Source organism: Agreia sp. Leaf210, assembly GCF_001421485.1.
GTDB lineage: Bacteria > Actinomycetota > Actinomycetes > Actinomycetales > Microbacteriaceae > Agreia.
This window is the reverse complement of sequence record NZ_LMKK01000003.1, coordinates 113,560-169,195: the sequence shown is the minus strand read 5'-3', so window position 1 is coordinate 169,195 and position 55,636 is coordinate 113,560. Positions and strand designations below refer to the sequence as shown.

Genomic DNA, 55,636 nt, shown 5'->3' with positions numbered 1-55,636 from the left:
CTGGTGCTCCGGGACTCCATGCCCGCCTTCACTCGGCTCGCGCAAGGCAACGTCACCGACGACTCCGCCGAGGAGACAGCCCTCGGTTTCCGCGACATTCTGCTCTCGAGCGTGCTCGTCTTCTTCGCGTTGTATTCGGCGATGGATCTCATGCGCCAAGACCTCCTGCAGTACGCAGGTCTCGCCATCGAGTCCGACAACTTCTTCACCTACGCCGACTCCGGCACGACCGTGCTGGCCGTCACCGCCACTCCTGGGTCGGTCGCGGTGGCCATCATCGCCTTCGTCGGTCGCTTCGCCCTCAAACGCCTGCGATCACGGTTGCCGGCGTGGACCTCGATCATCACGGTCTACCTCGAAGCGGTGTGGGTGTTCATCGCGGTCAACGTGTTGTCGAGTCTCTTCAGCGTCGTACCCGACTGGATCGACAGCCGCCAGTTCATCCGGTCTCTCGACGACCTGCGTCAGACACTCGTCGAGAATTCTCTGACTCTGAGGCTCGCGTGGGATGGCGCATCCTGGGTCTGGAACTCGAGCAGTGAGATCGTCTTTCTCGCCCTGGCCTGGCTTCTCGTCGCCGGCGTCGTCTATGTGCGTTCGCTGACGACCTCGCGGCTCGAGTTGCGCCGGCGCGACCGCCCCCGAGGACCGCTCCTCGGGGCCACCCTGAACTCCGCCCCAGTCGGCCTGGCTCGCCGTGCGCGACCCTTGTTCGACGACGCCATCGAGATAGCGAAGCCCCTGCTTCTGAGCGCCAGGGTGATTCTGAGAGGCGGCATCGTCTTTCTGGCCGTCTACGTCTTCGCCTACGCCCTCTGGGTGAGCATCGGCGACTGGGTGCTCGCGGGAATCTACGCGGCGATCGGCCCACATCCCTACGCGTGGTGGATGGCGACCGATCAGCCGATCGGCTTCTTCATCGATCTCCTCGTCGAGCCCGTGCGCATCAGCCTGCTCGCGGTCGCGTTCGACTTCTGCCTGAGGTCGTCTCGCCGCGCCGCCGATGTGGCGCTCGACGACATGTCTTCCGACGTCGATGCGCTCGAGACCTCCGACGGCGAGAGTTCCAGCTCGAGGTAGTTCGGTGACAGTCCGGGCTTCTCGATCTGCACCCACGAACCCGTCTTCGCGGCGCCGCCCGGAAGAGTAGCGGCGACGATGAGCCTGTAGGGCGCGCCCTCAGAGTCGGCGCACGTCGTCTGCGCATCGCCGGTCGAGGGGAACTTGCGGGGCAGGTCGACGTTGGCGTTCCAGGTGCGTCTCTCCGGATGCTCCGGGCTCGTCGCCGAGATGGTGAGATTGCACGAGTCGACGGGTCCGTCGCCCGGCGTGACCTCGAGAATCGCCACGATCAGATCCAGATCGGGCTCGAGTTCGAGCTCGTCGCCACCCTCTGTTCCGCCGCGCACGAGCACCGTGTCGTCGACCCTGAACTCGACGCCGCCGTAGACGACGCTGTCACCGCCGGCCACCTCGATCGGGCGGGAATAGAGGTCGTTCTGGTAGTCGAACCACTCGCTCGACGTGGTGAGGATCAGTGTTCCCGGCAGCAGCACGGCGAGGGCCAGCACCGGCCAACGATTTCGTCTCCACCACGCCGGCTCGGATGCCTGGGCCGGCTCGCCGGGCTGCTCCGCGCTCACAGGACCCTCTCTTGGGGCCGCGACACCGCGACGTCTGCTTCGACGGGAAGCGACGTCAGATCGACCTGCGTGACGAGGCGGGAGTCGAGAACCGCTTGAAACGATGCATTGATGCCGATCTCGGCCCTGGCAGCCTCTGGTGATCTCAGTGCCTCGTCGGAGACTTCGAACAGAATGACCCCGGCCGAGGCGATGCCGGGTCTGACGCTGCCGTCGTCGAGCGTCACCAGAGGCAGACGTTCGGTCGCGTAGTAGGTCGTGTCGCCGATCGTGAGGGTCGGTCGGTACAGCGACGAGGGTTCGAACCTGGCCGCGATATCTGCGTCGACCACGACCCAGGTTCCCGTCGTCTCGCCTGTCCACTCACTGTCGGCGGCCGTGGCGTCGATCGACGATGCCAGGCGCACGGCGGTCACCGACCCCGTGAGCGTGCGGCCGGTCAGGACATCGCCGATGTCGCCGCGCACGTTGAAAGGCGCATTGATGTCGTCGCCGTGCGGCGTGATCCCGTAGACCACTACCGTGGCCGTCAGCGCGACGACGACCGTCAGCGCCGACACCGCGCCACGTCGGGTCACTCGCACGCGGGCCGTCATCGGGCGTCGTCCTTCGCGAAGTCGAAGCCTCGGTCGCCCACGACGAGGGAGACGTCAGCCGTGACGACGGGGTTGTCCCACGTGTCGTCGAAGAGGAACCCTTTTCGGAAGGTCTTGTCGAGCACGTGCACGGTGATCGTCGATCCGGCTCGTTCGTCGGTGGCGGGGATCTGCCACAGCAGAACGACCTCTTGCGAGACCCCGGGCTGCAGCATGGCATTGCTCGAAGACTCGCCGATACGGATGACCTCATCGGCTTGCGGGTCGCCGTTGGAACCCGTGAGACCGTCGACCAGGACGTTGTCCTTCGACTTGTCCATCGGCGTCGTCGACACGTTGGTGATCAGCGCTCGTACCGCGAGGAACCGATTGCCCTCGTCGGGCTCGAAGTACGGATCGAACCCATCGGCGAGAAACGCGTCCGTGATCGTCACATCGAGCTGCTTGCCCTCGATGACCTCGCCGCTCGCCGCCTGCGCAACCGGCGGCTTCGCCACCGTGTTCAACCCTCCGAATCCAGCGACCGTTCCGAGCACGACGACGATCGCCGAGACGACGTAGAGAGCGGGAGAGGCGCGCTCGACCAGCGAGACCAGACGCGACGTCGAACGGTCACGGACGGCTGGCATGCGTCTAACTTACTCGGCACCCGAATCGATGGCTCAGAATAGATGCATGGCCGACGCACAGAAGACAGACAACTCCGACGCTCCGACGCAAGCCGAAGCGTCGAACAGAAGCACCACCCCGGGCTCGACGACGTTCCGCGATTTCATCGCCAGCGGGTGGGCGGATCGAACCGACATCGTCCCGCCGGCCCGGCCCGAGGCATCCTTCGCCGCGGCGCGCCGCGACGCAATCTCGGCTCTGCACCCCGACGAGACCCTGGTCATTCCCGCCGGTGATCGCAAGCAGCGCTCCAACGACACCGACTATCCCTTCCGCGCCCACTCCGCGTTCTCGTGGCTCACGGGCTGGGGCTCCGACAGCGAGCCCGGAGCCGTGCTGGTGCTCGCCCCGCGGGCCGGCGGTGGACACGACGCGACGCTCTACTTCCGTGAGCGGGCGGGGCGCGACTCCGACGAGTTCTACGCGAACTCGGAGATCGGCGAGTTCTGGATCGGTGCCCGACCGTCACTCGCCCAGGTCGCCGGCGACCTGGGGATCGCCACCCGCGGCATCGCCGACTTCGATGCCGTTCGACAGGCGGCGGATGCGTCGACCCGGATCGTACGCGAGGCGGCCGGCGATCTGCTGACGGGCTCAGACGACGAGCTCGACGCTGCCTTCGCCCGCGATCTCTCCGAGCTACGCCTCGTGAAGGACTCCTTCGAGATCGAACAGATGCGATTGGCCGTGGCCGCCACCGCGCGCGGCTTCGACGACGTGATTCGTGACCTGCCGAAGATCTCTGCGCACCAGCGCGGCGAACGCCTGGTCGAGGGCGTCTTCAACACACGCGCCCGGGTCGACGGCAATGCGGTCGGTTATGACACCATCGCCGCGTCCGGACCCCACGCGTGCATCCTGCACTGGACCACCAATGACGGGCCCGTCGTGCCTGGCGATCTGATGCTGCTCGATGCGGGGGTCGAGGTCGACACTCTCTACACCGCCGACATCACGCGCACCCTACCGATCTCCGGCACCTTCTCCCCCGTGCAGAGAGACATCTACGAAGCCGTGCGCGAGGCGGCCGATGCGGCCTTCGCCATCGTGCGTCCTGGCATCCGGTTCCGCGAGATCCACGCCACCGCGATGGCCGTGATCGCTCGGCGTACCGCGGAGTGGGGTCTGCTGCCCGTCTCGGCCGACGAGGCTCTCGAGGCCGACAACCAGCAGCACCGCCGGTACATGGTGCACGGCACGAGCCATCACCTCGGCATCGACGTGCACGACTGCGCCCAGGCACGGCGGGAGATGTACATCGACGGCATCGTGGAGGAAGGAATGGTCTTCACGATCGAGCCGGGGCTCTACTTCCAGCCGGATGACCTGACGGTTCCCGAGTCGTTCCGGGGTATCGGCGTCCGCATCGAGGACGACATCCTCGTCACGGCCGACGGCGCAGAGAACCTCTCTGCCGACATCCCGCGTACGGCAGACGACGTCGAGGCCTGGATCGCTCGCCTGAGCTAGTTTCGAGCGAGGGCGCTCGTCGATCAGGCGGCGGGCGCCTCGAGCACGTTCTTCGCCTTGTTGGCCACATCCGGGCTGACGAGGAGGGAGTAGCTCGTGGCGATCACCTGCATGGTCGAGGTGAAGTCCCGTCGTCTCCGTGAGATCGAGTAGGTGACGATGCGGAAGATCATTCCGAAGCCCGCGCCGATGAGGCTGGCCGCGGCGATGAACGGGAGCGATGTCGCCGTCGGCGACAGGATCACGAGGAAGAAGCCGAAGAACAGGCCGAGCCACAGTCCGCTCAGGGCCCCGGAGACAGCAGCCCTGGCGTAGCTCTGCTTGCCCAGCACGCGCTCGACCGTCTTGAGGTCGCTACCCACGATAGAGACCTCGGCAACCGGAAAATCGGCGTGCGCGAGCCGGTCGACCGCGCTCTGCGCCTCGACGTACGACTCGTAGGTCGCAACGACCTCACCCCTGGGCATCGTCGCGGAATTGCTGGGCGTACGGCCGCCGAATGGCATCTGGTTACTCACAGGACCATCCTCCCATGACCCTCATGTGGAAGGTCTAAGTTAGACGTGTGAGTGCCACCAGAGTCTTCGTCGCCCGTCTGGCCGGGTGTACCGTCTTCGACCCCGCCGGCGATCGACTCGGCAAGGTCCGCGACGTGCTCGTGGTGTACCGCAGAACCGAGTCGCCGCGGGTCGTCGGACTGATCGTGGAGATTCCGGGCAAACGCCGCGTCTTCCTGTCGATCGGGCGTGTGACCTCGATCGGCAGCGGTCAGATCATCACGACCGGCCTCATCAACGTGCGCCGCTTCGCGCAGCGCGGCGGCGAGGTGCGCGTGATCGCCGAGATGCTCGGCCGCAAGTTCGACTTCAACGACGGCAGCGGCGAGGCCACGGTCGAAGATGTCGCGATCGAAGAGGTCGGCCCCGGCGAATGGCAGGTCGCTCAGCTCTTCGTGCGCCGGCCGAAGGCGGGCGGTTCACCGTTCGCCAAGGGAGCGACCTCGTTCGTGCTCTGGCGGGAGGTCGTCGAGCAGACCAAGGGCGGCGAGGCCCAATCCGCGGAGCAGCTCATCGCGACGTACTCCGATCTCAAGCCCGCCGACCTCGCGTCGACGCTCATGGATCTTCCTCAGGCGCGCATGCTCGAGGTGGCCGAAGAACTGCCGGATGCCCGCCTCGCCGACGTTCTCGAAGAGATGCCCGAGAGCGAACAGGTCGAGATCCTCGGACAGCTCGGCGACGACCGCGCCGCAGACGTGCTCGATCAGATGCAGCCGGACGATGCGGCCGACCTGATCGCGCAGCTGTCCGGTGAACGCGGCGAGGCTCTGCTGAGCCTGATGCAGCCCGAGGAAGCCGACGACGTGCGCATGCTGCTGTCGTACGAACCCGACACGGCAGGTGGTCTCATGACCACGGAGCCGATCATCGTGTCTGCCGATGCGACGGTCGCCGAGGGCCTCGCACTCATCCGACGTCAGGAGATGGCCCCCGCGCTGGGCGCCGCGATCTGCGTCACCCTGCCCCCGTACGAGCCGCCTACGGGACGGTTTCTCGGCATGGTGCACTTCCAGCGCATGCTCCGCTATCCCCCGCACGAGCGCCTCGGCACACTGCTCGACTCGAGCCTCGACCCGGTCACGGCCGATACGTCCGCGGCCGAGGTATCCCGCATCCTCGCGAGCTACAACCTCGTGTCCGTTCCGGTCGTCGACGACAACCACCGACTCGTCGGGGTGGTGACCATTGACGATGTCCTCGACTATCTACTGCCCGATGACTGGCGAAGTCACGACGGCGACGACGAGAAACGCACCCCGACGCGTTTCCCCGAACGAACAGTCCCCGTTCCCACGAAGAGACCAGTACGCATAGGCGCACGAAGGAGGGCCGGCAATGGCACGCAATAACCGCTCAGACGTTCGCCTCGACGCGCCCAAGGGCCTCCGCAGCAATGTCATACCCCGGCGCAACCGGCAGAGCCGCGACAGATTCGGCCGAGGAACAGAGGCCATCGCCCGCGGCATGGGAACGCCCTGGTTCCTCGTCATCCTCACGGTGTTCGTGGTGGCATGGATGTTCTACAACACCACGGCGCCCGAGGGCCTGCGGTTCGACGACGCGGCGATAGGATTCACGGCGCTCACGCTCATCCTGTCGCTGCAGGCCTCGTACGCCGCGCCTCTGATCCTGCTGGCGCAGAACCGACAGGACGACCGCGACCGGGTGCAGATCGAGCAGGACAGGCAGCGTGCCGAGCGCAATCTGGCCGATACCGAATACCTGGCCCGCGAGGTCGTCGCCCTCAGACTCGCCATGAAAGACCTGGCCAGCAAGGACTTCATCCGCACGGAGTTGCGTGCGTTCCTCGACGAACTCGATCGCGACGCCGAGCCGGATGCCGAGGGTCGCCGTGCAGCCGGATCACCGAGTGTCTGAGGCGCCCGACGCACAGCTCGGTGAGGCCGTCCGGCAAGCTTTGGCGCGCGTCATCGACCCGGAGATCCGCAAGCCGATCACCGACCTCGATATGGTCGGCGGCGTCGACGTCGACGAGGCGGGTCGCGCGTCCGTCGATCTCAAGCTCACCATCGTCGGATGCCCGGCAGCAGACACCATCGAACGAGACGTTCGGGCGGCGGCGTCCTCCGTTCCGGGCGTGACGACGGTCGACGTCGACGTCTCCATCATGAGTTCCGACGAGCGCAGAGCGCTCGTCGACAAACTCCGAGGCTCGGGAGCCCATCGTTCGGTGCAGTTCGGACCCGAATCGCTGACCCGCGTCTACGCGGTCACCAGCGGCAAGGGCGGGGTGGGCAAATCGACCCTGACGGCGAATCTCGCCGTGGCCCTCGCCGCCCGCGGGCTGCGGGTCGGCATCGTCGACGCCGACGTCTACGGGTTCTCCATACCCGCGATCCTCGGTCTCGTCGACGATGACGGGCTCGCGGTGAAGCCGACCCGCGTCGGCGACATGATCCTGCCCCCGGTGGGTCGAGACGTGAAGGTCATCTCGATCGGCATGTTCATCGACTCGGCGCCCGGATCGGGCTCGTCCGGCGGCGCGGTGGCGTGGCGCGGCCCGATGCTGCACCGCACGATTCAGCAGTTCCTCACGGATGTTTTCTTCGGCGACCTCGATGTACTCCTTCTCGACCTTCCGCCCGGAACGGGCGACATCGCCATCTCGATAGGGCAGCTGCTCCCGAACGCCGAGGTCATCGTCGTGACGACTCCTCAGCCCGCGGCGGCCGATGTCGCCGAGCGCAGTGGCATCGTCGCGCGACAGACCGGTCAGCGCATCTTCGGAGTCATCGAGAACATGGGTCCACTCACTCAGCCTGACGGCTCGATTCTCGACCTGTTCGGATCGGGTGGTGGCGAGGAGGTCGCCAGACGGCTGTCGGCGGGACAGGACGATCCTGTTCCCTTGCTCGCATCGGTTCCCCTGAGCCTTCGGCTGCGCCAGGGAGGCGACACGGGTGATCCCCTGGTGCTTGCAGACCCCTCTGATCCGGCAAGCGTCGCGATCCTCTCCGTCGCAGACCGGATCGCGACCCGGGGACGTCAGCTGGCCGGTCGCCGGCTCGGCGTCTCCCCTCGCTGAGCCGACTCATCCTCCCCAGAGTCCGCACGCCGAGGCCCATCCACAGCATCGACCCTCGTGGGGAAGAAACAGCCTTTCGGGGTCGGTCGGTGCGTCTAGCCTGCCCGCATGATCGACGACGCGTATCCGGTTCCCTTCGCCATCGAGAGGCGCACCGCGCCGCACGCTGTCGTGCTCACCAACCGCAGCTCCGAACGCCTGACCGCTTTGTCGTTCAGCCTGCTCGGAACCGGTGCCCTGCGCACGAGCGCTCCGCTGATTCTCGACCCCGGCCGCCAGGTCAGGCTCGTGGTGACCGGCGAGGAGCTGCCTCGTCGGGGCATCGTCGTCGTGCGCTGGTTCCGGCCAGACGGCACCGAGTATCTCTGGCGCATCACCTTCTGACGAGACGATGGAACGCGGACGCTCCCGGAGAGGGCTGCGTCTTCGTCCTAGAGAACGACGATCGCGGGAAGCCAGCCGAGCACGAGATCCGCCACGACCGGGATGACGACGACGAGCAACGCGGTGACCGCGACGCAACCCACCAGCACAAGGCCGGCGAGTGTCCACGGCGACGACGTCCAGTCAGCAGAGACGGAGTCGTCGGTGACCACGAAACCGTCCGGTCCAGAGAAGAGGGAGGTGACCGAGTCTGTCTCGTCGACGTCGCTTGTCATGCCCTCAATCTACCGCCCTCGGCCGCAGAATCAGGTCGACTCCGAGTCGAACGGCGTGGCCGTGCCCTCCGACGACTGCGACGCCACACCGTCTTTCTGCCGAGACAGGTACGCGGGTTCGGGCCTCGATACGGGCTTGATGACCGGAGCTGCTGCGGCGGGAGCGTCCTCGAGCAACGCCTCGCGGATGATGCGGCGCGGATCGTACTGGCGCGGATCGAGCTTCTTCCAGTCGACGTCGTCGAACTCCGGGCCCATCTCCTCTTTCATGCGCACCTTGGCGCCGTTGGCGTAGTCGCGCAGAGTCCTGACGAGGCGGCCGAGCTTCGCCGCGTAACTCGGAAGCTTGTCCGGACCGAGCAGGAAGACCGCTATGACTCCGACGAGCAGTAGCTTCTCGAACGACAACCCGTTGAACACCCTCACAGACTACCTCCGCCGCGTGGCTCGCGTCTGACAGGGTGCCCAGTACCTATGCTTGCCTTCGGGAGAGTGACGTGTCAGGTAAAGAAATGAATTGGAAGTACTCCGAGGACATCGTCCTGGAGCCGGCCGGGCTTGCGCAGGCTCGCGCGCACTCGCTCGAACTCGGCATCGATCCGGTGTCGCCCGCAATCGGCGCGCAACTCGGTGTTCTCGCCGCGGCATCCGGTGCTCAGGCGATCATCGAGGTCGGCACGGGTGCCGGCGTGTCGGGTCTATGGATGCTGCGGGGTGCGCCCCACGCGTCGATCACGTCGATCGACACCGAGGTCGAGTACCAGCAGGCCGCCCGCGCCGCATTCCTGGCAGACGGCATCCCGGCCAATCGCTTCCGGCTCATCGCCGGGCGCGCGGTCGACGTCCTGCCGCGGATGAATGAGAACTCCTACGATCTCGTGCTGATCGACGCCGACACCGACAATGTGATCGAATACGTCGAACACGGTCTCCGACTCGTGCGCAAGGGAGGAACGGTCGCCGTTCCCCACGCTCTCTGGCGCGACCGCGTGGCTGACCCCGCGCAGCGCGACGACACCTCGACGGATTTCCGCACCCTCATCACCGAGCTCTCGAAGTCGAGCGCGGTGCTGGTGGCCCTCTCCCCCGCGGGCGACGGACTTCTGCAGATAACAAAAGTCGGCGACTGATCGTCGGGGAGAATGGGTGTGAACCCGTTCTCCCGTCGGATCAGCCGCCGAGCTTCGCTGTGTGGTGCGTTTCTGGAACGCAGCCAGATCAGGCGGGGGTCACTACCCCCGCGAGAGCATCGTGCAACTCTTTCGCCTCGGCATCGTTCACCGAAACCACGAGGCGACCGCCTCCTTCGAGTGGCACTCGCACGATAATGAGGCGTCCTTCTTTGACAGCCTCCATTGGTCCGTCTCCGGTCCTGGGCTTCATGGCGGCCATGCGGCTCCCTTTCGTCGTGAACTTCTATTATCCGCTATTTCGCGGCGGTTCCACCGCCGCCCCTCTGGACGCGAGGTCTACGGCGGGGTCCAGTCCGCACCGTCGACGCCCCAGCACAGCAGCAGCCAGCCTGTCTGCGCGGCCACGAAGACGACGATCATCGAGACCCGGTAGATCGGCGACTTGGGCTGAGCCACCGCACCGAGCAACGGAAACATGGGCATAAGCAGCCGGAAAGTGCTGGACTGCGGAAAGAAGACGGCGAGGAGATACAGACCGTAGCTCAGGACCCAGAGCCTCAGATCGGCCCCGAGCCGACGGACCGGGCGAAGAAACAGACTGAGGCCGAAGGCGACGATCAGCAGCACGACCACCGCTCCCCCCGTCGGGAAGCCGGACTGCGAGTTCAGCCACCAGTTGGCCCCCTGGAACCACGGCGCGAACGGCACGAGGTGCTGGTAGCCGATGTAGGCCGACCGCCAGGCCAGCTCGGTGTCGGTGTAGGCCGTGAGGTCGCCCGTGACCACGCCCGCGATCGCCGGCCAGAGGAGCCCCATGGCGGCGCTGAAGACAGCGATCACGCTCACCAGGATCCGTTCCGGCCACGGGAACGGGTCGGCGCGCCGCGTGACGAGGCGCACGATCACGTGGAGCCCGAGGAAGAGAGCGAAGGCCAGCCCCGATGGACGCGTGAGCGCCATGACGGCGATCAGGGGTATCAGCCACCCGTACCGCCGCTGCACGACGAGATAGAGGCCGACGACGAGCAGGAAGGTGTAGAGCGATTCCGCATACGACAGCTGGAAGAGCGCGGAGACCGGCGCCACACAGAACAGCACCACCGAGAACATGGCCGTCTGCGAGTCTCCCAGCACCCGCAGCATCAGCTTGTAGAACACGAGCGCCGCCCCGAGCCCGGCCACCACCGACACGGCCACCGACACGACAGGCCACGAGAGCGTGGTGACGATCATGAGCCCTCTGACCAGGAACGGGTACACAGGCATGAACGCCCACGCATTCTCACCGATGTGCCCGTCGACGGTGATCGGCAGCTGTTCCGGATACCCCGTCATCGCCACGATGAAATACCAGTGGCCGTCCCAGATGGTGGCGAAATCGACGTACGACGGATGCGCGCCCGTCCACGGGTTGGCTCCCTGCCCGGCGGCTATGGCCAGGATGATGACCGTGCTGACCACTCGAGCCGCCACATAGATGAGTGCGACTCGCGCCCACCAGGGAAGGACCCGGTACCGGATGAGCGCAGCGCGCCTGCGCGTGATCATTCGCCCGTGACGGCTGTTCCGTTCAGCCACCGTCGCAGGCCGTCTTCGCAGGCAGTGATCTGGCTGAGGAGCACCCGCTCGTCGTCGGCATGGGCCTTCAACGGATCCCCCGGCCCGTAGTTCACGGCGGGAACGCCGAGCGCCGAGAAGCGCGCGACGTCGGTCCATCCGTACTTGGGCAGCGGAACCCCGCCCACGGCGTCGATGAACTGTCGTGCCACGGGAGCGTCTAGACCGGGCCGAGCCCCCTCGGCCACATCGACGATCGTCACGTCGAAGCCGTCGAACAGCTCGCGAATGTGGGCCTCGGCCTCCGCACCGGAGCGAGACGGCGCGAATCTGTAGTTGACCTCCACCGCGGCCGCATCCGGAATCACGTTGCCGGCCACGCCGCCGCTGACGCCGACGGCGTTCAGACCCTCGCGGAACACGAGCCCCTCGACCTCGACCTGGCGGGGCTCATACGACGCCAATGTCGCCAGGACGGGCGCCAAGGAGTGGATGGCGTTGTCGCCGACCCAGCTGCGCGCGGAATGGGCGCGCAGTCCGTGCGTTCGTAACTGTGCCCGCAGCGTTCCGTTGCAGCCGCCCTCGATCAGTGAATTGGTCGGTTCACCGAGAATGGCGAAGTCGCCTGCGAACAGCTCAGGAGAGTTTCTCGCCAGTCGTCCGAGGCCGTTCAGCTCGCTCGACACCTCTTCGTTGTCGTACCACATCCACGTGATGTCGACGGAGGGATCGGTCAGCTCGGCCGCGAGCTTGAGCTGCACCGCCACTCCGCCCTTCATGTCGACGGTTCCTCGCCCCCACAGGTACTCGCCGGGAGCACCGTACGTCGAGCCCTCCGGCAGGGTCTCGTAGCGGGTCGGCAGGTTGTCATTGATGGGCACCGTGTCGATGTGTCCGGCGATCACGACGCGCGAGGCGCGCCCCAGGTCGGTTCTCGCGACGACGGTGTCTCCGTCTCGATGCAGCTCGAGGTGGCTGAACTCACCGAGGCTCGCGACGATCGCGTCGGCGATGGATGTCTCGCCGCCCGACACCGACGGCATGTCGCACAGCTGCTTCGTCAGGGCGATCGACGTGGCGCCGAGATCGAGGGGCGACGTCAGGGCGGTGGCAGAATCCGTCATGCCGCCAAGCCTAGATGCCGACGTCGCACACAGCTGGCGACGACGACGGACTCGGTAGGCTCAGTGCATGAGTTCTGAGACATTTGCCAGCCCCGCGACGCCCGAATTCGCCTGGGCGACCGGTCTTGCCACGGTGTCGGGCGGCGGAGTCGTTCTCGACACCTGGTACCCGAGCCCCGCACTCGGACGAGTACCCGAAGGCAGAGACCCGCACCTCGCGGACGCGTCGCTCGACGCCCACGCCCAGCCGGATGCCCGGCGCAACGTCACGGTCGAGGTCGTCACCACCGAGATCGATCTGCGCGAGCCCCCGGCCTCGACCCCGGATGCCTACCTGCGGCTCCACCTCCTGTCGCACCTTCTCGTGCGCCCCAACACCATCAACCTCGACGGCATCTTCGGGCATCTCCCGATCGTGGTGTGGACGAATGCCGGCCCCGTGCATCCAGACGACTTCACCCGTCTCCGCCCATCGCTTCAGCGGCACGGTATCGCGAGCACCGGCATCGACAAGTTCCCCCGCCTGCTCGACTACGTCAGCCCGGTCGGGGTGCGCATCGCCGACGCCTCGCGCGTGCGCCTCGGCGCCCACCTCGCCCCGGGCACCACAGTCATGCACGAGGGCTTCGTGAACTTCAATGCGGGCACGATCGGCACCTCCATGGTCGAGGGCCGGATCTCGCAGGGCGTCGTGGTCGGCGACGGTTCCGACATCGGCGGCGGCGCATCGATCATGGGCACCCTGTCCGGAGGAGGAACCCAGCGGGTCTCCATCGGTGCTCGTGCCCTACTCGGCGCCAACTCCGGAATCGGCATCTCCATCGGCGACGACTCGGTCGTCGAAGCGGGTCTCTACGTGACCGCCGGCACCAAGGTGGTCATCGTCGACTCGGCCTCCACTGCGGATGGCGTGCGACGCACCGCGAAGGCCGTCGAACTCTCCGGGATTCCGAACCTGCTGTTCCGTCGCAACTCGCTCACCGGCGCCGTCGAGGTGCTGCCCCGCACGGGCACCGGCATCGAACTCAACGCCATGCTGCACGCCTGAGCCGACTCGCTCTCCCCGCCGACTCCCGATCAAAGGACACTTTCATGACCCCCTCCGACAGCACACCCATCACCACCGAACAACTCGCGCGCTACTTCGATCACACGCTGCTGAAGCCGGAGGCCACGGCCGCCGACGTCGCGACCCTCATCACGGAGGCCGACGATCTGTGGGCGTATTCCGTCTGCGTCTCTCCGTCGATGCTGCCCCTGGAACTGCCGCAGGGCTCGTCGCTCAAGATCGCCGTCGTCTGCGGCTTCCCCTCCGGCAAGCACCACTCCTCGATCAAGGCCGCCGAGGCCGCTCTCTCGGTAGAGCAGGGCGCCGACGAGGTCGACATGGTGATCGACATCGGTGCGGCCAAGGCCGGTGCATTCGACCGCGTCGAGGCCGACATCGCCGCCGTCCGCGCCGTGATCCCGGCCCCCCGCATCCTGAAGGTGATCATCGAGTCGGCGGCGCTGACCGACGATGAGATCGTGTCCGCCTGCCTCGCAGCGCAGAACGCGGGCGCGGACTTCGTGAAGACCTCCACGGGCTTCCACCCGAGCGGCGGTGCCACCGTGCACGCCGTGCGGCTCATGGCCGAGACCGTCGGCGCACGTCTGGGCGTCAAGGCATCCGGCGGCATCCGCAGCTACGACGACGCCGTTGCCATGATCGAGGCCGGCGCAACCCGTCTGGGCGTCTCGAGCTCGCGTCAGGTACTCTCCGGCGCACCCGCGACCGGAGACGGCGGCTACTAGAGCCGCCGTCCGCGCAGTCGGCCGGTCCTAGCGGCCCGAAGGCAGGTCGCGGGCCGCGTGGCCTAAGTACAGCTGCTGAGGGCGGCCGATCTTCGTCTGCGGATCGGTCGTCATCTCGCGCCAGTGGGCGATCCACCCCGGCAGTCGACCGATGGCGAAGAGCACTGTGAACATGCGGGTGGGGAAGCCCATCGCCTTGTAGATGACGCCCGTGTAGAAGTCGACGTTGGGGTACAGGCGACGCTCCTTGAAGTAATCATCTGCGAGTGCGATCTGCTCCAGTTCCTTGGCGATCTCGAGCAGGTCGTCGTGAACTCCGAGCGCCTCGAGCACCTCGTCGGCGCTCTCTTTCACGAGCTTGGCGCGTGGGTCGTAGTTCTTGTAGACGCGGTGGCCGAAGCCCATGAGCTTCACGCCGGCCTCTTTGTTCTTGACGCGCTCCACGTACTTCGCGACACCCTCCCCCGATGCCTGGATGTCACCCAGCATGCTCAGGACGGCCTCGTTGGCGCCGCCGTGCAGCGGACCGAAGAGGGCGTTGATGCCGGCCGAGATCGACGCGAACATGTTGGCCTGGGTCGAACCGACCAGGCGCACGGTCGACGTCGACGCGTTCTGCTCGTGATCGGCGTGGAGGATGAGCAGCCGCTCGAGCGCGCTCGACACGACGGGGTTCACCTCGTAGGGCTCGGCCATGGTGCCGAAGTTGAGGCGCAAGAAGTTGTCGACGAAGCTCAGCGTGTTGTCGGGATAGAGGAACGCCTGACCGACGCTCTTCTTGTGCGCGTACGCAGCCATGACCGGCATCTTCGCGAGAAGTCTCAGCGTCGAGATCTCGACGTGCTCGGGGTTGGTGGGATCGAGCGAGTCCTGGTAGTACGTCGACAGGGCGGACACGCCGCTCGAGAGTACCGACATGGGGTGAGCCTGGTGCGGCAGCCCGTCGAAGAAGCGCTTGAGATCCTCGTGCAGCAGCGTATGCCGACGGATGCGTCGATCGAAGTCTTCGAGTTCGCTCTCGGTGGGAATCTCGCCGTAGATCAGAAGCCATGAGACCTCGAGGAAGCTGAGCCCCTTCGCCACCTGCTCGATCGGGTATCCGCGATAGCGCAGAATGCCCTGGTCTCCATCGATGTACGTGATGTTCGACTTGGTGGCGGCCGTATTGACGAACCCGTAGTCGAGGGTCGTCATTCCGGTCTGCTTGGTAAAGGTCGACAGGTCGATGGACGATGCCCCGTCGACGCTCTCGAGGATGGGGAACTCGGCGGTGCCTCCCGGGTACGAGAGTGTCGCCTTTCCCGGTTCTACTGCTTCGGGTTCTGATGCTGATGTGTGCTGCCCGACGTCGGTCACGGCGCCTCCTGACGAGTGTTCCTGCCTGATGGTAAGTGGCGGGACGCTAGACGCAGGATGTGTGACCCCGGACCGCGTTGACCCTCCTACAGCCTAGGGCGAAATGAGGGCAACCATGACATCCGCCCGCAACCGACGGGTCTTATTGGAGGGTGCCGACAACGCGAGACGTCAGGAAAGACGCGTGACGGCGGCCGCGATCCGTTCATCTGTAGCGGTGAGTGAGACCCTGACGTGCTGAGGGTAGTGATCGCCGTAGAAGGGGCCGGGACCGGCCAGAATGCCGCGTTCCGCGAGTTCTGCGATGGTCGTCCAGGCGTCGACGCCCTTCGTGCCCCAGAGGTAGAGACCGGCCTCGCTGCGATCGATGCGAATCCCGAACTGCTCGAGGGCGGGTCGCAGCGCGTCGCGTCGCGCCCGGTAGAGACCCTTCTGCGCGGCGACATGCTCGTCGTCGGCGAGTGCGACCACCATCGCGGCCTGCACGGGAGCGGGGGGAATCATGCCCGCGTGCTTTCGCACGGTCAGGAGGCGCTCGATCAGAGAGCTGTCACCCGCCACAAACGCCGCCCGGTACCCAGCGAGATTCGACTGCTTGCTGAGCGAATACACCGCCAGCAGGCCGGTGCGATCTCCCCCGGTCACCCGGGGGTCGAGCACGCTCGGAACGGGCTCGTCGCGCCAGGGACCGTCCCAGCCGAGCTCGGCGTAGCATTCGTCGCTCGCCACGATCGCACCGAGCTCGCGCGCGCGCGCCACCGCACGACGTAGATCTGCGACATCCAGAACCGAACCGTCGGGATTGCCGGGCGAGTTCAGCCAGACGAGGCGCGTGTTCTCCGGCCAGTCGGCCGGGTCGTCGGATGCGACGGGCCGGGCGCCCGCAATCGCGGCGCCGACGGCGTAGGTAGGGTAAGCGGCCCGGGGGTGCACGACGACATCGCCGTCGCCGAGACCGAGCATAAAAGGCAACCACGCGACGAGTTCCTTCGACCCGATGGTGGGCAACACCTCGTCGTCGCGCACGTCCGGCACAGCGCGACGGCGATGGAACCAGCCGGCGACCGCCGATCTGAGCGCCGGTGTACCGGCCGTCTGCGGATACGCGTGCGCATCCGTCGCCGAAGCGAGCGCTTCTCGAACGAGCCGTGGCGTCTCATCGACAGGCGAACCGATCGACAGGTCGACGATTCCGTCGGGGTGTCGCCGCGCGATCTCGGCATAAGGCCTCATCGCGTCCCACGGGTAGTCGGGAAGAGCCGCGAGGGCCACTTACTTCTCGCCGTGCGACTGCGGAGGCAGAGCCGAGATGACGGGGTGATCCTTGGCGATCACGCCGACCTTGGCAGCACCGCCGGGAGAACCGATGTCGTCGAAGAATTCGACGTTGGCCTTGTAGTAGTCAGCCCATTCCTCAGGCAGATCGTCTTCGTAGTAGATGGCCTCGACGGGGCAGACAGGCTCGCATGCGCCACAGTCGACGCATTCATCGGGGTGGATGTAGAGCGAGCGTTCGCCCTCGTAGATGCAGTCGACCGGACATTCGTCGATACAGGCCCGGTCTTTGACGTCGACACAGGGCAGGGCGATGACGTAGGTCACAGTGCGTTCGTTCCCTTCATGCCGCACAGGAGATGGTGCGACTGGACAAGTCTAATTCTTCGAAAAGCGGGGCCATGCGAGTACCAGCAGTGCGATGACCGTGGGGGCGAAGGTCCAGGTGACCCCGAGCACGTTTCCGGGCACGAGAATCGAGCCTCCCGCGCTGGGCTGGGAGAGCAGGAAGATGGTCACGACTATGCCGAATGCGGCGAGGATCGCGGTGGTACGCGTGCGCAGAACCAGGCGCAGCCCGACGAGCAGGAGCGTGACTGCGAGAAGCGCGATGATGATGCCGACCGGCAGGGCGAACCCCGCGACGATCGTCCACGTCGATTGACTGACGGCCGTGCCCATGACGCCGAACAGCACGCCCAGGCCCAGGCCGACGACCCACGATACGGCGCGCGACGACAGCGTCTCAGGGGATGCCGCCCGGAGCGGCTCTCTCGTCTCGTCGATCACCACCCCAGACTATCTGGCAGCGGAGCTGCGCCGACCCCCCACCACTCGTCGCTATCATGTTCGATACCCACCCGGAGGGAATGATCCCGTGCCCAACCGATCCACCCGAACGGCCGCGACCAGCGGCAGAGAATCGGTCGACGTCGTCGGTCTCGCGGCGAAGAGCAAGCGCGACCTCGTCGTCGACCTGGCGCGGGTGTTCTGCGTCTTCGCCGTCGTCATGATGCATTCGCTGATGGTGGGCCTCTACCGCAATGGCGACGCGATCGGTCAGATCAATCCGCTGCAGACGCAGAGCTGGTTCGCTCTCGCCACGTGGGTCGGCCAGATCATGCCTCTCTTCTTCGTCGTCGGGGGCTTTGCGGGCGCCGTCTCCTGGCGGAGCGCCATGCGGCGCGGCACAACGCCCGGTGAGTTCCTCCGGACACGCCTCGTTCGCCTGCTCAGGCCCGCACTACCGCTCCTCGTGTTCCTGACGGTCGTCCTCTGGGTTCTCGTGCTCTGCGGCGTCGACCGAGGAGTCGTCGACATCGTCGCGGCCGGCGTCGGCATGCCGCTGTGGTTCCTGGCGGCGTTCATCTCCTGTCAGGCCTTTCTTCCGATCATGCATGGCTGGCACGTCTCGCGCCCCGGCTCGACGATCGCCACACTCGTCGCGCTGTCCGTCATCGTGGATGCCGCACGCATCCTCAGCGGCATTCAGGAGATCGGTCTCCTCAACCTCGTCTTCGTCTGGCTTGCCGTGCAGCAGCTCGGATTCTTCTACGCCGACGGATGGTTCGCGCGGCGAGCGCGCTGGCAACTCGCCGCGGGGGCGGTCGCGAGTTACGCGCTCCTCGCCGTGCTCACCTATGCGCTCGACATCTATCCGGTCGACATGCTCACGAACCTCAACCCCGCGACCGTGCCCCTGATTCTGCTGGGCGTCGCACAGGTCTGCATCCTTCATCTGCTGTACCCGCTTCTGCGGGTGGCCATGACGCTCAAGCCGGTGCTGATCGCGACGTTCTTCGTCGGCAGCAGGGCGATGACCATCTACCTATGGCATCTGCCCATCATCGTGGCGCTCAGTGGTGGACTGTTCCTCAGCGGCTGGGTCGACAGCGTGCCGGGAAGCGGCGCATGGTGGGCGACCCGTCCACTCTTCGTCGTGGCCGTCTGGCTGATCCTCGGAGCGCTGAGCCTGGCCGTCGTGCGCTGGGAGCGCCCGGCGAAAGCCGCGCTCGAAGGGCTGCGCGACCCCGGTACGGTGCGCATCCGGGTGGCCGCTCTTCTGGCGTTCGCCGTGTTCGTGGCCGAGATCCAGTGGGGGTGGAGTCTGCTGCTTCTGACGCTGACCGCGGCGGTGATCGCCGTGGCTCTTCGTCTAGTGACGCCGGGTCGTGAAGTCACTGTGAACGCTCAGCCGAGCTAACTGGACAGTACGACACCGCTGGGTTACAGTCAGTTTTGGTAAGGCAAGCCTTACCGAACGTACGAGACGACCAGCGTGGGCCGCCTCTCTGCCCCGGCGCCACCCTGCGCCGCCTCACCCGAAGGCTCTACCGTGCTCGCGAACTTTCTCATCGGCCTGCGCGAAGGACTCGAAGCCGCCCTGGTCGTCGGAATCCTCATCGCGTACGTCGTCAAGATCAAACGACGCGACGTACTGAAACGCATCTGGCTCGGCGTCGCTCTCGCGATCCTCGTCGCGCTGTCTCTCGGCGCGATCCTGACATTCGGCACCTACGGACTCTCGTTCGAGGCGCAGGAGGCGATCGGCGGATCACTCTCGATCGTCGCCACCATCTTCGTCACCTGGATGGTCTTCTGGATGCTTCGCACGTCGAAGAACCTCAAGCACCACCTGCAGAATGACGTCGACCAGCATCTCGCGGGTGCCGGATGGGGGCTCGTCCTGGTCGCGTTCCTCGCCGTCGGCCGAGAGGGAATCGAGACGGCCCTGTTCATCTGGGCCGCGGTGCAGGCGACAGGATCGACCACTCTGCCGCTGATCGGGGCTGCCCTCGGAATCGTGGTCGCCGTCATCCTCGGCTGGCTCATCAATCGCGGTCTGGTGCGCATCAACCTGGCGAAGTTCTTCGCCTGGTCGGGCGCCGTCCTCATCGTCGTGGCCGCCGGGGTCCTGTCGTACGGTGTGCACGATCTGCAGGAGGCCGGGATCCTGCCCGGCCTGAACAACCTCGCCTTCGACGTATCCGCCGCCATTCCGCCCGACAGCTGGTACGGAACGCTCCTCAAGGGCACCGTCAACTTCTCTCCGGCTACGACGTGGCTCGAAGCTGCCGCCTGGACCCTCTACGTGGTTCCGACGATGACGATCTTCCTTCGCGCGGTGGTCCGCAAGACGCCCCCACCCCAGACGAGCACGTCCGACAGCAGCACAGCACGTTCAACCCCCCAAGGAGCCCGGTGAAAGCCAGAGCAGTAATCACGACGATCGGCGCCGCAGCGACCCTGCTGGCACTCACAGGATGCGTGCCCAACGCCACATCGTCGGACGCGGCCGCCATCTCGGTCGACTCCAGCGCTGACGCGTGCTCGGTCAGCAAGAACACGGCATCGAGCGGGACCCTGCGCTTCAAGGTCACGAACTCGGGTGACAAGGTCACCGAGTTCTACCTGCTCGCCGACGACGGCCTGCGCATCATCGGCGAGGTCGAGAACGTCGGCCCCGGGATCTCGCGCGACCTCGTCGTGCAGGCACAGCCCGGCGACTACTTCACCGTCTGCAAGCCCGGAATGATCGGAGACGGCGTCGGCAACGCCGCCTTCTCGGTCACGGGCGACAAGGTTAAGCTCGCGGGCGACGAGCAGGAACAGGTCGACGCGGCAGCCACAAACTACGTCGCCTACATCAAAGACCAGGTCGCTCAACTCGTGACCGGCACCGACACGTTCCTCGCTGCGTACAAGGCCGGCGACGACGCTACGGCGCGCGCCACCTACGCCACCACCCGAGCGAATTACGAGCGCATCGAGCCCGTGGCCGAGTCGTTCGGAGACCTCGATCCCGAGATCGACTTCCGCGAGGCCGACGTCGCGCCCGATAAGGAGTGGACGGGGTGGCACCGTATCGAGAAGGATCTGTTCCCGCCGGCGGCAGCCGAGAACGGCGGCGTCGAGTACGTCGCTCTGACGGCCGACCAGCGCAACTACTACGCCGACAAGCTCGCCGAGAACACCCAGCAGCTCTATGACGCCGTTCACGCGAGCGACTACACGGTGTCGATCGACGCCATCTCCAACGGAGCGATCGGCCTGCTCGAAGAAGTCGCCAGCGGCAAGATCACGGGTGAAGAGGAGATCTGGTCGCACACGGATCTCTGGGACTTCCAGGCCAACCTCGAAGGCGCACGGGTGGCGTATGAGGGCGTACGCGACATCGTCGAGTCAAAGGACCCGGAACTCGTGACGACACTCGACACGCGGTTCAGCGACCTCGAGAAGCAGCTCTCCTCGTACGGCAGCCTCGACAGTGGCTTCGTCTACTACAACGAGCTCACCCCGGCACAGGTCAAGGAACTCGCCGACGGCGTCAACGCGCTCAGCGAGCCGCTCAGCAAGCTCACCGCGACCCTCGTCGGCTGACTCCCATGACAGACGAGCGCTCCGCCGAGGAGCAGGTGCCGGTCACCCCGCAGAAACTCTCTCGTCGAGGGCTTCTCGGGCTGGCGGGCGCCGGCGTCGTGGGTCTGGGCGTGGGCGTGGCGGGCGACCGCGGAATCATCGCCGCGTCTGCGGCAACCACGACCGGAGCGACGAGCGCGTCCACCGCGGCGTACCCCTTCCATGGCACGCACCAGTCCGGAATCGTCACCCCTGCGCAAGACCGCCTTCACTTTGCGGCGTTCGACATGTCGTCGACCGCCTCCAGGTCCGATCTCATAGAGCTCCTTCAAGACTGGAGTGCGGCGGCCGCACAGATGTGCGCGGGTAAGCCCGTAGGCGAGTACGGCGCGGTCGACGGTCCGTACGATGCTCCGCCGGAGGACACGGGCGAGGCGCTCGATCTGCCCACCGGCGGACTCACCATCACCTTCGGTTTCGGCCCCACGCTGTTCGTCGACGGGTCAGGAGCCGATCGCTTCGGCATCGCGTCGCAGCAACCGGCCGAGCTGCGCGAGCTGCCGCATTTTCCCGCGGACGATCTGGATCCGCAGAGGACGGGTGGAGATCTCTGCATCCAGGCTTGTTCCGACGACCCGCAGATCGCGGTGCATGCCATCCGCAATCTGTCGCGCATCGCCTTCGGCCGCGCCAGCCTGCGCTGGTCGCAGCTCGGATTCGGTCGGACGTCGTCGACCAGTACATCGCAGGTGACACCCCGCAACCTGTTCGGCTTCAAAGACGGAACCGCCAACATCAAGGCGGAGCAGCTCGGCAAGGTGATGAACTCCGTGTGGGTTCCCGCCTCGGCGACGCCCACCTGGCTGGCCGGTGGCTCCTACCTGGTCGCCCGGCGCATCCGCATGACGATCGAGACGTGGGACAGGACGGCGCTCAGCGAGCAGGAACGCATCATCGGTCGCACCAAGGGTGCGGGCGCACCGCTGTCGGGGGGAACGGAGTTCACCGCTCCCGACTTCGCCGTGCTCGGCAGGGCCGACAAGCCGCTCATCGACGCCGATTCACACGTGCGTCTCGCGCATCCGGAATCAAATAGTGGAACCGAGATCCTCAGGCGGGGATACAACTTCGTCGATGGCAACGACAGTCTCGGCCGCCTCGACGCCGGCCTCTTCTTCATCAGTTACCAGCGCTCCCCCGCTCAGTTCATCGACATTCAGATGAACCTGGCGAAGAACGACCTCATGAACGAGTACATCAGGCACGTGGGGTCGGGTCTCTTCGCTGTTCCCCCGGGGGCGCGACAGGGCTCGTACGTCGGAGCCGGGCTCTTCGCCTAGAAGACCGTCCGGTCATCGCCCGCAACGACGAAGCGGGGCAACGGAGTCGAACTCCGTTGCCCCGCTTCGTCGTGAAGAGCTAGTTCTTGCCCTGGTTGGCGCGCTTGAGGTTCGCCGTCGCACGGGCGCGGGCGTTGGAGTCGAGCTCCACCTTGCGGATACGCACGAACTCGGGGGTGACCTCGACGCACTCGTCTTCGCGGGCGAACTCGAGGCTCTCTTCCAGCGTCAGCTTGCGCGACGGGGTCATGCGCTCGAACGTGTCAGACGTCGACTGGCGCATGTTGGTGAGCTGCTTCTCTTTCGTGATGTTCACGTCCATGTCGTCGGCGCGCGAGTTCTCGCCGATGACCATGCCCTCGTAGACCTCCTGCGTGGGCTCGACGAAGAAGCTCATGCGCTCCTGCAGGTTGACGATAGAGAAGGGAGTCACGACACCCGAGCGGTCGGCCACAATCGAGCCGTTGTTGCGGGTGACGATCGGTCCGGTCCAGGGGCCGTAGCCGTGCGAGATGGCGTTGGCGATACCGGTGCCTCGAGTGGTCGTGAGGAACTCTGTGCGGAAACCGATGAGACCACGCGACGGAACGATGAACTCCATGCGAACCCATCCGGTGCCGTGGTTCGACATGCCGTCCATGACGCCCTTGCGCGCGGCGAGGAGCTGCGTGATGGCACCGAGGTACTCTTCGGGCGCGTCGATGGTGAGGTGCTCCATCGGCTCGTAGGTCTTACCGTCGACCTGCTTGGTGACGACCTGCGGCTTGCCCACGGTGAGCTCATAGCCTTCACGACGCATCTGCTCGACCAGGATGGCGAGGGCGAGTTCTCCACGCCCCTGCACCTCCCATGCGGCGGGGTTTCCGATGTCGACGATCTTGAGCGACACGTTTCCGACGAGCTCGCGGTCGAGGCGATCCTTCACCATTCGAGCGGTGAGCTTGTGACCCTTCACCTTTCCGACGAGCGGAGAGGTGTTCGTTCCGATGGTCATCGAGATCGCGGGGTCGTCGACCGTGATGGTCGGCAGGGGGCGAACGTCTTCGGGGTCGGCCAGGGTCTCACCGATGGTGATCTCCTCGATGCCGGCGACGGCGACGATGTCACCGGGGCCGGCGCTGTCGACCGGGTAGCGCGTGAGTGCCTTGGTCATCAGGAGCTCGGTGAGCTTGACGTTCTGAACGGAACCGTCGTGACGGACCCAGGCGACCTGCTGGCCCTTCTTGATGTGTCCGTTGAAGATGCGCAGCAGAGCGAGACGACCGAGGAACGGCGACGCGTCGAGGTTCGTGACGTGCGCCTGCAGAGGGTGCTCGTCGTCGTACTTCGGGGCGGGCACGTGGGTGAGGATCGCTTCGAACAGCGGCTCGAGATCGTCGTTGTCGGGCAGCTCGCCATTGGCGGGCTTGTTCGTGCTGGCGGCACCGTTACGACCCGAGGCGTACACGACGGGAACGTCGAGGATGGCGTCGAGGTCGAGGTCGGGAACGTCGTCGGCCATGTCGCTGGCGAGGCCGAGGAGCAGGTCCTGGCTCTCGGCCACGACCTCGTCGATGCGCGCATCGGGGCGGTCGGTCTTGTTGACGAGCAGAATGACCGGGAGCTTCGCCTCGAGAGCCTTGCGCAGCACGAAACGCGTCTGCGGAAGCGGGCCCTCACTGGCGTCGACGAGCAGAACGACGCCGTCGACCATGGACAGGCCGCGCTCGACCTCGCCACCGAAGTCGGCGTGACCCGGGGTGTCGATCACGTTGATGACGATCGGGCCGCCGGCACCGTGCTCAGCCGCGTGAATACCGTTGTACGTGACAGCGGTGTTCTTCGCGAGGATCGTGATGCCCTTTTCGCGCTCGAGGTCGTTCGAGTCCATCATGCGGTCGTCGCCCTCGAAGTGGGCATCGAACGAGTTGGTCTGCTTGAGCATGGCGTCGACGAGAGTCGTCTTGCCGTGGTCGACGTGGGCGACGATTGCGACGTTGCGCAGGTCGGCGCGGGTGGCTTCAGCCATGGAGAAAGTCCTTGAGGATCGGGATGAACCCGAATCGTGACGGGCTCTTATTAGCGTGGGATATCGGGCGACAACGCCCTGAACGGCTAGATGCCCAGGGGTATGTTGGCCCCGGGAATTGCATCAAGCAACTCTTTAGTATATTCCTCACGCGGGTTATCGAACACCTCGTCTGTTGCGGCGGCCTCGACGATACGCCCCGACTTCATCACGCTGACGTTGTCTGCGATGACTCGCACCACGGCCAGGTCGTGTGTGATGAAGAGGTAGGTGAGCCCCAGCTCCGACTGCAGATCGGTGAGCAGCTGCAGAATCTGCGCCTGCACGAGCACGTCGAGAGCCGAGACTGCCTCGTCGAGCACGACGATCTCGGGCTTAAGTGCCAGGGCGCGCGCGATGGCGACACGCTGGCGCTGCCCACCGGACAGCTCGTTCGGGTAGCGCGTGACGAGCGACTTCGGCAGGGCGACCTGGTCGAGCAGCTCGTTCACCCTGGCGCGTCGCGACGTGGAGTCGCCGACCTTGAACACGCTCAGAGGCTCCGAGATCGTGTTGCCGATGTTGCGCAGCGGGTCGAGGGAACCGTACGGGTCTTGGAACACCGGCTGCATCTTGCGGCGCAGAGCCAGGAGGCTCTTGCCCTTCAGCGGCGCCGTGTCCGTGCCGTCGATGCGGATCTCGCCGCTCGTGGCGTCCTCGAGCCTCAGCAGGAGCTTCGCGACGGTGGACTTGCCCGAACCGGACTCCCCCACCAGCGCCATCGTCGTGCCACGCTCGATCTCGAAGCTGACACCGTCGACGGCCTTGAGGGTCGATGCCGACCCCTTTCCACCACGGATCTTGTAGATCTTGGTGAGATCCTTGACGGCAATGGCTGCCGTCGTGTCCGCCGTCGCAGCGTGCGCCTCGTGCCGCGACTCCGCCGCGGCGATGAGGTCGACACCCTCGGTCACGCGGGTGGCCTCGTAGCCGAGGTCTTCGAGCGGCTTCGAGGCGGACTGGATACGACGAGAGGCGAGGCTCGGCGCCGCGGCAACGAGACGCTGGGTGTAGGGATGCATCGGGTTCTGCAGGATCTCCCGAGAGGGACCCGACTCGACGACCTTGCCCTTGTACATGACGACGAGCTGCTCTGCGCGCTCTGCCGCGAGTCCCAGGTCGTGCGTGATGAACACGAGTGCCGTGCCCGACTCGCGGGTGAGCTTCTCGAGGTGGTCGAGAATGCGTCGCTGCACCGTGACGTCGAGTGCTGACGTGGGCTCGTCGGCGATCAGCAGCTTGGGGTTCGAGCTGAGGCCCATTCCGATGAGCACGCGCTGACGCATACCGCCCGAGAACTGGTGCGGGAACTGCTTCAGGCGCCTGTCGGCGTCTGAGAGCCCGGCTTCGGTCAGAACCTGGATAGCGCGCTTCTTGACGTCTTGTTTGCCGGTGGCGATACCGTTCGCACGGATCGCCTCCTCCACCTGGAAGCCGACGCTCCAGACGGGGTTGAGGTTCGACATGGGGTCCTGGGGAACGAAGCCGATCTTGCGGCCGCGGATCTCCTCCATCTGCTTCTCGTCGAGGGCGGCGATGTTGCGCCCCTCGAAGAGGATCTCTCCACCGGTGATCCGGCCTGAACCGGGAAGCAGGTTGATGATGGCGTGGGCTGTCGTGGACTTGCCGGATCCCGACTCCCCCACGATGGCCAGAGTCTGGCCGGGCATGAGCGTGATGTTCACGCCGTCGACGGCGGTCACCATGCCGCGCTGCGTCTGGAAACCGACCTGCAGATCTTTGATCTCGAGCAGAGGTGTAACGGCGCGGCCGTCGATAGGGGCTGCGGATGCGTCGGTGGCGATCATCGGAGCGCCCTCGCTTTCGGGTCGAGTGCGTCTCTCACGACTTCACCCATGAGGATGAAGCTGAAGACCGTGACGGAGAGGGCGAGCGACGGCCAGATCAGGGTCTGCGGGTGAACCCGGATGTCGCGCTGCGCCTGGTTGATGTCGTTACCCCAGGACATGATGCTTCCACCGAGTCCCACGCCGAGGAACGACAGCGTCGCCTCCGCGACGATCGCGCCGGCGAGCGAGATCGTGGTGATGGCGATCACGGGTGCGATGGAGTTCGGCAGCACGTGCTGGAAGAGGATCTTCATGCGCGAGACGCCGAGTGCTTCAGAGGCGGTGATGTAGTCGGCCTGCTTGACCCTGAGGATCTCGGCACGCAGCACCCTGGCCGTGGAGGGCCAGGCGAACAAACCGATCGCGAGCGAGATCGTCCAGATGCTGCGGTACTGCGACAGCACGCTCATGATCACGACCGCGGCGAGGATGTAGGGGATCGAGAAGAAGATGTCGCCGATTCGGGAGAGGGTCGCGTCGACCCAGCCTCCGAAGAACCCTGCGAACGCGCCGAATGCAACGCCGAGGACGGTCGTGAGCAGGATGACGATCAGACCGACCGAGATGGAGGTCGACGTGCCGTAGATGATGCGCGCGTAGACATCGCAGCCCTGCTTCGTGAAGCCGAGAAGGTGCCCCGCGGACGGATCGCCGTTGCTGTCACCCAGAGCACACGCCTCGGTGAGCGGGTTGATGGGCGAGAAGAGCGACGGAAGGAGGGCCACGGCGATGATCAAGAGGATCAGGGCACCGGAGATCCAGAAGATCGGCCGACGGCGGGCGTCCCTCCAGGCGTCGATCCAGAGGTTGGACGGCTTCTCGTCGACCTTGACGGCGTCGATGGCGACCAGGGGCGTTTCCTCGAGAGGCGCAACGAAGTGCGTCGTCGAGCGTGGTGTGTTATTTGACAAGGCGGATCCTTGGATCGAGCAGGCCATACAAGAGGTCTACGACAAGATTGACGACGAGGTAGAGCAGCACCATCACGGTGACGAACGACACGACGGTCGGGCCCTCGCCTCGGATGATGGCCTGGTACAGGGTGTTTCCGACGCCGGGAACGTTGAAGATTCCCTCCGTCACCGTCGCACCGACCAGAAGCACGCCGAAGTCCGTGGCGAGGAAGGTGACGACGGGAATGAGCGAGTTGCGCAGGATGTGCACGGGCACGATGCGTCGGCGGCTCAGGCCCTTGCTGTAGGCCGTCCGCACGAAGTCGAGTCCACTCGTCTCGATCACCGATGACCGAGTGAGGCGCACGATCTGCGCGAAGCTGACGCTGGCGAGCACGAGGGCCGGCATGATCAGATCCTGGATTGGAGCCCCGGAACCGACCGTTGTTCTCGCCAAGCCCAACTGCACACCGAAGACGTACTGCGCCACGTAGGCGATGACGAAGATCGGCAGCGAGATCAGGATAAGGCTGACGACGAGAGCGCTCGAGTCGAACAGCTTTCCCTTACGGAGGCCCGAGTAGAGTCCCACGACGATTCCGGCGATGGACTGGAACAGAAGCGCGAGGATCGCCAGCCGGATCGTTACCGGGAACGTACGGGCCAGGATCTGCGTGACCGGCTCGCCCGAGAACGAGATGCCGAAGTCTCCGCGGAAGATGCCGCCGATGTAGATGAAGTACTGCACGATGAACGGCTGGTCGAGGTGGTACTGCTGGCGCAGCTGCTCGATGACCGCGGGGTTCGGCGTTTTGTCGCCGAAGAGGGCGACGATGGGGTCGCCCGGCATGGCGAACACCATGAAGTAGATGAGGAAGGTCGTCCCGAAGAAGACGGGGATCGCCTGAAGAACGCGTCTGAAAATATATCCGGCCATGGTCTGGTCACATCACCGGTTCGGGCTTGTTGCACATTCGAGTGGAAACACCTATCTCTTACTTGGCCGCACGCGCTGGGAATACCTTACAGAGCGCATGTGTGGGGCGGCAGCGAGAGTCGCTGCCGCCCCACAGACGAGGATGCTATGAGTTAGCCCTTGGTGATCTCGGAGTACAGCGGAACGGAGTTCCAACCGAAGGTCACGTTCGACACCTCGGTGCCGTAGCCACCGGTGACGTTCGAGTACCACAGCGGGATCGCCGGAAGATCCTTCAGCAGGATCTCCTGAGCGTCCTGGAAGTCCTTGTTCGCCGTGTCGACGTCGGTCTCCGAGGAGCCCTTCGCCAGCAGTGCGTCGAAGTCCGGGTTCGAGTAGTCACCGTCGTTGGAGCCAGCGTTCGTGGCATAGATCGGTCCGAGGAAGTTGAACAGACCCGGGTAGTCGGCCTGCCATCCGGTGCGGAACGCCGTCTGGATGCTGCGGTCGGTGATAGCCGTGCGCACCTGGGCGAACGTCGGCGACGGAGCGCCCGATGCGTCGATGCCCAGGGTGTTCTTCAGGCTGTTCGCCACTGCGTCGACCCAGCCCTGGTGGCCACCGTCGGAGTTGTACGCGATCTGGAAGGTACCGCTCCACGGCGAGATCTTGTCGGCCTCGGCCCACAGCTTCTTGGCCTCGTCGGGGTTGTACTCGAGTACGTCGGCACCCTTGAGCTTGTCGGACCATCCGTCGATGACCGGCGACGTGAAGTCGCTGGCAGGCGTACGGGTTCCCTCGAAGATCACCTTGGTGATCTCTTCGCGGTTGATGGCCATCGAGATCGCCTGCTTACGAAGCGTTCCCTCTTCGCCACCGAAGTGAGCGAGGCGCGACGGAATCGTGAACGACTGAAAGACGGCCGCCGGCTGGTTGACCGCACGGTCACCCAGGTCGGACTGGAACGTCTGGTACGCGCTGTCCGGCACGGCGTCGAGGACGTCGAGGTTGCCGCCCTGCAGGTCGGAGTATGCGGCATCCTGGGTGGCGTAGAACACGATGGTCACGCCGCCGTTCTTGGGAACGCGTCCACCCTTGTAGTCGGGGTTCACGACGAGATCGATCTTCTCGTTGTGCTTCCAGGCACCCTCGCCGGCGAGCATGTAGGGACCGTTGCCGACCGGGTTCTCACCGAACGCGGCCATGTCGGCGAACGCCGACTTGGGCAGCGGGAAGAACGCCGAGTAGCCGAGCCGCAGCGGGAAGTCGGACTTCGGGCTCGTGAGCGCGACCGTGAAGGTCGTGTCATCGACGACCGTGAGGCCGGTCAGGGGGCTGTCAGCGTCGTAGCTGAACCCCTGGATGTCCTCGAAGAAGTAGCTGGAGAGCTGCGCGTTCGAGAGAAGCGCGCCGTACTGCCATGCGTCGACGAAGGAGGCTGCGTCGACCGGGTCGCCGTTGGTGAACTTCAGGCCCGGCTTGATCTTGATGGTGTAGTTCTGAGCATCGGTGGTCTCGATGGACTCAGCGACGTCGTTGATGGGAGCGCCCTTGGCGTCGTAATAGACCAGACCAGCGAAGATCTCGTCGAGGATCTTGCCGCCACCGACCTCGTTGGTGTTGGTGGGGATCAACGGGTTCTGCGGCTCCGAGCCGTTCGCCGTGATGATTGCGGAGTTGTTTCCGCCGGAGTTCGTGCTGGGCGTGTCTCCACCCGCCGAACAACCGGACAGCATAAGGGCGCTGGCCGCAGCGAGGGCGATAGCCCCGATGCCAATGCGTCTGATTTTCAATTTTCCTCCTGAGGACTTTCTTGGGCTACCGGATGCTCACTAGACGTTCTCGGAGGCACCCGAAAGGTGATCAGTCGCGTGGCTGACTACCCAGTACCCTAAAAGGGGGCTGGGATCCTGCCAAATCCATCAGGAAAAAGTTACACACTAGAAACGTGAAATCGGCATTCCTTGTGCCGCACGCACAATTTTCCCTCCGTATGGGCCAGCCCACGCAAGAAAGAGCACGTGTGTCTCAATCGATCCCCTCTCCCTGGCGTACGACGCGGCGACGACGACTGACGTGGGAGATCGCGATCGTCCTCGGGCTGTCGCTCGGCGCATCCGCCGTGTACTCGATCGTGAGTATCGTGGCCAAGCTCACCGACGAGACCCCTCTCGCGGATCAATCGACAGCCCTGAACTCGGCGCTGAGTACGCGCGAGTGGCTCGACTTCACGTACCAGTCCCTCGCCATCCTGTTCGATCTGGTTCCGGTGATCCTCGTCTTCTACCTGCTGGCGATGTCGGGAACGAACCCGTTCCGAAGGATCGGCTTCGACCTGAAGTCCCCTGTTCGGGACTCGGCTCGGGGGCTTCTGCTCGTTCTCGTCATCGGAGTACCCGGAATAGCGCTCTACTTCATCGGCCGAGCCGCGGGCATCACCGTCAATGTGGTCCCGGCCCCTATCGACGCCTACTGGTGGACCGTGCCGGTGCTGATCGCCTCCGCCCTGAGGGCAGCTCTCACCGAGGAATTGATCGTGGTGGGCTACCTCTTCACCCGGCTCAAACAGCTCGGCTGGGGTCGGTGGCAGATCATCCTGTCGGCCGCGGTGCTGCGGGGCAGCTACCACCTCTATCAGGGCATCGGACCATTCTTCGGAAACGTCGTGATGGGAATCATCTTCGGCTGGTGCTACACGCGCTGGGGCCGCACGATGCCGCTCGTCATCGCCCATTGGATCATCGACATCGCCTCGTTCGTGGGCTACGCCTGGGCCGTCTCGACCTTTCCGGACCTCTTCCGACTGAGCTAGAGCCCGGGCGCCTTCGGTGCGACGTCGTCGTCATCCGGCTCCGCGACGTCGTCGTCGCCGGTGGCTGCGACGGGCCTCCGCCGCGAGATGACCATCGCGGCGACTCCGAGCGCGAGAACCACGACAGCTCCGCCGCCGACCGCGGCGATGAGTCCCCAGTCCGTCGGCTGCCTGGTCGAGGTCGCCGTGGGCGCCTGACCTGGCTCATCGGTGAACAGCGGCGTGGGTGCCTCTGTCTGCTCCGGGTGAGGGGTGACCTGGATCTTCACCACGGCGAGGGCGGTGCCGTTCGACGATGAGAACTTGCAGACCATGCCGGAGTCGCCGACGGGAAACACGGTGCCCGACGCGACCGGAACGTCGACGATCATGCAGTCTCCCGCTGTGAGACCTGCGGGCACCACGGGTGCGAATTCGATCGGAGCTCCGCTCGCATCGGCGGCCTCGGCGGTGATCGTGCCGGGAAGGATTCCCGAGTCGGTGAAGTCGGCGCCCTCTATCTGTGCGTCGGTGAAATCAGCACCCTCGATGTTCGCTCCGGTGAAGTTCGCTGCCTGCAGCTTCGATCCCGACAGGTTCGCGCCGGCCAGGTTCGCGCCCATGAATGCGGCCTGGCCCATGCTCACGCCGCCGAAGTCGACGCCCGCGCACTGGCTGCCGCCCGCCGGCGCACCGTCGGTGACCTGCTGCACGACGCATCCGCCCTCATCGAAGAAGACCTCGGCGTGTGCGGCCGTAGCGGGAACGGCGATCAGGGCGAAGGAACCCAGCGTCACCGCCGCCAGCATCGAAAATCGGCCGCGCTGAATCGCAAATCGTCTCGCCATGCTGAGAGGCTACCGCACGCGCGGAAACGTCTGGCTCTGCTACTCGAACGCCTCCGGCGGCGGGCACGAGCACACCAGGTTGCGATCACCCCACGCCTGATCGATGCGACGCACGGGCGGCCAGTACTTCGAGCGGATCAACGAACGCACCGGATAAACCGCAGTCTCGCGATCATACGGATGCATCCATTCGCCCTCGACGACGGACTGTGCCGTGTGCGGCGCGTTGTGCAGGGGGTTGTCGTCGGCGGGCCAGACACCCTCGGCGACCTGCATGGCCTCGCCCTTGATGGCGATCATCGCGTCGATGAAGCGATCGATCTCGGTGAGGTCTTCGCTCTCGGTCGGTTCGACCATCAGCGTTCCCGCGACGGGGAAGCTCATCGTCGGGGCGTGGAATCCATAATCGATCAGTCGCTTGGCGACGTCGTCGACCGAGACGCCGGTCGATGCCGTCAGAGGCCGGATATCGATGATGCACTCGTGCGCGACGAGACCGTTGTCGCCCGCGTAGAGCACCGGAAAGTGCTCGGAGAGCCGTGCGGCGACGTAGTTGGCCGAGAGCACGGCCGCACCCGTCGCATCCGCGAGGCCCTGCGAGCCCATCATGCGCACGTACGACCAGCTGATCGGCAGGATGCTCGGGCTGCCGTACGGCGCGGCCGAGATCGGCCCACCGCCGTGCACGACGGTGCCACCACCGGCGAGCGGATGCGACGGGTCCTGCGCCTGCGCGTGGCCCGGCAGGAAGGGCGCAAGGTGCGCCTTGGCCGCGACCGGGCCGACGCCAGGGCCTCCCCCGCCGTGAGGGATGCAGAAGGTCTTGTGCAGATTGAGGTGCGACACGTCGCCCCCGAAGTCGCCGAAGCGGGCGAAGCCGAGCAGGGCGTTGAGATTCGCGCCGTCGACGTAGACCTGGCCGCCGGCCGAGTGCACCAGACGGCAGATCTCGGCCACCTCGTGCTCGTATACCCCGTGCGTCGAGGGGTAGGTGATCATGAGCGCGGCGAGCGAGTCGGCGTGCAGCTCGATCTTGGACCGAAGGTCGTCGACGTCGACGTTGCCGTTCTCATCGCAGGCGACCACGACGACCTTCATGCCGGCGAGAACAGCCGAGGCCGCGTTCGTTCCGTGAGCGCTCGACGGGATGAGACACACGGTGCGCTCGAACGATCCGTTGGCGTGGTGGTAGCCGCGGATGGCGAGCAGGCCCGCCAGCTCGCCCTGACTTCCCGCATTGGGCTGCAGAGAGACCGAGTCATAGCCTGTGACTTCTGCGAGCCAGGTCTCGAGCTGCGAGATGAGCGTGAGGTAGCCCTCGACGTCTGCTCTGGGCGCGAAGGGGTGCAGGGCCCCGAACTCGGGCCAGGTCACGGCCTCCATCTCGGTGGCCGCGTTCAGCTTCATGGTGCACGAGCCGAGCGGGATCATGCCCCGGTCGAGCGCGTAGTCGTAGTCGGCGAGGCGCTTGAGGTAACGCATCATGCTCGTCTCCGAGCGGTGCGTGTTGAACACCTCGTGCGTGAGGTAGTCGCTCGTGCGCAGGATGTGCTCGGGCAGGCTCTCCGCGAGCTGTTCGGCATCGCTCGCGGGCGACACCCCGAACAGGCCGAGCACCGTGTCGATGTCGGCAGATGTCGTCGTCTCGTCGACCGAGACACCGATGGTGTCGTCGTCGGCGACGTTCAGGAGGTAGCCGCCGGCGTGAGCCTGGGCGGCGATCTCGGCGGCACGTCCGGGCACCCGCACCTGGATGGTGTCGAAGAAGTCCTCGTGCACGAGCTCAGCTCCGGCCGCCTCGAGCGCGCTGGCGAGCCGACGGGCGATGTCGTTGACGTCGAGAGCGATGCGCTGCAGACCTTCCGGCCCGTGGTAGACGGCGTACATACCGGCCATGACGGCGAGAAGAACCTGGGCGGTGCAGATGTTCGAGGTGGCCTTCTCGCGACGGATGTGCTGCTCTCGCGCCTGCAGGCTCAGCCGGTAGGCGGGGTGACCCGACGCATCCTGACTCACGCCCACGAGGCGGCCAGGCAGCTGACGCTCGAGGCCCTTGCGCACAGCCATGTAGCCGGCGTGCGGTCCACCGAAGCCCATGGGAACGCCGAAACGCTGGCTCGTGCCGACGGCGACGTCGGCCCCCAGTTCGCCGGGAGAGGTGATGAGGGTGAGGGCCAGCAGGTCGGCCGCGACGACGGCGAGTCCGCCGGATGCGTGCACCGCCTCGATCACGTCGCGCGGGTCCCAGACTCGGCCGGATGCGCCGGGGTACTGGATGAAGGCGCCGAAACCGGTGGCGAGCGGGTGGTCGTGCGACGCCGGGTGGTCGACGCGGTCGAGGGTGAGCTCGACGATCTCGATGCCCACGGCGTCGGCGCGCGAACGCAGTAGAGCCTTCGTCTGCGGCAGAGCGTCGGCGTCGACGAGGAAGACATTCGAGGTCGACTTCGAGGCGCGCCTGGCGAGCAGCATGCCCTCGACGACGGCGGTGGCCTCGTCGAGCATGGATGCGTTGGCGGTCGACAGACCCGTGAGGTCGGCGACCATGGTCTGGAAGTTGATGAGCGCTTCGAGGCGCCCCTGCGAGATCTCCGGCTGGTAGGGCGTGTAGGCGGTGTACCAACTGGGGTTCTCGAGCACGTTGCGGCGGATGACTGCCGGCGTGATGGTGTCGTAGTAACCGAGCCCGATCATCGACCGGTTCACGGTGTTGTGCGATGCCAGGGCGCGGAGCTCGGCGATGGTCTCGCGCTCGGTCGCGGCCGCAGGGATCGCCTCCGCGCGGTGGGTCTCGCTCAGCTGGATCGAGCCGGGAATCGCGGCGCGCACGAGGGCGTCGACCGAGTCGTAGCCGAGGAGGGCGAGCATAACGGCCTGCGCGCTGTCATCGATGCCGATGTGACGCGCGGTGAAAGGAAGCGACATCGGTGTGTTACTCCCCCAGCAGCGCGGTGTACTCGTCGAACGACAGCAACGGCGGCAGCTCGGTGAACTCGATCTTGATGAGCCAGCCCTCGCCCAGCGGGTCGCTGTTCACCAGCTCGGGGGTGTCTTCGACCGCGGAGTTCTTCTCGAGCACCGTGCCATCGACGGGGGCGAAGAGCTCACCCACCGATTTCGTCGACTCGATCTCGCCGACGATCGAGCCGTTCGCCAGCGACGTTCCGACGTCGGGCAGGTCGACGAAGACCACGTCGCCCAGCTTCTCTGCCGCATACGCGGTGATGCCGACGGTGGCGGTGGTGCCCTCGACGAGCACCCACTCGTGCTCGCTGGTGTACTGCAGTTCGCTTTCGGTAGCCATGGGTTCAGTCTTTCTTCGCGCGGTAGAACGGGAGGGAGGTGACGCGGTAGCTCAGGCGCTTGCCGCGGATGTCTATGCTGACGACTGTGTCGGGCGTCGCGAAGGCGGCGTCGACGTAGGCCATCGCGATCGGGATGCCGAGGGTCGGCGACAGGGCACCGCTCGTGACGACGCCGATCACGTCGGTGGAGTCGTCGGAGGCGAAGATCTCGTAGTCCGCCCGCGCGGCCCGCTTGCCTTCGGCGACCAGACCGACCAGCGTGCGCGCATCCGGGTTGGGGCCGGCCTCGACGGCCTCGCGACCCACGAAGTCACCCTTCGTCGCTGTTGCGACGACGCGGCCGAGGCCGGCCTGCACGGGGAACGTCTCGGCGCCGAGCTCGTGGCCGTAGAGCGGCATACCCGCCTCGAGACGCAGCGTGTCGCGACTCGCGAGCCCGGCCGGCACGAGTCCGAGCGGGGTTCCGGATTCGGTGAGCGCGTTCCAGAGCTCTTCGGCGTGATCGGGGCTGACGTAGAGCTCGAATCCGTCTTCACCGGTGTAACCGGTGCGGGCGATGAGCACGGGCCGAGTGCGGAACGACCCGGACAGGGCGCGGTAGTACTTGAGCTCGGCGAGCTTCTCCCCCACGTCGCGGCCGTCGGGGTGGCCGCCCTCGATGGCGAAGCCGTCGGTCGCGACGAGGATCTCGCGCGATCGCGGACCCTGCACGGCGATGAGGGCGAGCTCGTCGCTCTCGTCGAAGACCTCGCATTCGAACGGGGAGGTGCGCTCGAGGAGTTCGGCGGCGACGACCTCGCGGTTGGACGCGTTCGCCACGACCATGAACCGGTCGTCGCCGGTGCGGTACACGACGAGGTCATCGATGATTCCGCCGGTTCGATCGAGGAGGAGGCTGTACTTGGCCTGCCCGACGACGGTGGCCGAGAGCTTGCCGGCGAGCGCGTAGTCGAGGGCGTCTGCCGCCTCGGGCCCCACGACGAAGATCTCGCCCATGTGAGAGAGGTCGAAGATTCCCGCGGCGGTGCGCACGGCGTGATGCTCGGCGAGGTCGCTCGAGTAACGCACGGGCATCTGCCAACCGGCGAAGTCGGTGAAGCTGGCTCCGGCTGCCACATGGATGCGGTTGAGCGGCGAATATCTATCGGTCACGAGTTCTCCAAGGCGCAGTGGGTATTGCGGACCCGGGCGCGAACCCGAGCAGTCAAGAACTCCCCCTCTGTCATCTGTGCCTGAGAGCTTCGACGCTGCGTGGCAGCGACTTTCACCGTGGGCGGACCGTCGAACACTGTTCGAGATCTCTTTTCAGAGTGGCCTGTTCGATGCGGTACACGTACCTGAGAGATTGGTGGGGAGAATTGCTCCTTCGGTGCCTGCCGAGGTGATCGGCGGGCTCTCCCGCATCGCGTGATGTCGGCCCGATATTCGTTTGTGCGGCCAGCCTAGCAACATACGGCTCACGCGTCGCGAGGCTCGAGCGCGTAATCTGAGGGTGACCGGGCGATGCGCGCAGTCAGGACGGATTTTGTGGATCATCGTTTGAACAGGCTCTTCATCACGGCGGCGAAAGAGCTGCATTTCGCCAAAGCCGCCAAGATCGAGGGCATTCCGCGCTCCAGCATGATCGCCGCCGTCAAGCAGCTCGAGCAGAATCTGGGTTACCCGCTGTTCGACTACGACGCCGAGTCGACCGTGCTGACGCCCGAGGGTGTGGCCTTCGCCGAGAAGGCGGCTGCGGATCTCGCGAAGTCGACCGGGAACTCCACGATCACCGCTCCCCTCGCCGGAGGTAAGGCTAAGGCATCGAAGGGCAAGGGTCGAGCCCCGGTCGTCAAGGGTGCTCCGAGGGTGGGGAAACGCCGCCAGTCTCGCTGAGTTCCGGGCAGCGAGTCAGGTAAGGCTATCCTTATCTTTCCGGGTGTCGTTCTTCGATGCGGCCCCGATCTGACTCCCCCACCCGAACGAAGGAGCCCGACGTGCGCCAGCGCGCCGCTATCAGTCTTGCCCTCGCATCCGTTCTCGCGATCGGCCTCACCGGATGCGGCGCATCCGAGGCCGTCGAGACCAGCCCGACGTCCACGTCTGGACAGGGATCGACCGAATATCCGTTGACCATCGACAACTGCGGCACTCAGACCGTCGTCGATGCACCGCCGCAGCGCGTCGTCTCTCTCGACCAGAACTCGACCGAGATCATGCTCTCGCTCGGGCTCGCCGACCATCTGGTCGGGACTGCTTCGTGGACCGATCCCGTGCTCGACTCCCTCGCTGCGGCCAACTCCGAGGTTCCGCGGCTGTCAGACAACGCGCCGAGCTACGAGGTCGTGCTCGGCACCGATCCGGACTTCGTGACCGCCTCGTTCGGGCGGCACTTCGCTCAGGGAGGCGTGGCGAGCCGCGAGCGCTTCGCCGAGACGGGCATCGGAAGCTACCTCTCACCCACCGACTGCGACAACGGCACCAGCATCAACGGCGGCGGCACCCGCACCCATGCGCTCACGATCGATTCGCTCTACGAGGAGATCAACGAGCTGGGCGCGATCTTCGACGTTCCGGATCGTGCGAAGGCGCTCGTCGACGGACTCCGAACCCGGGCCGCGGCGGCGACCGAAGGCGTCGATTTCGCTGGCGCAACAGTCGCTTTCTGGTTCGCCGACACGAAGACCCCCTATATGGCTGGCGGGCTGAGTGCCGCCGGCCTACTCGCCACGACAGTGGACTTCGACAACGTGTTCTCTGCATCCCCGGAGGACTGGCCGGCCACGACCTGGGAGGCTGTCGCCGACAGGGATCCGCACATCCTCGTGCTCGGCGACCTGCAACGAGACCGCTTCCCCGGCGACCGTCTCGACGACAAGATCAGTTTCCTCGAGTCGGACCCGCTCACTCAGACGATCGATGCCGTACGCAACAAGCGCTACATCGTTCTTCACGGCGCCGAACTCAATCCGTCTATCCGATTCGTCGACGGCCTCGAGAAGATTCAATCCTGGCTGCGCGAGCACAAGGACGAGCTCTGAGCACCGCCCCGCCTCCGACACACCCGCAGACGACGACGCCCGTGATGCGGCCGGCCTCCCGCACGCGCCGGACCGCGATCGCGGGTCTGCTCGTGCTGGCCGGACTGGTCCTTTTGCTCGTCTCGGTCGGTGTCGCGATCACGCTCGGACCGGCAGACATCCTGCTCGTCAACGTGCGCGACATCGTCACCAACCATCTCGGTCTCACGGACATTGCTGTGAAGGTCTCGAAGAACGCGATCGTGTGGGAGGAGCGTCTGCCCCGCGCCTTCGTCGCTGCCGCGTGCGGCGCCGGTCTGGGACTCTGCGGCGTGATCATGCAGTCGCTGCTGCGCAACCCTCTGGCCGATCCGTTCATCCTCGGCGTCTCGTCTGGCGCGTCCACCGGCGCCGTGGTGATCGGCGTACTGGGACTGGGCGGCGCTGCGGTAGGTCTCTCGGGCGGCGCGTTCATCGGGGCGCTGATCGCGTTCGGCCTCGTTCTGCTGCTGGCACGACTGTCTGGCGGCGGCACCGATCGTGTGGTGCTCGCCGGCGTCGCGAGCACTCAGCTGTTCTCGGCCGTGACATCTCTCATCATCTTCGCCTTCGCCGACTCGGACGAGACGCGCGGAGTGATGTTCTGGCTGCTGGGCTCGCTGGAAGGAATGCGATGGGACGACGTCGCACTCTGCGCGATCGTGGTCGTGATCGGTTCGTTCGTGTGCCTGTGTTACGCCCACGCGCTCGATGCTTTCGCGTTCGGTGACGATGTCGCCGCGTCTCTCGGCATACACGTGACCCGCACCCGTGCTGTGCTGCTGGTCGCGACCGCGCTGATCACAGCCACGCTCGTGAGCGTGGCCGGTGCGGTCGGCTTCGTGGGGCTCGTTCTGCCGCATGCCGCTCGCCTGCTCGTCGGCCCCCGCCACGCGCGCCTCGTTCCCGCCACCGCGATCATCGGCGCGATCTTCATGGTCTGGGTCGATGCCGGATCGAGGGTCGCCTTCTCGCCGACCCCTCTGCCGGTCGGCGTGGGAACGGCGCTCGTCGGCGTTCCCGTGTTCATCGCCTTACTGGCCAGGCGAAGGAGACGCGCATGACGCTCCGCGCCGAGCAGGTGACCTGGAGCAGGAACGGCGTGCTCGTCGTCGACGGCGCGACCCTGCACCCCGAGCCTGGGCAGACGGTCGGCCTCCTCGGGCCGAACGGTTCGGGCAAATCCTCTTTGCTGAGAGTGCTGCACGGGCTCGTCAGGCCGACGTCGGGATTCGTCACGCTCGACGGTGTCGACCTCACCTCCGTCGGTCGTCGACACGTCGCACGCTCGGTCGCGTCTGTCACGCAGCACGCCGACACCGAGGTCGACATCACCGTGCGCGACATCGTGAGGCTCGGTCGCATCCCGCATCGCACAGCACTCGGAGGAGGAACCACCGCAGATGAAGACGCCGTCGACAGGGCGCTCGCACACGTCGGCCTGCTCGATCAGGCGAAACGTCTGTGGCACACGCTGTCGGGCGGCGAACGTCAGCGCGCTCAGATCGCGAGGGCCCTCGCCCAGGAACCGCGAGAATTACTTCTCGACGAGCCCACCAACCATCTCGACGTCCGCCATCAGCTCGAGCTCCTCGAGCTCGTGTGCGCCCTTCCGGTCACCACCGTCATCGCCATCCATGACCTGAACCTCGCAGCCATGTACTGCGATCTCGTCGTCGTTTTGCAGGAGGGCCGCGTGGTCGCCGCGGGAGCACCGGGCGACGTGCTCACGACAGAACTCATCTCCGCGGTCTACGGCGTCACCGCCACGATTGCTCGGGACGCGCAGCGTGGCCACCCTGTCATCACGTTCTCCCGACGACAGTGACCTGCCGGACTACTTCTGGGAATCCCCGTACTCGTCGCCCGACGGCGCATCCGGCTTCTCGAACGGGTCACGTCGGATGCGCCGCAGGGTGAGCACGATCACCGTCACGATCAGCGCAAGGCCGCCGATCGATACGGCGATAGCGATACCGATCCGGCTCCCGTCGGCGCCGTCATCGTTCGTCGATGCAGGGTCGGCCGTCGCGGTGACGGCCGGAGCAGGCTCCTCGGCCATCGTGGTCGCCGACGGCTCGGGAGTCGCCGCCGGAGCCGAGTCCTCTCGAGGCGAGCCCGCCCATTGCGCCCCGCAGGCGGGAGCGGCCGCCATGCCGGGCAGCGAGTTGCCCGAGTCCACCGGCTGATAGTCGAAGGTATAGCTGCCCGACGTCGGGTGTCCGTCGCTCGAGACGACCTGCCAGGTGGCGGTGTAGGTCCCGGCCTCTCCCAGGGCGATGCCGGTGGATGCGACGGCCCCGTCGACGACGACGCATCCGTTCTCGTGGAACGCGCCCGACGCATCCGTCACCTGGATGGCGAAGGCACTCGTGTCGTCACCCAGGGTGAGGAGCTCGTCGCTGTACGTCAGGGAGACCACGGTCGGATCGGCTGTGACGACCTCGCCCGCTGCAGGGGTCGACGATTCCAGCGCGTCGTGGGCCGAGGCACTGGATGCGCCGACGAGCACGAGCGCGGCGCCGAGGAGGGCGGTCGCGGCGAGAGCGGAGGGCAGGGCGAAGAGGCGTCGAGTCACCCGCCTCACGATAGCCGACGGCCCTGATCGGGGCCCTAGCCTGTGGCGACGATGGATTCGGCAGGAACGTCGTAAGGTCGGCGACGATCGCGAATAGTCACGACTCCGATCGCCGTGACCCACACCAGCCACGGGAACGTGGCGAAGAGCGCCGTTCCCGCTCCCCCGGCGGCGAAGAACGACGCGGGATCGGTTCCGCCGAACATGGTCGGGACGGCGAGGAGATTGAGTGCTGCCACCGTGTAGGCGAGCCAGCCGGTCCACCGAGGTAAGGCCTCGGAGCCGAGCGTCACGTATCCGCTCGCCGCCGCGACCAGAGCCGTCAACACGCATCCGATCGAGCCGAAGAGAACCGTGTGCCCCACGGTGAGCGCGCGCAGAACCGAGTAGTCGCCCGCCATGCCCGTGACATCGAGGGCCGTGCCAGCCTCCATGGCATCGCCGACGAGCGTCACGGCCACGAAGACGAGTCCCGCGCCATAAGCGAGGTCGGCCACCCACTGCAGCGCCACCTCGGAGTGCGTGATGAGCTGCCGGAATCCCGCGAGAAACACGATGAGCGCGGCCATCAGCATGGTGTCGATGAGAATCGTGAGCAGGGTGCCGTTGCTCGTTCTCGTCATGAAGTCGACGAGAGCCAACTCGTCGTCGAGGCTGGGTCGCGCGCCGACGACGAACACCTGCACCGAGAACTCGGTCACCGTGAGCAGCGCCACCGCGACCGCGGCGATGCCCGTCCACAGCCTCACATCGGGCATCAGCTTTCGGTGCGGGTGCTGCGTCATCGTGATGTCTCCCCCTGGTCTTCTTTCGCTAGGCGTCGCAGTGCGAGAGGTCGGTCTCGGCAAGAGGCTTGCCCTCGGGAATGATGTAGGTCACCCAGAGCACCACGTTCTCGTCGCCTTCATTCCGCCCTTCGTGGCGATAGCCCGCTCCTTCGATGATGCTGTCTCCCGTCTTGTAGACGTGCACGCCACTCGGATAGATGTCGGCATAGTGCGTCAGAGTTCCCTCCGAGACCACGGCGACCAGCTGACCGTAATGGCAGTGCACCCCCGTGGATGCCCCCGGCGCCAGCGTGATCTCGCGGAAGGTGACCCCGACGCCGTCGTCGCCGGACACGGACACCTCGACCGGCGCATCCTGCTCGCCCTCAGCGAGATCGACGGCCTCGACCGGCGCGTGCGACTCGGTCGGCGACACGGCCGGCGTCACGGAGGGGACCTCGGAGGTGGTCGAGCATGCCGACAGGGCGAGGACCGTGGCCAGGAGGAGGCCGGCTGTGCGCGCACGCTCAAAGGGGCGGGGTCGGGACGCTTTCATGGTCAGCCTTTCGGACAGCTCTGTCGACTGGAGCTCGTGCTACACAGCGTAGTGAAAAGGGCTCGCTAGCATGAGCGGATGATCACCGTCATCACATCGGCACGAGCGCTCAGAGTGGTCCAAGCCGCGTGGGTGATCGGCTTTCTCGTGGGAACGACCACCCACACGGCGGATCTGATCCTCGGCGGGCTGGATGTCTACAGCGGCTTCCCCGTCGGCGTCCGACTGTTCTGGGTGACACTCACGATCCTCGATCCAGTCACCGCTGCCCTGATCATCTTTCGACGTCGCTCCGGCATCGTGCTCGGCGCCGCCGTGATCATCACCGACATCGCGGTGAATTGGACCGTCTTCACGGTCGTCGGCGGACTGTCCTTATTCGGGGTCATCAATCAAAGCCTGTTTGCGGTACTCATCGTCATCACGGCTCGCTCCCTGTGGATCTGGTTCGGCCGATCGTCCGCACGAGAACCCGACAGGGAGAACGAAACGGTCTAGCCACGACGAGGTGCACGGCACCGTCGACGGCCTACGCCGCGGTGACGTCGATCTCTCCTGCATCCGCGCCGGGGGCCCCGAACACGAGCATCCGGTTCGCGATCTTGTCGGTGAAGAACCGGTCGTGACTGACGACCACGACGGCGCCGGGAAAATGCACGAGGGCACGTTCCATGACCTGGGTGCTCGCGAGGTCGAGGTGGTTGGTCGGCTCGTCGAGCAGAAGAACGGATGCGCCGGACAGCAGACACTGAGCCATGGCGACGCGGGCGCGTTGTCCGCCCGAGAGCTCGCGGATGCGCTTCTTGAGATCGGCCTCCGAGAACTGGAACATGGCGAGAAACCGGCCGACGGACTTGCGCGTCGCCGTGAGGGCGAGGCTGTCGGGCAGCGCGTTGACCGCGTGCGTGACCGTGTCGTCGAGATCGAGCTCGTCGAGCATCCGGTTGTACGAGACGACCTTCGCGCCCGACGCCCAGTCGACGTGGCCGTGATCGGCCTTCTCATCGCCGGTGAGCACGCGCAGAAGCGTGCTCTTGCCGCTGCCGTTGGCGCCGAGCACCACGATGCGGTTGCCGCGGCGGATCTCGAATCCCAGACCCGTGAACAGCATCTTGTCGCCATACGCCTTCTCGAGACCGTCTATGCGGCAGAGAACGTCTTTCACGTGCAGGCCGCCGTAGATCTCGGTGATGATCTGATCGACGGGTCGGGGCGCGCGCGACTTCTTGATTCCTGAGAGCTGTTTGTCGAGCTTCTTGCTCGAGGCCTTGGCCGCCTCGCGTCGGTCGGAGATGCCCTCCGCCTCGAAGGCCAGCAGCTCATTCTCGTGAACGAACTGCGCCTCGAGGGTCTTCAGGCGGAATTGCTTCTGCACGATGTACTCGCCGAAGTTTCCCGGGTACTCGTGCAGATGAAAGTTCTCGAGCTCGATGATGCGGGTCACGACGACGTCGAGGAACGCCCGGTCGTGCGACACGATGATGGCGGCACCCTTGAAGTCGCGGAACCACGATTCGAGCCACTCGACTCCGGCGACGTCGAGGAAGTTGGTGGGCTCGTCGAGCAGCAGCACGTCCGGGTCTTCGAGCAGGATCTTCGCGAGAGCAGCGCGGTTTCGCCAACCGCCCGAGAGAGCGTCGATCGGGCATGTGCGGTGCGCCTCGTCGAATCCGAGCGTGGTCAGGGCCTGGTCGATCTTGCGGGTGTAGTCCCAGCCGTCGAGGCGGTCCATCTCACCGAACAGCTCGGACTGGCGCTCGATGAGTGCGTCGAGGGAGCCACCGGCCGCGGCCTCGACCGCAATCGTCGCGTCGATCGAAGCGAGCTCGTCTTCGACGGCGTGCACCTCGACGAACAGGGCATCCAGCACCTCGGTGATCGTCTGCTCGCCGTTCAGCTCGGAGAACTGCGAGAAGTAGCCGATCTTCACTCCGGCTTCGACGGTGACGGTTCCCTGATCGGGCTGCACCTGGTCGAGCACGAGCTTCAGGAGCGTGGTCTTGCCGGAGCCGTTGCGGCCGATGAGTCCGACGCGGTCTTTGGGTTCGAGGCGGAAGAAGGCCTCGCGCAGGATCTGCGTGTTCTCGAACTTGACGCTCACGTCGTTCAGTCGGATCAGGCTCATGGGTGTTCCTTCGGTGCATCATCGAGCGCGGGTGTTGTCGCCGAACGCGGTGGTGCGGCCACCGCTCTCGGCGAGAACCGCCGCGTTCGGTGCAGAGAGAACTCAGTCCCAGTCGAGGTAGTCCTCGATGGCCCATGAAGTGGCGCCGACATTCTCGGAGGGGAACATATGGCCGCCTCCGTCGACGGAGACAACGCTCACCCGATCGGGAGCCGCCGCCTGCAGCGCCTCGCCGTTCGCTGGCGGGGTGACGGCGTCTTCAGACCCCTGGATGACCAGAACAGGCAGGCCCTCGGCCAGCGTCAGGTCGCCGGCTTCTACTCCGAGCAGCAGCACGCCGTTGACACGGTCGTGGAAGTCCAGAGCAACGGCGCGAGCCACGGAACCGCCGAACCCGTGGCCGCCCAGCCACGCATCCTCGATGCCCGCGGCATCCATGACGTCGACCACGCCGCGTGCGAGATCGTGCGCCGAGGTGTCATCGGAGGCGGACGCACCGCCTGCAGCGACTCGCAGAACCCTGAAGTCTTCTTCGACGAGGATGTGGGCAAGCGTGCCGAGGTAGTCGATGGGAAGACCCTTCTCGGCGACCAAGACGACCGTGGGGCCATTTCCCTCTACCGCGTACGAGATCGCGCGTGCATCGGGTTCGAAGATCTGGGTTTCGGTCATGGTCTGGGCTCCCTTTCATGCGACGGCGAAGCTCCCGCTCGCCTCCGACACCCTACTTGAGTCGGAAATGGAAAGTGGACGTCACGACAGGGCGACGCTCGCTTTCGCTACGAGCCGTGCGTGCCCCGCAGCGCATCGAGGAGGACCTGGGCATCGACATCGAGGTTGTCGGCAGCCACCATGCGCCTGCGCGGCTTGCGGTCGTCCTGCCGGGTGAACACCACTCGTGCCGCTCTCAGCAGACCAGACGCGGGCAGGATCTCGGCGCTCGTTCCCTCACGAGGCCACTCCTCTGCGCGGATGCGAGGTGCCAGCGGCGACGGCCGTTCGATGGCAGGAAACAGCACGGCGACCGGAGTGATCGTCACGGCGACCTCGGGCAGGTGGAACTGTCGCCGAAGTTGCCGTACGCCCAGCGCCCCGATCGCGATGGGGACCACGAACATCGTAGAGAGAATGAAGGCCCCGCCGACGTCGTGCCCGTCGGTCGCCACGCCAACGACCGGCAGCAGCGTCACGAGTCCCCACAGCACTGCCAGGATCAGCATGGCGATGCCCTGCTTGCGCATGAGCTTTCGCACTGTCTGCTCGACGGCTGCGCGCTTGGCGTCGTCGTAGCGCGCGACCAGAGTCGCCGTGGAGGTCATCGCTCGAACTCGACGGTCATGCGTGTCTTCCCCAGGATGCGTCGTCGGTCTACGTCGTTCCGCGGCAGAAACAGGCCACTTAGACGTTGAAGCGGAACTCCACCACGTCGCCGTCCTGCATCACGTAATCCTTGCCCTCGATGCGCGCCTTGCCCTTGGAACGCGCCTCCGCGATCGAGCCGGTCTCCACCAGGTCTTCGAAGCCGATGATCTCGGCCTTGATGAAGCCTTTCTCGAAGTCGGTGTGGATCACGCCGGCAGCCTGGGGGGCCTTGGCACCCTTCGGGATGGTCCAGGCGCGCGTCTCTTTCGGACCGGCGGTGAGGTACGTCTGCAGCCCGAGGGTGTCGAAGCCGATGCGGGCGAGCTGGTCGAGGCCGCTCTCCTCTTGGCCGGTCGACTCGAGCAGCTCGGCCGCGTCTGCGGGATCGAGGTCGATGAGCTCCGACTCGAGCTTCGCGTCGAGGAAGATGGCGTGCGCCGGGGCGACGAGGGCTGCGAGCCCGTCGAGCTTGGCTTTGTCGTTCAACACTCCCTCGTCGATGTTGAACACGTAGATGAAGGGCTTTGCGGTCAGCAGGCCGAGCTCGCGGATGGGCTCGAGGTCGACCGCCGAGGCCGACAGCGGCTTGCCCGTGTCGAGCCACTCGCGCGCAGCCTTGACGGCGACGAGAGTCGAGGGGTCGGCCTTCTTGCCCTTGACCTCTTTCTCGAAGCGGGCTTCCGCTTTCTCGAGAGTCTGAAGATCGGCGAGGATCAGCTCGGTGTTGATCGTCTCGAGGTCGCTCGCCGCGTCGACCTTGCCGTCGACGTGCACCACGTCTTCGTCGGTGAATCCGCGCACGACCTGGGCGATCGCATCCGCTTCGCGAATGTTTGCGAGGAACTTGTTGCCGAGGCCTTCGCCCTCGCTCGCACCCTTGACGATGCCGGCGATGTCGACGAACGACACGGGGGCGGGCAGGATGCGCTCGCTTCCGAAGATCTCGGCGAGCGCGGCGAGCCGCGCATCGGGAAGGTTGACCACACCGACGTTCGGCTCGATGGTCGCGAACGGGTAGTTCGCCGCGAGCACCTGATTCTTGGTCAGGGCGTTGAACAGGGTGGACTTGCCGACATTGGGCAGACCGACGATTGCAATAGTGAGAGCCACGAGCATCCATCGTACTTGCCCGGCGCGCGGCCTCCTTCGAAACGAGGGTCGGTGCAGCGTGAGAGCATCGATATGTGCCCCTGAATTTCACTGCCATCGACTTCGAGACCGCCAACTCCTATCGCGAGTCCGCGTGTTCGGTGGGCCTCGTCAAGGTGCGCGACGGCGTCGTCGTCGACGAGACCTCGTGGTTCATCAAACCCGAGATCGGTTTCGACGAGTTCTTGCCCTGGAACACCAAGATCCACGGCATCTACAGCGAAGACGTACAAGACGCCCGTGGCTGGGAGGAGCAGCTCGACGAGCTCGTCGACTTCGTCGGAGACGATCACTTCGTGGCCCACAACGCGGCGTTCGACATGGCGGTCATCCGGGCGGCAAGCGCGGCGGCCCGCGTCGAGTGCCCCCCGAACGCCTACGCCTGCAGCCTGCAGATCGCGCGCAAGACCTACACGCTCGACTCGTATCGACTCCCCGTGGCGGCCATGGCGGCCGGCTTCGAAGACTTCAGACACCACGACGCGCTGGCGGATGCCGAGGCGTGCGCGGCGATCATCATCCATGCGGCAGAACGTCACGAGGTCAACTCGATCGAGACCCTCGCAGGGGCCGCCGGGGTGAAGATCTCACAGCTGCGACCGCCGGTCGTCGCCCCCGTTCTCTGACCCGCGGCCGATCCTTCCGACGATGTCGGAGGCCGGTGCGAGACTTCCCGTATGGACCCCATACTCGCTCTCGTGCTCGGTCTGCTCATCGGCGTAGCGCTTGGGGGCGCCATCGGCTGGATGCTCCGCGCGGGCCGCATTCCGCAGGTCGATCCGAGGCCCATGGCTGAGCTCCAGGCCCGCTCAGCGGCGGCAGAGGCGACCATCGCGGGTCTGCACGAACAGCTCGATCTGCAGGTCGGTCGCATCGGCGAGTTCCAGCAGCGAATTCGAGAGATGAGCGAAGCCGAGGCCGAGCGGGTCAGCTCCGACGGCCGAGTGCTCGTCGCACTCAGCCCCGTGGCCGAGAGCCTCCGTCTCGTTCAGCGCAAAGTCTCCGAACTCGAAGAGCAGCGCCAGAAACAGCACGGCGAACTCAGCGAGCAGCTGCGCAGTGCGACCGAGTCCGAAGAGAGGCTGCGCAGCACCGCGGAATCGCTCGCGTCGGCCCTGCGATCGAACAGCACACGCGGCGTGTGGGGAGAGACTCAGCTGCGCCGGGTCGTCGAGGCCGCCGGCCTGATCGAGCGCGTCGACTTCGATGTCCAGACGAGCATCGTCGGCTCCTCTGGCGCAGGTCGCCCCGACATGGTCGTGCATCTGCCCGGCGGCAAGAACATCGCTGTCGACGCGAAAGTCCCCTTCGACGCCTACCTCGAGGCCAGCATGATTCCGGCCACCGCAACGGGAGCCGACGGCGCGGAGAGAGACCGGCTTATGAAGCGCCACGTCAAGGCCGTGCGAGACCACATCACGACGCTGAGCAACAAGGGCTACTGGACTGGCCTCGACGCCTCCCCCGAACTCGTCATCGCCTTCATCCCGAGCGAGTCCCTCGTGTCGAGCGCCCTCGAGGCCGATCCGAGCATCATGGAGTTCGCCTTCTCCCGCAAGGTCGCTCTGGCGTCGCCCGTCACCCTGTGGTCGGTCTTGAAGACAGTGGCCTACAGCTGGCAGCAAGACGTGCTGACCCACGACGCGAAGGTGCTCTTCGACCTGAGTCGCGAGCTGTACACGCGACTCGCCACCACGGCCACCCACGCCGAGAAGCTCGGTCGATCGATCGAACGCAGTGTGCGCGACTACAACTCGTTCGTCGGCTCACTCGAGCGACAGGTGTTCCCGACCGCGCGAAAACTCAACGCGCTCGACGAGTCCACGGTCCTCGGCGTACTCCCCACGATCGAGGAGCAGCGCCGAGAGCTATCGAGTTTCGAGCTCGTCGCCGAACTCGAGAAGAGCGACCCCGCAGCCTAGAACCGTCGAGGGCTCAGGAACCGCGAGGGCTCAAGACCGTCGAGGGCTCAAAACCACTTGTCGGCGATGTGGTCGGCCACGATCCGGCGGATCGTTCCCGAGCGACTGCGCAGAACCAGGCTCTCCGTACGGATGACGGGGCCCTTCTTGCGCACACCGGCGACCAAGCCGCCATCCGTCACGCCCGTCGCCACGAACATGGTGTTGTTGCCTTTCACCAGGTCGTCGGCCTCGTAGACGCGGTCGATGTCGAGTCCGGCATCGATTGCACGCTGGCGCTCGTCGTCGGTCTTGGGCAGCAGACGCCCCTGAATGAGTCCGCCCAGCGCCTTGATCGCACAGGCCGTGACGATCCCCTCCGGGCTGCCGCCGACTCCGACGCACATGTCTGTCCTCGTCTCGTAGCGGGCGGCGTTGATGCCGCCGGCCACGTCACCGTCGAGCAACAGGCGGGTTCCGGCACCGGCGGCGCGGATCTCCTCGATCAGGCCGACGTGTCGGGGGCGGTCGAGCACGGCGACCTTGATGTCGGAGACGTCTTTGCCCTTCGCCTTGGCGAGCGCCCGGATGTTGTCGCCGATGGGCCGGTCGATGTCGATCACTCCGATGCCTTCTGGGCCGGTGACGATCTTGTCCATGTAGAAGACGCTGGAGGCGTCGAGCATGGTGCCTCGGTCAGACACGGCGATGACCGAGAGCGCATTCTGCCGGCCCGCGGCCGTGAGGCTCGTTCCATCGATGGGATCGACGGCGATGTCGCAGGCGGGCCCCCGCCCATTCCCCACGTGCTCGCCGTTGAAGAGCATCGGCGCCTCGTCCTTCTCGCCCTCGCCGATCACGACGACACCGTCGAAATTGACCGTGGTGAGGAAGGCGCGCATGGCGTCGACGGCGGCTCCGTCGGCAGCGAGCTTGTCGCCTCGGCCGATGAACGGGTACGCGCGGATCGAGGCGGCCTCGGTGGCGCGCACGAGTTCCATGGCGAGGTTGCGGTCGGGGTGAAGGTAGAGGGCGTCGTTTTCGGTATTCGTCATTGCAGACCTCACAGAATTCGTTGCCATGTGACGGCTCCTGTCGCGCGTCATCGACTGGCTCCTCCAGCGTACCGGTGGGCCTCTCGCGCTAGCTGTGCACGTTCTCCCACGTCGAAAGATGAGCCTCCCCTAGGATGAAGTCGCGTAGACACAAGGAGAAACCATGCCCATCGCAACGCCTGACCAGTACGCCCAGATGCTCGACACCGCGAAGGCGAAGGGATTCGCCTATCCCGCGTTCAACGTGTCGTCGTCACAGACCCTCAACGCCGTTCTTCAGGGGCTCACCGAGGCCGAGTCCGACGGAATCATCCAGGTGACCACGGGTGGTGCAGACTACTTCGCCGGCCACACCCGCAGCGGAGCCCGCGCCACGGGAGCCCTCGCGTTCGCCGCGTTCGCGCACGAAGTCGCCAAGAACTACCCGGTGACCGTCGCGCTGCACACCGATCACTGCCCGAAGAACGCTCTCGACAGCTTCGTTCTCCCCCTCATCGCGGCGTCCGAGGCCGAGGTCAAGGCCGGTCGCAACCCGATCTTCCAGTCCCACATGTGGGACGGCTCGGCGGTTCCCCTCGCAGAGAACCTCGAGATCGCCCAGGACATCATCGCGCGCACCCGCGCCATCAACGCCATCCTCGAGGTCGAGATCGGTGTCGTCGGCGGCGAAGAAGACGGCGTCAGTCACGACATCAACGAGCACCTCTACACCACCGTCGACGACGCGATCGCGACTGTCGAGGCGCTCGGACTCGGAGACAAGGGCCGCTACATGGCGGCTCTGACCTTCGGCAACGTGCACGGCGTCTACAAGCCAGGAAACGTCAAGCTGCGCCCCGAGCTCCTCAAAGAGATCCAGGACGGCGTTCAGGCGAAGTACGGAACCGGCCCTCTGCCGTTCGACCTCGTCTTCCACGGCGGATCCGGCTCGACCGATGCCGAGATCTCCGAGGCCGTCTCGAACGGCGTCATCAAGATGAACATCGATACGGATACGCAGTACGCCTTCAGCCGTTCGGTCGCAGACACCGTTCTGAAGAACTACGACGGCTTCCTCAAGGTCGACGGCGAGGTCGGCAACAAGAAGGTCTACGACCCTCGTTCCTGGGGAAAGCTCGCCGAGACGGCCATGGCCGCTCGCGTCATCGAGTCGACCCACCAGCTCGGCTCCGCCGGCAACTCGGGCAAGTAGGCTCAGGCGACAATGGCAGACGACCGGCCCACTCCTCGCTACGGCGAACTCGCACCCGAGGGGTGGGTCTGGTCGCCGCCCGCCGACCCGCACGCCACCGAGACCGCAGACACGGCTCCGGATGGAGCTGACGCCGACGAAGTAGTCTCACCGGCTCCGTACCGCGTCCTCGACGCGTCGATCTCCGTGTTCCTTCTCGTGACCGCGGTGATGACGAGCTCATCGAGCGTGCCGTCGCTCTTCGATCTGCGCAGCACACTCGACATGTTCTACGCCGACCGGGGCCTCGGCGAATACGGAGGCGGTTCCGCTGTCGACATCGCGGGCGCGATAGCCGCGATCGCGCAGCTGGTGCTCCTCGCCACGACGATCTGGCTCACCGTTCGCCTCATCGGTCAGCGCAGAAGATCGTGGCCCGTTCCGCTGCTGATGGGTGCTCTCGCGCTCATCGTGACGTTCGGATGCGTCGCTCTTGCTCTCGTCGCGGATCCCGGGCTGCTCTCGAGCCTCAGCTCTACCTGAGCACGTCCGACTGCTGCGCGTCCGACTACTGAGAGTCTGACGGCTCCGCGCCCGAACGGCGGCCGCCGAGTGCACGGGAGTCGTTCTTGCCGGTCATGTCTTTGCGCAGCTCTTTCGGCAGCGAGAAGATCAGGTCTTCCTCGGCCGTGATCACGGTCTCGATGTCGCCGTATCCGGCACCAGCGAGCTCGTCGAGCAGATCCTGCACGAGAACCTCGGGCACGGATGCTCCGCTGGTGACGCCGACGGTATTGACACCGTCGAGCCACTCCTGCTTGACCTCGTGGGCATAGTCGACCCGGTAGGCGGCCTTCGCGCCGTACTCGAGGGCGACCTCGACGAGGCGCACGGAGTTGGACGAGTTGGCGGAGCCGACCACGATGACCAGGTCGGCGTTCTTGGCCACCTTCTTGATGGCCACCTGTCGGTTCTGGGTGGCGTAGCAGATGTCATCGCTCGGCGGATCCTGCAGATTGGGGAACCGCGCGCGGAGCCGGTTCACCGTCTCCATGGTCTCGTCGACCGAGAGGGTGGTCTGCGACAGCCAGACGACCTTGTCGGGATCGCGAACGACCACGGTGTCGGCTTCGTCGGGGCTGCCGACCAGAGTCGTGTGCTCCGGAGCCTCCCCCGCTGTGCCCTCGACCTCTTCGTGTCCTTCGTGTCCGATCAGCAAAATCTCGAAGTCGTCGCGCGCGAACCGCACGGCCTCGCGGTGCACTTTGGTGACGAGCGGACACGTTGCGTCGATGGCCTGAAGGCCGCGATCGGCGGCACCCTGCACGACGGCGGGCGACACTCCGTGGGCGCTGAAGACCACGTGGGCTCCGGGCGGAACCTCCTCGACTTCCTCGACGAAGATCGCTCCGCGCTTCTCGAGGGTCTGAACGACGTGAATGTTGTGCACGATCTGCTTGCGCACGTACACAGGGGCACCGTAATGCTCGAGTGCTTTTTCGACGGCGACGACGGCGCGGTCTACTCCTGCACAGTAGCCTCGGGGTGCTGCGAGCAACACCTTCTTCTCCCCGGTGACGGGGGTATCCTTTAGCCTGTTTCTTACGCCGGGAATCCTCGGCATCGGCAGACTTATAGTGGCTTGGCTCACTCCTCCATGGTAACCGTGAAATCTCGGTGGTCGGCCGTCGCAGAACCACGCGCAGGGAGCACCCGCATGACAGACGCCCCACAGGCCGACGCCCCGGCGACTCTCGAGAACCCGTGGCCGGTCGCCCTGCTCTCGAGCAAGATCAAGGGATACATCGAGAGACTCGGCACCGCATGGGTCGAAGGCCAGATCACCCAGTGGGGCGTTTCGGGCTCCAACGTCTACGGAAAACTGCGCGATGTGACCGACGACGTCACCATCGGATTCACCATCTGGTCGAGCGTGCGCAGCCGGATTCCCGACGATCTCAAGCAGGGCGACCGTGTCGTCGCTCTCGTGAAGCCGAACTACTGGCTCAAGGGCGGCACGCTCACGATGCAGGTCTTCGAGATGCGGCACGTGGGGCTCGGCGACCTGCTGGAGCGCCTCGAACGGCTGAGGCGACAACTCGCATCCGAAGGGCTCTTCGATGCGTCGAGAAAGAAGCGTCTTCCGTTCCTGCCGCACTGCGTCGGGCTGATCACCGGTAAAGACAGCGACGCCGAGAAAGACGTGCTCCGCAATGCGCAATTGCGCTGGCCGTCGGTGGAGTTCCGGGTCGTGCACGCCGCCGTGCAGGGTGAACGTACGCCGCGCGAGGTCACCGCGGCGATCCAGCAGCTCGATGCCGACCCCGAGGTCGATGTCATCATCATCGCCCGAGGCGGCGGAGACTTTCAGAATCTCCTCGGGTTCAGCGATGAGGGCGTCGTGCGTGCCGCCGCCGCCGCCACGACGCCGATTGTCAGCGCGATCGGTCACGAGGCCGACCGCCCTCTGCTCGACGAGGTGGCCGATCTTCGCGCGTCGACCCCCACAGACGCCGCAAAACGAGTCGTGCCCGATGTAGCCGAAGAACTCTCCCGGGTTCTCCAGGCCAGAGTCCGACTGGGAGTGCGCGTCAACCACGTCATCAAGAACGAGATCGATCGACTGGGGCAGTTGCGAAGTCGGCCGGTGCTCGCGAGTTCGAGCTGGCTCATCGATGTTCGCAGTGAAGAACTCACCCGGTACGTCGCCCGCGGCAGCGAACTGGTGTCACGGGTCGTCGAGCGAGCCGACGACAGCACCCGTCAACTCGTCTCCCACCTGCGCGCACTGTCTCCGCAGCGCACCCTCGATCGCGGTTACGCGATCGTCCAGCGCGACGACTCCTCGATCGTCCGAGGTCGAGACGAGGCCCCCAGTGGCGCGAACCTCGTGATCACCGTGTCCGACGGGTCGATCGGCGCCACCTCTACCGGTGCTCGCAGCGTCTCCGCAGCCGCCACCCCCTCTCCCGCAGAATAAGATTGGAACCATGCCCTCCACAGCGACAACACCGTCGACAGCAGACATCGACGCTCTCAGCTACGAGCAGGCTCGCGACGAACTCGTGCGCGTCGTCACCGAGCTCGAACAGGGTTCATCGACACTCGAGCAGTCGCTCGCGCTCTGGGAGCGGGGCGAGGCACTCGCCCGTCGCTGTGAGCAGTGGCTGATCGGCGCCAAGGCGCGCCTCGACGCCGCCCGCCAGTCGGTCGCCGAGTAGAGGTGGCGCGCCGCGAACCGAAACCCCGCCCCGTTGTGGCGGAACTCGGAAGACCCGAGACTCCCGAAGAAGAGGTGGCCCGCAAGGCCCAGAACTCCAAGAACTACCGCGACAGCAAGACGATCCGCAATCTCTGGGTCGCGGTCGGTGTCACGGTCGCCATCGTCGCACTCATGGTGTTCATCGTTCCGAGAGACGACTCCTCGCGACTTCAGTCGATCGACTACCGCTCGGTCGCCGTCAGCGCGCAGCGCACGCTTCCTGTTCCCCTCGCCGTTCCCGAGTTGCCCGACACCTGGTCGTCGAACGTGGCCGAGATCCGCACTGCGAGTCTCGATGGCGTGACCTCGTGGTTCATCGGCCTCATCACCCCGTCGAAGCAGTTCCTCTCGATCACCCAGGGGGTCGACGCGAACCCGAGCTGGCTGGTCAACGAGATGCAGCAGACCATCCCCACAGGCAGCGTCAATATCGACGGAATCGACTGGATCGTCTACGACAACCGAGACTCCGATCGCGACGTCGGCAACGTGGAATACGCGCTGACAACCGAGTCGGGTCGCAGCACGTTCATCGTGGCCGGAACGGCCACACCCGAAGAAGCAGCGGCACTGGCGTCCACCCTCACGGGCACCATCGAAGAACAGACGAACGAGGCGACATCATGAGCGATTCCCCCCTTACACCCGCCAAGATCTGGGGCGAGATGGTGCGCGGCAACGAGCGCTTCATCAACGGCACGCCGCGCCACCCACGCCAAGACGTTGAGCGTCGGCACCAGATCGCCGCAGGCCAGGCGCCCCGCGCCGCCCTGTTCGGCTGCAGCGACTCCCGACTCGCCGCCGAGATCATCTTCGACAAGGGTCTCGGCGACCTCTTCGTCGTGCGCAATGCCGGCCAGGTCATCTCCGATTCCGTGCTCGGCAGTCTCGAATATGCCGTCGGCGTGCTCGGGGTGCCCCTGATCGTCGTGCTGGGCCATGACGAGTGCGGTGCCGTCGCCGCAGCCATCGAATCGGTCGGTCCAGACGCGCCGCCCCTGCCGGTGCACATCCGCGGCATCATCGAGAAGATCACTCCGGCAGTTCACGCAGCCGAACACCAGGGAACAGACTCGGCCGACGCCGTCGACCCCTACGAGGTCGGTCGGCTGCATCTGCGCGACACCGTGCGCGAGCTGCTCGAGAGCTCCGAGTTGATCAGCGAGGCCGTGGCCGAGGGCCGCCTCGCAATCGTCGGCGCAAACTACCGACTGGCGGAGGGGCGCGCGGTAGCGGACCTCGTGATCGGCACGGTCTAACGCCAAGCCCTCCCCCGGGCGATCTTCACGACCACGACTTTTCAGACCCACACACAGCGCCCACGAGGCGAAACACAGGAAGGCAGGCCACACAGTGGTGGACACAGCAACCGGAACGACAGGAACAGAGCAGTTCCGAATCGAGCACGACACGATGGGCGAGGTGCGGGTGCCCATCGACG

At 65.7% G+C, this 55,636-nt stretch carries 57 protein-coding genes, 2 pseudogenes and 2 riboswitches (2 of these 61 running past the window's edge); of the genes and pseudogenes, 28 read left to right on the top strand and 31 right to left on the bottom strand.

Annotated elements, in window-relative coordinates; all coding sequences use genetic code 11:
- Positions 1-1,080, top strand: partial view of a hypothetical protein gene (locus tag ASE64_RS11200; protein WP_055780368.1) — the 3' portion only. Its footprint begins 201 nt before the window's first position; only the last 1,080 of its 1,281 coding nucleotides appear in the window; its start codon lies off the left edge, out of view; the stop codon is at positions 1,078-1,080.
- A gap of 559 nt (positions 1,081-1,639) precedes the next feature.
- Here ASE64_RS11200 and ASE64_RS11190 read toward each other — a convergent pair.
- Together ASE64_RS11190 and ASE64_RS11185 are read right to left on the bottom strand one after the other, a co-directional pair.
- Positions 1,640-2,239 carry a hypothetical protein gene (locus ASE64_RS11190; protein ID WP_055780362.1) on the bottom strand — a complete coding sequence of 200 codons (600 nt, stop codon included), beginning with the start codon at positions 2,237-2,239 and terminating at the stop codon, positions 1,640-1,642.
- A complete protein-coding gene (locus tag ASE64_RS11185; protein WP_055780359.1) occupies positions 2,236-2,868 on the bottom strand; it encodes a hypothetical protein in 633 nt (210 codons plus the stop codon). Before ASE64_RS11185 ends, ASE64_RS11190 begins: the two co-directional genes overlap by 4 nt.
- Positions 2,869-2,896: 28 nt before the next feature.
- Between ASE64_RS11185 and ASE64_RS11180 the strand changes: the two genes are divergently transcribed.
- Positions 2,897-4,378 carry an aminopeptidase P family protein gene (locus ASE64_RS11180; protein ID WP_442853833.1) on the top strand — a complete coding sequence of 494 codons (1,482 nt, stop codon included), beginning with the start codon at positions 2,897-2,899 and terminating at the stop codon, positions 4,376-4,378.
- A 23-nt stretch (positions 4,379-4,401) separates the two neighbouring features.
- Here ASE64_RS11180 and ASE64_RS11175 read toward each other — a convergent pair whose 3' ends face one another.
- Complete coding sequence (locus tag ASE64_RS11175) at positions 4,402-4,896, bottom strand: general stress protein (protein ID WP_235480592.1); 495 nt, start codon at positions 4,894-4,896, stop codon at positions 4,402-4,404.
- 47 nt (positions 4,897-4,943) lie between these two features.
- Here ASE64_RS11175 and ASE64_RS11170 point away from each other — a divergent pair, with 47 nt between their 5' ends.
- From ASE64_RS11170 to ASE64_RS11155, 4 genes are all read left to right on the top strand, one after another.
- Positions 4,944-6,287 carry a magnesium transporter MgtE N-terminal domain-containing protein gene (locus ASE64_RS11170; RefSeq protein WP_055780353.1) on the top strand — a complete coding sequence of 448 codons (1,344 nt, stop codon included), beginning with the start codon at positions 4,944-4,946 and terminating at the stop codon, positions 6,285-6,287.
- On the top strand, positions 6,274-6,816 hold the full coding sequence (locus ASE64_RS11165; protein ID WP_055780350.1) for a DUF1003 domain-containing protein: 543 nt from the start codon (positions 6,274-6,276) through the stop codon (positions 6,814-6,816). The genes ASE64_RS11170 and ASE64_RS11165 overlap by 14 nt, the downstream gene beginning before the upstream one ends.
- Complete coding sequence (locus tag ASE64_RS11160) at positions 6,776-7,984, top strand: P-loop NTPase (RefSeq protein WP_055780347.1); 1,209 nt, start codon at positions 6,776-6,778, stop codon at positions 7,982-7,984. The genes ASE64_RS11165 and ASE64_RS11160 overlap by 41 nt, the downstream gene beginning before the upstream one ends.
- A gap of 108 nt (positions 7,985-8,092) precedes the next feature.
- Complete coding sequence (locus tag ASE64_RS11155) at positions 8,093-8,368, top strand: hypothetical protein (protein WP_055780344.1); 276 nt, start codon at positions 8,093-8,095, stop codon at positions 8,366-8,368.
- A 47-nt stretch (positions 8,369-8,415) separates the two neighbouring features.
- On the opposite strand, the gene ASE64_RS11150 is transcribed toward ASE64_RS11155, so the two are convergent.
- A complete protein-coding gene (locus ASE64_RS11150) occupies positions 8,416-8,643 on the bottom strand; it encodes a hypothetical protein (RefSeq protein WP_055780341.1) in 228 nt (75 codons plus the stop codon).
- A 30-nt stretch (positions 8,644-8,673) separates the two neighbouring features.
- Entirely contained in the window at positions 8,674-9,063 is a 390-nt protein-coding gene (locus ASE64_RS11145) for a twin-arginine translocase TatA/TatE family subunit (protein WP_055780338.1), read from the bottom strand.
- A 77-nt stretch (positions 9,064-9,140) separates the two neighbouring features.
- Between ASE64_RS11145 and ASE64_RS11140 the strand changes: the two genes are divergently transcribed.
- The gene (locus ASE64_RS11140; RefSeq protein ID WP_055780336.1) at positions 9,141-9,773 is read left to right on the top strand and encodes an O-methyltransferase; all 633 of its coding nucleotides are present in this window, start codon (positions 9,141-9,143) and stop codon (positions 9,771-9,773) included.
- Between the two features lie 88 nt (positions 9,774-9,861).
- On the opposite strand, the gene ASE64_RS17180 is transcribed toward ASE64_RS11140, so the two are convergent.
- The 3 genes from ASE64_RS17180 to dapE form a co-directional block, all read right to left on the bottom strand.
- Complete coding sequence (locus ASE64_RS17180; protein ID WP_078714890.1) at positions 9,862-10,035, bottom strand: DUF3117 domain-containing protein; 174 nt, start codon at positions 10,033-10,035, stop codon at positions 9,862-9,864.
- 77 nt (positions 10,036-10,112) lie between these two features.
- The gene (locus tag ASE64_RS11135; RefSeq protein WP_055780333.1) at positions 10,113-11,324 is read right to left on the bottom strand and encodes a mannosyltransferase family protein; all 1,212 of its coding nucleotides are present in this window, start codon (positions 11,322-11,324) and stop codon (positions 10,113-10,115) included.
- Positions 11,321-12,457 carry a succinyl-diaminopimelate desuccinylase gene (gene dapE / locus ASE64_RS11130; protein WP_055780330.1) on the bottom strand — a complete coding sequence of 379 codons (1,137 nt, stop codon included), beginning with the start codon at positions 12,455-12,457 and terminating at the stop codon, positions 11,321-11,323. The genes ASE64_RS11135 and dapE overlap by 4 nt, the downstream gene beginning before the upstream one ends.
- A gap of 67 nt (positions 12,458-12,524) precedes the next feature.
- Here dapE and dapD point away from each other — a divergent pair, with 67 nt between their 5' ends.
- The gene (dapD, locus tag ASE64_RS11125; protein WP_055780326.1) at positions 12,525-13,505 is read left to right on the top strand and encodes a 2,3,4,5-tetrahydropyridine-2,6-dicarboxylate N-succinyltransferase; all 981 of its coding nucleotides are present in this window, start codon (positions 12,525-12,527) and stop codon (positions 13,503-13,505) included.
- A gap of 44 nt (positions 13,506-13,549) precedes the next feature.
- Positions 13,550-14,251, top strand: coding sequence for a deoxyribose-phosphate aldolase (gene deoC / locus ASE64_RS11120; RefSeq protein WP_055780324.1), 702 nt, complete (start codon positions 13,550-13,552; stop codon positions 14,249-14,251).
- A 27-nt stretch (positions 14,252-14,278) separates the two neighbouring features.
- On the opposite strand, the gene ASE64_RS11115 is transcribed toward deoC, so the two are convergent.
- The 4 genes from ASE64_RS11115 to ASE64_RS11100 all read right to left on the bottom strand — a co-directional run bounded on the left by ASE64_RS11115 (position 14,279) and on the right by ASE64_RS11100 (position 17,671).
- Entirely contained in the window at positions 14,279-15,607 is a 1,329-nt protein-coding gene (locus ASE64_RS11115) for a citrate synthase (protein ID WP_082466188.1), read from the bottom strand.
- A gap of 171 nt (positions 15,608-15,778) precedes the next feature.
- Positions 15,779-16,879, bottom strand: coding sequence for a succinyldiaminopimelate transaminase (gene dapC / locus ASE64_RS11110; protein ID WP_055780321.1), 1,101 nt, complete (start codon positions 16,877-16,879; stop codon positions 15,779-15,781).
- Positions 16,880-17,209 (bottom strand): ferredoxin, encoded by a 330-nt coding sequence (gene fdxA, locus ASE64_RS11105; RefSeq protein ID WP_055780318.1) that lies wholly within the window; start codon positions 17,207-17,209, stop codon positions 16,880-16,882.
- Between the two features lie 51 nt (positions 17,210-17,260).
- A complete protein-coding gene (locus ASE64_RS11100; RefSeq protein WP_162234562.1) occupies positions 17,261-17,671 on the bottom strand; it encodes a hypothetical protein in 411 nt (136 codons plus the stop codon).
- A gap of 88 nt (positions 17,672-17,759) precedes the next feature.
- Here ASE64_RS11100 and ASE64_RS11095 point away from each other — a divergent pair, with 88 nt between their 5' ends.
- The 4 genes from ASE64_RS11095 to efeB all read left to right on the top strand — a co-directional run bounded on the left by ASE64_RS11095 (position 17,760) and on the right by efeB (position 22,581).
- Positions 17,760-19,085, top strand: a complete 1,326-nt coding sequence (locus ASE64_RS11095; RefSeq protein ID WP_055780312.1) for an acyltransferase family protein — start codon at positions 17,760-17,762, stop codon at positions 19,083-19,085.
- Between the two features lie 132 nt (positions 19,086-19,217).
- Entirely contained in the window at positions 19,218-20,087 is an 870-nt protein-coding gene (efeU, locus tag ASE64_RS11090; protein ID WP_055780309.1) for an iron uptake transporter permease EfeU, read from the top strand.
- Positions 20,084-21,262 carry an iron uptake system protein EfeO gene (gene efeO, locus ASE64_RS11085; protein ID WP_055780306.1) on the top strand — a complete coding sequence of 393 codons (1,179 nt, stop codon included), beginning with the start codon at positions 20,084-20,086 and terminating at the stop codon, positions 21,260-21,262. Before efeU ends, efeO begins: the two co-directional genes overlap by 4 nt.
- 5 nt (positions 21,263-21,267) lie before the next feature.
- On the top strand, positions 21,268-22,581 hold the full coding sequence (efeB, locus tag ASE64_RS11080) for an iron uptake transporter deferrochelatase/peroxidase subunit (RefSeq protein WP_055780303.1): 1,314 nt from the start codon (positions 21,268-21,270) through the stop codon (positions 22,579-22,581).
- A gap of 79 nt (positions 22,582-22,660) precedes the next feature.
- On the opposite strand, the gene typA is transcribed toward efeB, so the two are convergent.
- The 5 genes from typA to ASE64_RS11055 form a co-directional block, all read right to left on the bottom strand.
- Positions 22,661-24,589: a translational GTPase TypA gene (typA, locus tag ASE64_RS11075; protein ID WP_055780301.1), complete on the bottom strand. Its 1,929-nt coding sequence runs from the start codon at positions 24,587-24,589 to the stop codon at positions 22,661-22,663.
- Between the two features lie 86 nt (positions 24,590-24,675).
- A complete protein-coding gene (locus ASE64_RS11070) occupies positions 24,676-26,436 on the bottom strand; it encodes a dipeptide ABC transporter ATP-binding protein (protein ID WP_055780299.1) in 1,761 nt (586 codons plus the stop codon).
- On the bottom strand, positions 26,433-27,416 hold the full coding sequence (locus tag ASE64_RS11065; RefSeq protein ID WP_055780296.1) for an ABC transporter permease: 984 nt from the start codon (positions 27,414-27,416) through the stop codon (positions 26,433-26,435). The genes ASE64_RS11070 and ASE64_RS11065 overlap by 4 nt, the downstream gene beginning before the upstream one ends.
- Positions 27,379-28,308, bottom strand: coding sequence for an ABC transporter permease (locus ASE64_RS11060; protein WP_055780293.1), 930 nt, complete (start codon positions 28,306-28,308; stop codon positions 27,379-27,381). Before ASE64_RS11060 ends, ASE64_RS11065 begins: the two co-directional genes overlap by 38 nt.
- 152 nt (positions 28,309-28,460) lie before the next feature.
- A complete protein-coding gene (locus ASE64_RS11055) occupies positions 28,461-30,080 on the bottom strand; it encodes a peptide ABC transporter substrate-binding protein (protein ID WP_055780290.1) in 1,620 nt (539 codons plus the stop codon).
- A gap of 200 nt (positions 30,081-30,280) precedes the next feature.
- Between ASE64_RS11055 and ASE64_RS11050 the strand changes: the two genes are divergently transcribed.
- Complete coding sequence (locus ASE64_RS11050; protein WP_082466184.1) at positions 30,281-31,099, top strand: CPBP family intramembrane glutamic endopeptidase; 819 nt, start codon at positions 30,281-30,283, stop codon at positions 31,097-31,099.
- On the opposite strand, the gene ASE64_RS17660 is transcribed toward ASE64_RS11050, so the two are convergent.
- Genes ASE64_RS17660 through gcvT form a run of 4 tightly spaced genes read right to left on the bottom strand, consistent with a single transcriptional unit; the run spans position 31,096 to position 36,383 of the window.
- A complete protein-coding gene (locus ASE64_RS17660) occupies positions 31,096-31,926 on the bottom strand; it encodes a pentapeptide repeat-containing protein (protein WP_082466183.1) in 831 nt (276 codons plus the stop codon). The genes ASE64_RS11050 and ASE64_RS17660 overlap by 4 nt on opposite strands.
- A 39-nt stretch (positions 31,927-31,965) precedes the next feature.
- Positions 31,966-34,851, bottom strand: coding sequence for an aminomethyl-transferring glycine dehydrogenase (gcvP, locus tag ASE64_RS11040; RefSeq protein WP_055780283.1), 2,886 nt, complete (start codon positions 34,849-34,851; stop codon positions 31,966-31,968).
- Positions 34,852-34,858: 7 nt separating this feature from the next.
- Entirely contained in the window at positions 34,859-35,230 is a 372-nt protein-coding gene (gene gcvH / locus ASE64_RS11035) for a glycine cleavage system protein GcvH (protein WP_055780280.1), read from the bottom strand.
- A gap of 4 nt (positions 35,231-35,234) precedes the next feature.
- The gene (gene gcvT / locus ASE64_RS11030; RefSeq protein WP_235480589.1) at positions 35,235-36,383 is read right to left on the bottom strand and encodes a glycine cleavage system aminomethyltransferase GcvT; all 1,149 of its coding nucleotides are present in this window, start codon (positions 36,381-36,383) and stop codon (positions 35,235-35,237) included.
- Between the two features lie 57 nt (positions 36,384-36,440).
- Positions 36,441-36,546, bottom strand: a riboswitch (glycine riboswitch).
- Positions 36,547-36,642, bottom strand: a riboswitch (glycine riboswitch).
- A gap of 128 nt (positions 36,643-36,770) precedes the next feature.
- Here gcvT and ASE64_RS11025 point away from each other — a divergent pair.
- From ASE64_RS11025 to ASE64_RS11010, 4 genes are all read left to right on the top strand, one after another.
- A complete protein-coding gene (locus tag ASE64_RS11025; protein WP_235480588.1) occupies positions 36,771-37,106 on the top strand; it encodes a LysR family transcriptional regulator in 336 nt (111 codons plus the stop codon).
- A gap of 101 nt (positions 37,107-37,207) precedes the next feature.
- Entirely contained in the window at positions 37,208-38,251 is a 1,044-nt protein-coding gene (locus tag ASE64_RS11020; RefSeq protein WP_235480587.1) for an ABC transporter substrate-binding protein, read from the top strand.
- A 44-nt stretch (positions 38,252-38,295) separates the two neighbouring features.
- Positions 38,296-39,333, top strand: a complete 1,038-nt coding sequence (locus ASE64_RS11015; protein ID WP_055780268.1) for a FecCD family ABC transporter permease — start codon at positions 38,296-38,298, stop codon at positions 39,331-39,333.
- A complete protein-coding gene (locus tag ASE64_RS11010) occupies positions 39,330-40,097 on the top strand; it encodes an ABC transporter ATP-binding protein (protein ID WP_055780266.1) in 768 nt (255 codons plus the stop codon). Before ASE64_RS11015 ends, ASE64_RS11010 begins: the two co-directional genes overlap by 4 nt.
- 9 nt (positions 40,098-40,106) lie before the next feature.
- On the opposite strand, the gene ASE64_RS11005 is transcribed toward ASE64_RS11010, so the two are convergent.
- Genes ASE64_RS11005 through ASE64_RS10995 form a run of 3 tightly spaced genes read right to left on the bottom strand, consistent with a single transcriptional unit; the run spans position 40,107 to position 42,170 of the window.
- Positions 40,107-40,847, bottom strand: coding sequence for a copper resistance CopC family protein (locus ASE64_RS11005; protein ID WP_055780263.1), 741 nt, complete (start codon positions 40,845-40,847; stop codon positions 40,107-40,109).
- 35 nt (positions 40,848-40,882) lie between these two features.
- A complete protein-coding gene (locus ASE64_RS17600; protein ID WP_055780261.1) occupies positions 40,883-41,632 on the bottom strand; it encodes a hypothetical protein in 750 nt (249 codons plus the stop codon).
- A 28-nt stretch (positions 41,633-41,660) separates the two neighbouring features.
- Entirely contained in the window at positions 41,661-42,170 is a 510-nt protein-coding gene (locus ASE64_RS10995) for a cupin domain-containing protein (protein ID WP_082466181.1), read from the bottom strand.
- Positions 42,171-42,248: 78 nt separating this feature from the next.
- On the opposite strand from ASE64_RS10995, the gene ASE64_RS10990 reads away from it, so the two are divergent.
- Positions 42,249-42,668 carry a hypothetical protein gene (locus ASE64_RS10990; RefSeq protein WP_055780257.1) on the top strand — a complete coding sequence of 140 codons (420 nt, stop codon included), beginning with the start codon at positions 42,249-42,251 and terminating at the stop codon, positions 42,666-42,668.
- Positions 42,669-42,699: 31 nt separating this feature from the next.
- Here ASE64_RS10990 and ASE64_RS10985 read toward each other — a convergent pair whose 3' ends face one another.
- From ASE64_RS10985 to ychF, 4 genes are all read right to left on the bottom strand, one after another.
- The gene (locus tag ASE64_RS10985) at positions 42,700-44,295 is read right to left on the bottom strand and encodes an ABC-F family ATP-binding cassette domain-containing protein (protein ID WP_055780254.1); all 1,596 of its coding nucleotides are present in this window, start codon (positions 44,293-44,295) and stop codon (positions 42,700-42,702) included.
- Positions 44,296-44,397: 102 nt separating this feature from the next.
- Positions 44,398-44,967 carry an alpha/beta fold hydrolase gene (locus ASE64_RS10980; RefSeq protein WP_055780252.1) on the bottom strand — a complete coding sequence of 190 codons (570 nt, stop codon included), beginning with the start codon at positions 44,965-44,967 and terminating at the stop codon, positions 44,398-44,400.
- Positions 44,968-45,074: 107 nt separating this feature from the next.
- The gene (locus tag ASE64_RS10975; protein ID WP_055780249.1) at positions 45,075-45,614 is read right to left on the bottom strand and encodes a hypothetical protein; all 540 of its coding nucleotides are present in this window, start codon (positions 45,612-45,614) and stop codon (positions 45,075-45,077) included.
- 79 nt (positions 45,615-45,693) lie between these two features.
- Positions 45,694-46,767 (bottom strand): redox-regulated ATPase YchF, encoded by a 1,074-nt coding sequence (ychF, locus tag ASE64_RS10970; RefSeq protein WP_055781888.1) that lies wholly within the window; start codon positions 46,765-46,767, stop codon positions 45,694-45,696.
- Positions 46,768-46,841: 74 nt separating this feature from the next.
- On the opposite strand from ychF, the gene ASE64_RS10965 reads away from it, so the two are divergent.
- Both ASE64_RS10965 and rmuC read left to right on the top strand, forming a co-directional pair.
- On the top strand, positions 46,842-47,432 hold the full coding sequence (locus ASE64_RS10965; protein ID WP_055780246.1) for an exonuclease domain-containing protein: 591 nt from the start codon (positions 46,842-46,844) through the stop codon (positions 47,430-47,432).
- 51 nt (positions 47,433-47,483) lie between these two features.
- A pseudogene (rmuC, locus tag ASE64_RS10960) lies at positions 47,484-48,617 on the top strand (DNA recombination protein RmuC); the annotation flags it as partial.
- A 57-nt stretch (positions 48,618-48,674) separates the two neighbouring features.
- Here rmuC and ASE64_RS17955 read toward each other — a convergent pair.
- A pseudogene (locus ASE64_RS17955) lies at positions 48,675-48,731 on the bottom strand (hypothetical protein); the annotation flags it as partial.
- Between the two features lie 44 nt (positions 48,732-48,775).
- Positions 48,776-49,762, bottom strand: a complete 987-nt coding sequence (gene glpX, locus ASE64_RS10955; protein WP_055780240.1) for a class II fructose-bisphosphatase — start codon at positions 49,760-49,762, stop codon at positions 48,776-48,778.
- A 163-nt stretch (positions 49,763-49,925) separates the two neighbouring features.
- Between glpX and fbaA the strand changes: the two genes are divergently transcribed.
- Positions 49,926-50,954 carry a class II fructose-bisphosphate aldolase gene (fbaA, locus tag ASE64_RS10950; RefSeq protein WP_055780236.1) on the top strand — a complete coding sequence of 343 codons (1,029 nt, stop codon included), beginning with the start codon at positions 49,926-49,928 and terminating at the stop codon, positions 50,952-50,954.
- Between the two features lie 12 nt (positions 50,955-50,966).
- The gene (locus ASE64_RS10945; RefSeq protein ID WP_055780232.1) at positions 50,967-51,476 is read left to right on the top strand and encodes a DUF6264 family protein; all 510 of its coding nucleotides are present in this window, start codon (positions 50,967-50,969) and stop codon (positions 51,474-51,476) included.
- A 25-nt stretch (positions 51,477-51,501) separates the two neighbouring features.
- Here the strand turns inward: ASE64_RS10945 and ASE64_RS10940 are convergent, their stop codons facing one another.
- Entirely contained in the window at positions 51,502-52,557 is a 1,056-nt protein-coding gene (locus ASE64_RS10940) for a 4-hydroxy-3-methylbut-2-enyl diphosphate reductase (RefSeq protein ID WP_055780229.1), read from the bottom strand.
- 93 nt (positions 52,558-52,650) lie between these two features.
- Here ASE64_RS10940 and xseA point away from each other — a divergent pair, with 93 nt between their 5' ends.
- The 5 genes from xseA to ASE64_RS10915 form a co-directional block, all read left to right on the top strand.
- Positions 52,651-53,913 carry an exodeoxyribonuclease VII large subunit gene (gene xseA, locus ASE64_RS10935; RefSeq protein ID WP_055780225.1) on the top strand — a complete coding sequence of 421 codons (1,263 nt, stop codon included), beginning with the start codon at positions 52,651-52,653 and terminating at the stop codon, positions 53,911-53,913.
- 10 nt (positions 53,914-53,923) lie between these two features.
- Positions 53,924-54,154, top strand: a complete 231-nt coding sequence (locus ASE64_RS10930; RefSeq protein ID WP_055780222.1) for an exodeoxyribonuclease VII small subunit — start codon at positions 53,924-53,926, stop codon at positions 54,152-54,154.
- A 74-nt stretch (positions 54,155-54,228) separates the two neighbouring features.
- Positions 54,229-54,822 (top strand): DUF4245 domain-containing protein, encoded by a 594-nt coding sequence (locus tag ASE64_RS10925; protein WP_235480586.1) that lies wholly within the window; start codon positions 54,229-54,231, stop codon positions 54,820-54,822.
- The gene (locus ASE64_RS10920; RefSeq protein WP_055780217.1) at positions 54,819-55,454 is read left to right on the top strand and encodes a carbonic anhydrase; all 636 of its coding nucleotides are present in this window, start codon (positions 54,819-54,821) and stop codon (positions 55,452-55,454) included. The genes ASE64_RS10925 and ASE64_RS10920 overlap by 4 nt, the downstream gene beginning before the upstream one ends.
- A gap of 94 nt (positions 55,455-55,548) precedes the next feature.
- A protein-coding gene (locus tag ASE64_RS10915) for a class II fumarate hydratase (protein ID WP_082466178.1) crosses the window boundary here: on the top strand, positions 55,549-55,636 show its 5' end (the start). Its footprint extends 1,337 nt past the window's final position; only the first 88 of its 1,425 coding nucleotides appear in the window; the start codon lies at positions 55,549-55,551; its stop codon lies beyond the right edge, outside the window.

What these genes read in the sequence shown, in the direction of transcription:
- efeB (WP_055780303.1), top strand. Translation starts at nt 21,268, where the DNA reads ATGACAGACGAGCGCTCCGCCGAGGAGCAGGTGCCGGTCACCCCGCAG.
- ASE64_RS17660 (WP_082466183.1), bottom strand. Translation starts at nt 31,926, where the DNA reads ATGGCGAGACGATTTGCGATTCAGCGCGGCCGATTTTCGATGCTGGCG.
- ASE64_RS11060 (WP_055780293.1), bottom strand. Translation starts at nt 28,308, where the DNA reads ATGGCCGGATATATTTTCAGACGCGTTCTTCAGGCGATCCCCGTCTTC.
- ASE64_RS17600 (WP_055780261.1), bottom strand. Translation starts at nt 41,632, where the DNA reads ATGACGCAGCACCCGCACCGAAAGCTGATGCCCGATGTGAGGCTGTGG.
- ASE64_RS11180 (WP_442853833.1), top strand. Translation starts at nt 2,897, where the DNA reads ATGGCTCAGAATAGATGCATGGCCGACGCACAGAAGACAGACAACTCC.
- ASE64_RS10920 (WP_055780217.1), top strand. Translation starts at nt 54,819, where the DNA reads ATGAGCGATTCCCCCCTTACACCCGCCAAGATCTGGGGCGAGATGGTG.
- ASE64_RS10930 (WP_055780222.1), top strand. Translation starts at nt 53,924, where the DNA reads ATGCCCTCCACAGCGACAACACCGTCGACAGCAGACATCGACGCTCTC.
- ASE64_RS11185 (WP_055780359.1), bottom strand. Translation starts at nt 2,868, where the DNA reads ATGCCAGCCGTCCGTGACCGTTCGACGTCGCGTCTGGTCTCGCTGGTC.
- glpX (WP_055780240.1), bottom strand. Translation starts at nt 49,762, where the DNA reads ATGACGAATACCGAAAACGACGCCCTCTACCTTCACCCCGACCGCAAC.
- gcvP (WP_055780283.1), bottom strand. Translation starts at nt 34,851, where the DNA reads ATGTCGCTTCCTTTCACCGCGCGTCACATCGGCATCGATGACAGCGCG.
- gcvH (WP_055780280.1), bottom strand. Translation starts at nt 35,230, where the DNA reads ATGGCTACCGAAAGCGAACTGCAGTACACCAGCGAGCACGAGTGGGTG.
- ASE64_RS11015 (WP_055780268.1), top strand. Translation starts at nt 38,296, where the DNA reads ATGCGGCCGGCCTCCCGCACGCGCCGGACCGCGATCGCGGGTCTGCTC.
- typA (WP_055780301.1), bottom strand. Translation starts at nt 24,589, where the DNA reads ATGGCTGAAGCCACCCGCGCCGACCTGCGCAACGTCGCAATCGTCGCC.
- ASE64_RS11165 (WP_055780350.1), top strand. Translation starts at nt 6,274, where the DNA reads ATGGCACGCAATAACCGCTCAGACGTTCGCCTCGACGCGCCCAAGGGC.
- ASE64_RS10995 (WP_082466181.1), bottom strand. Translation starts at nt 42,170, where the DNA reads ATGAAAGCGTCCCGACCCCGCCCCTTTGAGCGTGCGCGCACAGCCGGC.
- ASE64_RS11190 (WP_055780362.1), bottom strand. Translation starts at nt 2,239, where the DNA reads ATGACGGCCCGCGTGCGAGTGACCCGACGTGGCGCGGTGTCGGCGCTG.
- ASE64_RS11150 (WP_055780341.1), bottom strand. Translation starts at nt 8,643, where the DNA reads ATGACAAGCGACGTCGACGAGACAGACTCGGTCACCTCCCTCTTCTCT.
- xseA (WP_055780225.1), top strand. Translation starts at nt 52,651, where the DNA reads ATGACAGACGCCCCACAGGCCGACGCCCCGGCGACTCTCGAGAACCCG.
- ASE64_RS11070 (WP_055780299.1), bottom strand. Translation starts at nt 26,436, where the DNA reads ATGATCGCCACCGACGCATCCGCAGCCCCTATCGACGGCCGCGCCGTT.
- fbaA (WP_055780236.1), top strand. Translation starts at nt 49,926, where the DNA reads ATGCCCATCGCAACGCCTGACCAGTACGCCCAGATGCTCGACACCGCG.
- ASE64_RS10980 (WP_055780252.1), bottom strand. Translation starts at nt 44,967, where the DNA reads ATGACCGAAACCCAGATCTTCGAACCCGATGCACGCGCGATCTCGTAC.
- ASE64_RS10975 (WP_055780249.1), bottom strand. Translation starts at nt 45,614, where the DNA reads ATGACCTCCACGGCGACTCTGGTCGCGCGCTACGACGACGCCAAGCGC.
- ASE64_RS11065 (WP_055780296.1), bottom strand. Translation starts at nt 27,416, where the DNA reads ATGGCCTGCTCGATCCAAGGATCCGCCTTGTCAAATAACACACCACGC.
- deoC (WP_055780324.1), top strand. Translation starts at nt 13,550, where the DNA reads ATGACCCCCTCCGACAGCACACCCATCACCACCGAACAACTCGCGCGC.
- ASE64_RS10940 (WP_055780229.1), bottom strand. Translation starts at nt 52,557, where the DNA reads ATGCCGAGGATTCCCGGCGTAAGAAACAGGCTAAAGGATACCCCCGTC.
- ASE64_RS11160 (WP_055780347.1), top strand. Translation starts at nt 6,776, where the DNA reads ATGCCGAGGGTCGCCGTGCAGCCGGATCACCGAGTGTCTGAGGCGCCC.
- ASE64_RS11155 (WP_055780344.1), top strand. Translation starts at nt 8,093, where the DNA reads ATGATCGACGACGCGTATCCGGTTCCCTTCGCCATCGAGAGGCGCACC.
- ASE64_RS17180 (WP_078714890.1), bottom strand. Translation starts at nt 10,035, where the DNA reads ATGGCCGCCATGAAGCCCAGGACCGGAGACGGACCAATGGAGGCTGTC.
- ASE64_RS10945 (WP_055780232.1), top strand. Translation starts at nt 50,967, where the DNA reads ATGGCAGACGACCGGCCCACTCCTCGCTACGGCGAACTCGCACCCGAG.
- ASE64_RS10985 (WP_055780254.1), bottom strand. Translation starts at nt 44,295, where the DNA reads ATGAGCCTGATCCGACTGAACGACGTGAGCGTCAAGTTCGAGAACACG.
- ASE64_RS11010 (WP_055780266.1), top strand. Translation starts at nt 39,330, where the DNA reads ATGACGCTCCGCGCCGAGCAGGTGACCTGGAGCAGGAACGGCGTGCTC.
- ASE64_RS11135 (WP_055780333.1), bottom strand. Translation starts at nt 11,324, where the DNA reads ATGATCACGCGCAGGCGCGCTGCGCTCATCCGGTACCGGGTCCTTCCC.
- dapD (WP_055780326.1), top strand. Translation starts at nt 12,525, where the DNA reads ATGAGTTCTGAGACATTTGCCAGCCCCGCGACGCCCGAATTCGCCTGG.
- ASE64_RS10990 (WP_055780257.1), top strand. Translation starts at nt 42,249, where the DNA reads ATGATCACCGTCATCACATCGGCACGAGCGCTCAGAGTGGTCCAAGCC.
- ASE64_RS11050 (WP_082466184.1), top strand. Translation starts at nt 30,281, where the DNA reads ATGGGCCAGCCCACGCAAGAAAGAGCACGTGTGTCTCAATCGATCCCC.
- dapE (WP_055780330.1), bottom strand. Translation starts at nt 12,457, where the DNA reads ATGACGGATTCTGCCACCGCCCTGACGTCGCCCCTCGATCTCGGCGCC.